The 52,904-nt window shown below is 61.5% G+C and carries 45 protein-coding genes; 18 read left to right on the top strand and 27 right to left on the bottom strand.

Annotation, left to right across the window (positions count from 1 at the left end; all coding sequences use genetic code 11):
• The coding region (locus VKV28_14580) for an asparagine synthase C-terminal domain-containing protein (GenBank protein HLH78026.1) at nt 1–749 on the top strand (749 nt) is incomplete at its 5' end.
• 95 nt (nt 750–844) lie between these two features.
• On the opposite strand, the gene VKV28_14575 is transcribed toward VKV28_14580, so the two are convergent.
• The 11 genes from VKV28_14575 to VKV28_14525 form a co-directional block, all read right to left on the bottom strand.
• Nucleotides 845–2,806 (bottom strand): ATP-binding protein, encoded by a 1,962-nt coding sequence (locus tag VKV28_14575; GenBank protein ID HLH78025.1) that lies wholly within the window; start codon nt 2,804–2,806, stop codon nt 845–847.
• 593 nt (nt 2,807–3,399) lie between these two features.
• On the bottom strand, nt 3,400–3,873 hold the full coding sequence (locus tag VKV28_14570) for a hypothetical protein (GenBank protein HLH78024.1): 474 nt from the start codon (nt 3,871–3,873) through the stop codon (nt 3,400–3,402).
• Nucleotides 3,874–3,990: 117 nt separating this feature from the next.
• On the bottom strand, nt 3,991–4,206 hold the full coding sequence (iscX, locus tag VKV28_14565; protein ID HLH78023.1) for a Fe-S cluster assembly protein IscX: 216 nt from the start codon (nt 4,204–4,206) through the stop codon (nt 3,991–3,993).
• A 36-nt stretch (nt 4,207–4,242) separates the two neighbouring features.
• Entirely contained in the window at nt 4,243–6,108 is a 1,866-nt protein-coding gene (dnaK, locus tag VKV28_14560; GenBank protein ID HLH78022.1) for a molecular chaperone DnaK, read from the bottom strand.
• A 42-nt stretch (nt 6,109–6,150) separates the two neighbouring features.
• Complete coding sequence (locus VKV28_14555; protein HLH78021.1) at nt 6,151–6,798, bottom strand: hypothetical protein; 648 nt, start codon at nt 6,796–6,798, stop codon at nt 6,151–6,153.
• Between the two features lie 24 nt (nt 6,799–6,822).
• A complete protein-coding gene (locus tag VKV28_14550; GenBank protein HLH78020.1) occupies nt 6,823–7,137 on the bottom strand; it encodes an iron-sulfur cluster assembly accessory protein in 315 nt (104 codons plus the stop codon).
• A 5-nt stretch (nt 7,138–7,142) separates the two neighbouring features.
• A complete protein-coding gene (gene iscU / locus VKV28_14545) occupies nt 7,143–7,568 on the bottom strand; it encodes a Fe-S cluster assembly scaffold IscU (GenBank protein HLH78019.1) in 426 nt (141 codons plus the stop codon).
• A 71-nt stretch (nt 7,569–7,639) separates the two neighbouring features.
• Nucleotides 7,640–8,860 carry an IscS subfamily cysteine desulfurase gene (locus tag VKV28_14540; GenBank protein HLH78018.1) on the bottom strand — a complete coding sequence of 407 codons (1,221 nt, stop codon included), beginning with the start codon at nt 8,858–8,860 and terminating at the stop codon, nt 7,640–7,642.
• Nucleotides 8,861–9,043: 183 nt separating this feature from the next.
• Nucleotides 9,044–9,196: a DUF5989 family protein gene (locus VKV28_14535; GenBank protein HLH78017.1), complete on the bottom strand. Its 153-nt coding sequence runs from the start codon at nt 9,194–9,196 to the stop codon at nt 9,044–9,046.
• Nucleotides 9,196–9,597 carry an SxtJ family membrane protein gene (locus tag VKV28_14530; protein HLH78016.1) on the bottom strand — a complete coding sequence of 134 codons (402 nt, stop codon included), beginning with the start codon at nt 9,595–9,597 and terminating at the stop codon, nt 9,196–9,198. Before VKV28_14530 ends, VKV28_14535 begins: the two co-directional genes overlap by 1 nt.
• A 14-nt stretch (nt 9,598–9,611) precedes the next feature.
• On the bottom strand, nt 9,612–11,453 hold the full coding sequence (locus VKV28_14525; protein ID HLH78015.1) for a carbamoyltransferase: 1,842 nt from the start codon (nt 11,451–11,453) through the stop codon (nt 9,612–9,614).
• A gap of 547 nt (nt 11,454–12,000) precedes the next feature.
• Between VKV28_14525 and VKV28_14520 the strand changes: the two genes are divergently transcribed.
• A complete protein-coding gene (locus VKV28_14520; protein HLH78014.1) occupies nt 12,001–14,025 on the top strand; it encodes an alginate lyase family protein in 2,025 nt (674 codons plus the stop codon).
• A 62-nt stretch (nt 14,026–14,087) separates the two neighbouring features.
• Nucleotides 14,088–16,157: a bi-domain-containing oxidoreductase gene (locus VKV28_14515; GenBank protein ID HLH78013.1), complete on the top strand. Its 2,070-nt coding sequence runs from the start codon at nt 14,088–14,090 to the stop codon at nt 16,155–16,157.
• 178 nt (nt 16,158–16,335) lie between these two features.
• Here the strand turns inward: VKV28_14515 and VKV28_14510 are convergent, their stop codons facing one another.
• Both VKV28_14510 and VKV28_14505 read right to left on the bottom strand, forming a co-directional pair.
• Nucleotides 16,336–17,607, bottom strand: a complete 1,272-nt coding sequence (locus tag VKV28_14510; GenBank protein HLH78012.1) for an LssY C-terminal domain-containing protein — start codon at nt 17,605–17,607, stop codon at nt 16,336–16,338.
• Nucleotides 17,608–17,663: 56 nt separating this feature from the next.
• Nucleotides 17,664–18,833, bottom strand: a complete 1,170-nt coding sequence (locus VKV28_14505) for an acyl-CoA dehydrogenase family protein (GenBank protein HLH78011.1) — start codon at nt 18,831–18,833, stop codon at nt 17,664–17,666.
• 105 nt (nt 18,834–18,938) lie between these two features.
• Here VKV28_14505 and VKV28_14500 point away from each other — a divergent pair, with 105 nt between their 5' ends.
• Nucleotides 18,939–21,806, top strand: coding sequence for an FAD-linked oxidase C-terminal domain-containing protein (locus tag VKV28_14500; protein ID HLH78010.1), 2,868 nt, complete (start codon nt 18,939–18,941; stop codon nt 21,804–21,806).
• Nucleotides 21,807–21,908: 102 nt separating this feature from the next.
• On the opposite strand, the gene VKV28_14495 is transcribed toward VKV28_14500, so the two are convergent.
• From VKV28_14495 to ftsH, 3 genes are all read right to left on the bottom strand, one after another.
• The gene (locus VKV28_14495; protein ID HLH78009.1) at nt 21,909–22,913 is read right to left on the bottom strand and encodes a zinc-dependent alcohol dehydrogenase family protein; all 1,005 of its coding nucleotides are present in this window, start codon (nt 22,911–22,913) and stop codon (nt 21,909–21,911) included.
• Nucleotides 22,914–22,990: 77 nt separating this feature from the next.
• Nucleotides 22,991–23,932 (bottom strand): LLM class flavin-dependent oxidoreductase, encoded by a 942-nt coding sequence (locus VKV28_14490; GenBank protein HLH78008.1) that lies wholly within the window; start codon nt 23,930–23,932, stop codon nt 22,991–22,993.
• Nucleotides 23,933–24,075: 143 nt separating this feature from the next.
• Complete coding sequence (ftsH, locus tag VKV28_14485) at nt 24,076–26,085, bottom strand: ATP-dependent zinc metalloprotease FtsH (GenBank protein HLH78007.1); 2,010 nt, start codon at nt 26,083–26,085, stop codon at nt 24,076–24,078.
• Between the two features lie 496 nt (nt 26,086–26,581).
• Here ftsH and VKV28_14480 point away from each other — a divergent pair, with 496 nt between their 5' ends.
• Together VKV28_14480 and VKV28_14475 are read left to right on the top strand one after the other, a co-directional pair.
• On the top strand, nt 26,582–27,628 hold the full coding sequence (locus VKV28_14480) for a transglutaminase domain-containing protein (GenBank protein HLH78006.1): 1,047 nt from the start codon (nt 26,582–26,584) through the stop codon (nt 27,626–27,628).
• Nucleotides 27,629–27,741: 113 nt separating this feature from the next.
• A complete protein-coding gene (locus VKV28_14475) occupies nt 27,742–29,325 on the top strand; it encodes a hypothetical protein (GenBank protein HLH78005.1) in 1,584 nt (527 codons plus the stop codon).
• A gap of 296 nt (nt 29,326–29,621) precedes the next feature.
• On the opposite strand, the gene VKV28_14470 is transcribed toward VKV28_14475, so the two are convergent.
• A complete protein-coding gene (locus VKV28_14470; protein ID HLH78004.1) occupies nt 29,622–30,128 on the bottom strand; it encodes a hypothetical protein in 507 nt (168 codons plus the stop codon).
• 143 nt (nt 30,129–30,271) lie between these two features.
• Between VKV28_14470 and VKV28_14465 the strand changes: the two genes are divergently transcribed.
• From VKV28_14465 to VKV28_14440, 6 genes are all read left to right on the top strand, one after another.
• Nucleotides 30,272–31,678 (top strand): MFS transporter, encoded by a 1,407-nt coding sequence (locus tag VKV28_14465; GenBank protein ID HLH78003.1) that lies wholly within the window; start codon nt 30,272–30,274, stop codon nt 31,676–31,678.
• A 132-nt stretch (nt 31,679–31,810) separates the two neighbouring features.
• A complete protein-coding gene (locus tag VKV28_14460) occupies nt 31,811–33,001 on the top strand; it encodes a hypothetical protein (GenBank protein HLH78002.1) in 1,191 nt (396 codons plus the stop codon).
• Complete coding sequence (locus VKV28_14455) at nt 33,002–33,904, top strand: hypothetical protein (protein ID HLH78001.1); 903 nt, start codon at nt 33,002–33,004, stop codon at nt 33,902–33,904. It begins immediately after the preceding gene.
• 357 nt (nt 33,905–34,261) lie between these two features.
• A complete protein-coding gene (locus VKV28_14450; GenBank protein HLH78000.1) occupies nt 34,262–34,474 on the top strand; it encodes a hypothetical protein in 213 nt (70 codons plus the stop codon).
• Between the two features lie 5 nt (nt 34,475–34,479).
• Entirely contained in the window at nt 34,480–34,737 is a 258-nt protein-coding gene (locus VKV28_14445) for an Hsp20/alpha crystallin family protein (GenBank protein ID HLH77999.1), read from the top strand.
• Nucleotides 34,738–34,936: 199 nt separating this feature from the next.
• The gene (locus tag VKV28_14440; protein HLH77998.1) at nt 34,937–35,425 is read left to right on the top strand and encodes a CBS domain-containing protein; all 489 of its coding nucleotides are present in this window, start codon (nt 34,937–34,939) and stop codon (nt 35,423–35,425) included.
• Nucleotides 35,426–35,619: 194 nt separating this feature from the next.
• Here the strand turns inward: VKV28_14440 and VKV28_14435 are convergent, their stop codons facing one another.
• Nucleotides 35,620–36,936, bottom strand: a complete 1,317-nt coding sequence (locus tag VKV28_14435) for a phosphoribosyltransferase family protein (protein HLH77997.1) — start codon at nt 36,934–36,936, stop codon at nt 35,620–35,622.
• A gap of 126 nt (nt 36,937–37,062) precedes the next feature.
• Entirely contained in the window at nt 37,063–38,007 is a 945-nt protein-coding gene (locus VKV28_14430) for a ribose-phosphate pyrophosphokinase (GenBank protein HLH77996.1), read from the bottom strand.
• Nucleotides 38,008–38,296: 289 nt separating this feature from the next.
• Here VKV28_14430 and VKV28_14425 point away from each other — a divergent pair, with 289 nt between their 5' ends.
• From VKV28_14425 to VKV28_14415, 3 genes are all read left to right on the top strand, one after another.
• Nucleotides 38,297–40,024 (top strand): adenosylcobalamin-dependent ribonucleoside-diphosphate reductase, encoded by a 1,728-nt coding sequence (locus VKV28_14425; protein HLH77995.1) that lies wholly within the window; start codon nt 38,297–38,299, stop codon nt 40,022–40,024.
• A gap of 293 nt (nt 40,025–40,317) precedes the next feature.
• Complete coding sequence (locus VKV28_14420; protein HLH77994.1) at nt 40,318–41,850, top strand: FAD-binding oxidoreductase; 1,533 nt, start codon at nt 40,318–40,320, stop codon at nt 41,848–41,850.
• A 37-nt stretch (nt 41,851–41,887) separates the two neighbouring features.
• A complete protein-coding gene (locus VKV28_14415) occupies nt 41,888–42,892 on the top strand; it encodes an amidohydrolase family protein (GenBank protein ID HLH77993.1) in 1,005 nt (334 codons plus the stop codon).
• 9 nt (nt 42,893–42,901) lie between these two features.
• On the opposite strand, the gene VKV28_14410 is transcribed toward VKV28_14415, so the two are convergent.
• The 5 genes from VKV28_14410 to VKV28_14390 all read right to left on the bottom strand — a co-directional run bounded on the left by VKV28_14410 (nt 42,902) and on the right by VKV28_14390 (nt 48,329).
• Nucleotides 42,902–43,399, bottom strand: coding sequence for a DUF6790 family protein (locus VKV28_14410; protein HLH77992.1), 498 nt, complete (start codon nt 43,397–43,399; stop codon nt 42,902–42,904).
• Between the two features lie 115 nt (nt 43,400–43,514).
• Nucleotides 43,515–45,332 (bottom strand): TolC family protein, encoded by a 1,818-nt coding sequence (locus VKV28_14405; GenBank protein ID HLH77991.1) that lies wholly within the window; start codon nt 45,330–45,332, stop codon nt 43,515–43,517.
• A gap of 197 nt (nt 45,333–45,529) precedes the next feature.
• A complete protein-coding gene (locus VKV28_14400) occupies nt 45,530–47,323 on the bottom strand; it encodes a TolC family protein (GenBank protein ID HLH77990.1) in 1,794 nt (597 codons plus the stop codon).
• 85 nt (nt 47,324–47,408) lie between these two features.
• Nucleotides 47,409–47,783 (bottom strand): hypothetical protein, encoded by a 375-nt coding sequence (locus tag VKV28_14395; GenBank protein ID HLH77989.1) that lies wholly within the window; start codon nt 47,781–47,783, stop codon nt 47,409–47,411.
• A 3-nt stretch (nt 47,784–47,786) separates the two neighbouring features.
• A complete protein-coding gene (locus VKV28_14390; protein ID HLH77988.1) occupies nt 47,787–48,329 on the bottom strand; it encodes an RNA polymerase sigma factor in 543 nt (180 codons plus the stop codon).
• Between the two features lie 139 nt (nt 48,330–48,468).
• On the opposite strand from VKV28_14390, the gene VKV28_14385 reads away from it, so the two are divergent.
• From VKV28_14385 to tyrS, 3 genes are all read left to right on the top strand, one after another.
• Nucleotides 48,469–49,158: a hypothetical protein gene (locus VKV28_14385; GenBank protein ID HLH77987.1), complete on the top strand. Its 690-nt coding sequence runs from the start codon at nt 48,469–48,471 to the stop codon at nt 49,156–49,158.
• 271 nt (nt 49,159–49,429) lie between these two features.
• Nucleotides 49,430–49,924 carry a hypothetical protein gene (locus VKV28_14380; GenBank protein HLH77986.1) on the top strand — a complete coding sequence of 165 codons (495 nt, stop codon included), beginning with the start codon at nt 49,430–49,432 and terminating at the stop codon, nt 49,922–49,924.
• 229 nt (nt 49,925–50,153) lie between these two features.
• On the top strand, nt 50,154–51,338 hold the full coding sequence (gene tyrS, locus VKV28_14375) for a tyrosine--tRNA ligase (GenBank protein ID HLH77985.1): 1,185 nt from the start codon (nt 50,154–50,156) through the stop codon (nt 51,336–51,338).
• A 35-nt stretch (nt 51,339–51,373) separates the two neighbouring features.
• Here tyrS and VKV28_14370 read toward each other — a convergent pair whose 3' ends face one another.
• From VKV28_14370 to VKV28_14360, 3 genes are all read right to left on the bottom strand, one after another.
• Nucleotides 51,374–51,634: a hypothetical protein gene (locus VKV28_14370; GenBank protein ID HLH77984.1), complete on the bottom strand. Its 261-nt coding sequence runs from the start codon at nt 51,632–51,634 to the stop codon at nt 51,374–51,376.
• 60 nt (nt 51,635–51,694) lie between these two features.
• Nucleotides 51,695–52,372 (bottom strand): dethiobiotin synthase, encoded by a 678-nt coding sequence (gene bioD, locus VKV28_14365; protein HLH77983.1) that lies wholly within the window; start codon nt 52,370–52,372, stop codon nt 51,695–51,697.
• 9 nt (nt 52,373–52,381) lie between these two features.
• A partial coding sequence (locus VKV28_14360) for an aminotransferase class III-fold pyridoxal phosphate-dependent enzyme (protein ID HLH77982.1) occupies nt 52,382–52,904 on the bottom strand: 523 nt, incomplete at its 5' end.

Below are 52,904 nucleotides of genomic sequence, written 5' to 3'. Positions count from 1 at the left end.
AGCGCGCGCTCAGCCACGGATTGAAATCCGTGAGTCCGGCGGCCTGGGACCGTATCTTGGGACCCGCCAACCACATGCTGCCAATCTCCATGCGGCAAGTCCGCTGGGGTGACAAGCTCCACAAGCTGGCCGAAATCCTGGTCAGCGCCGGCAGCCCCCGCGCGCTCTATCTAGGCTTAGCTACCCATTGGCAAGCGGGCGAGCTGACCACGCTGCTCACGCACGATGTCGCCGAGCCGCTGACTGCGCTAAGCGACGGCGCGGCCTGGGCGCGCTTCGCCGACCCGCGCAACGCCATGATGTACCTCGATCTGGTTAGCTACCTGCCAGGCGACAATCTGGTCAATTCCGACCGCGCCACGATGGGCGCCAGCTTAGAAGCGCGCCTGCCCTTCCTGGATCGGCAATTGTTCGAATTCGCCTGGAGCTTGCCAATGGCGCTGAAATTTCATGGTGGCCAGGGTAAATATTTGCTGCGCCGCCTGCTCAATCGCTATCTTCCCTCCGCGCTGACCGAGCGACCCAAAATGGGATTCGCAGCGCCGGTGGGGAGCTGGCTGCGTGGCCCACTGCGCCCATGGGCCGAAGAAATGCTCGACGAACGCCAGCTGGAGCTGGGCGGCTTCTTCCAGGGCGCCACGGTGCGCCGGATGTGGGCCGAACATCTGGCCGGCACGCGCAACTGGCAATACCATTTGTGGACCCTCTTGATGTTTCAGGCTTGGCATCGCGCCCTCTCCAGCGCGTGAAATTGGCGCTAGCGCGGGCACAAGCGTGTCGCCGCGCTGATCCCACGCGCGCGCTATCATGGCGCGCCGCATAGCGGGGCCGGGACATCGCACGTTCAGGGCGCGGAGGCCGTAGCCGCAGCGGTAATTATCTGATTGAGATGCTCGATATCGATGGGCTTGGCCAGCACCGCACGCACCAGATGGCTGTGGGGATTTTCGCTGTCCATCTCACCGGCCCAGCCGGTGAGCATGAAGATGCGCGTGGCCGGGCGCAATTGGCTTATCTCCCGTGCTACTTCCCAACCGCTCATCCCCGGCATCCCGACGTCGCAGATCACGGTGTCGCAATCGAGCCCCTGGCGCAGCTTGTGTAAGGCCGCCTCACCGCTGAAGGCGGTCTCCACCGTGTGCCCTTTGAGCTCCAGGGCCAAGCGGATGGATTCTAGGTTGTCGGGGTTGTCTTCGATCACCAGCACCTTGAGCGGCAGGTCGCGGCGCGCACGGCGCGCCGGCGCCACGCTGGCACTACTGGTACGGGCGCAGACAAAGCGCAGGGTAAATTCCGCGCCGCCCTGCGGACGGTTGGCCGCCGAAATCGAGCCACCGAAGCGCTCCATTACCTCGCGCGCCATCGATAACCCAAGCCCAGTTCCCTGTCGCCCTTTGGTGGTAAAGAAGGGCTCGAAGACCCGTCCGAGGAGCGCCTCGGGGATTCCGATCCCGTGATCGGCAACTGTCAGCACGACTCCCCCCTCCTCCACCCGCCCACCAATTTCGATACTACCGCCGGTAGGCATGGCGTCGCGCGCGTTGAGGAGCAGATTGGCCAGGACGTGGCGCAGCTCGGAACTAATCGCGCTGACCCTGGGCAGGCGGGCGGGAAGGCGGTTCTCGATCGCGATCCGGCGGCCGGCCAGAGTCGCCATCTCTTCCACCTCCGAATGGACCAGCTCGATAGCTTCACGTACCACGCGCGCTACCTCCACGGCTTCGGTTGGACGGGCGGGGTTTTGCCGCACAAAGTCATGCAACCGCTCGATGCGGGCGGCGGCATCGTTGACGAAACGATTGAGAGTGCGCAAATGGCTTTGATGGCGGGCGATCGCGGCGGCGTTACTTAAAAGCGACAGGCGTAGTTTCATCGCGTTGAGCGTGTTGTTGAGATCGTGGGCCAGCCCAGCCGCCAGTTCCCCCACTGCGCGCATTCGTTCGTGGCGAAAGAGTTCGTGTTGAATGCGACGCAATTCCTCGCGGGTCGAAACCCATTCGCTAATCTCGAACGCGATTGCACCCAGCCGCGGCCCCGCCTGTCCGGGAACTAGAAACTTGCTGGTCAGCCAATGGCGAGTTTTGCCCGCCTCCAGGCTGGTTTCCACGGTTTGGAGAAAGCGGCGATGAGCGAACACCCAGCGATCGTTGGCGCTCCATTCTCGAGCGTTGGCGGGGAACAGTTGCCAGTCGCTCTTACCGTGCCAATCCTGCTGCCGAAGGCGCAGCGTTTTCTCCAACTCCGCGTTGACAAACAGATAAATCCCTCGTTGGTCCTTAAGCCAAACCCGGCCAGGCAGATGGTTGGCGAAGGCTTCAAATTGATGGCGCCACAGGGCCACCTCGTTTCTCTTGTCCTGCGCGCGCCGCGCGGCAAGCTGCGTGCCTTCCAAAACGCGACTATCCACGGCACGACACGCCTCGGCATAACCGCTCACCTGGCCATCGCCGGTGCGCAAGGTGTTGAGCTTGATCGCAACTGGAAAACCGCGCCCATCGTGGGCACGACGCATGGTCTGCGCACGAACACAACCCTGGACCTCCGCTGCCTTAAGAGTCTCGACAGCTAGCCCTAGCGCGTTATCCCGTGGCAAAAACAGACGAGAGTAGGGACGGCCCACGATTTTGTTGGGTGAGTAGCCATAGAGCATCTGGGCTTGCCCGTTCCAAGCTCGGATAACGCCTTCGCGGTCGATCAGTACGATCGAAATATCTTCGAGTACGCGCTCGGTAACTTCTTGCCAAAGCTCCTGTGAAGACCAGTCCTTTACCTCCTGATCGCGCCCAAATTGATTTCCTGCTCGCACTCGCCATTCCCCCCATCAAGTGACTTGCGGATGCCGCGGACAGAACGTCGCTGCGCGCAGCATAAGAGCGGAAAATAAAAAGCCAGTATAGTTAGAAACCAAAAGAAGTGAAGTTCAAGAGTCGAATTTATATCAGTGGCCGTGCCTGCGCCTGACACTTTGGGCGAAGGCGCAGAGCCCGGGAAAGCTTTCCTGTAATGTCCTCTGGCTGACCGGGGGGACTAAGGTGTGCGCACGCCCAATGCTTCAGCCGGTTTGCTCAAGTGCCGCCCCGCCCTGACCAAATGTGGCAACCCAAAAGCCCCTTGCATGCGAGTGTCCCGGCGCACGTTGAAAATGGCTTGAGGTAGCGGCGGTTTTTTGGTCCAGCGATGGACCTGCGAGGCGATGGACTCAAGGGGAATGAACTCAAGAGGAAGGAGCCGCCGATGAAGAGAAGAGCAAGTCGGGAAATAGGAGCGCGGCGCGCAAATTACTCGTGGTGCGCTAGGTACAGTTAGAGCAATGTGAGGTTCAGGGGAAAGGCAGCTCGCAAGGGTTCGAGCTGCCTTTCGGGGTTCGGGAGGGCACGGGATCCAAGCTCAGGCCGCGCGTCAGGCCTGAACCTTATGAAGGCGCATGGGGCGCGCGTTGGGAACAAGCTCGGTTTTATGCTGGCCCGGGCGTTCGGTGCGATAGCCCTTCACCTCGGGACCAGCCAAGCCTGCAACTTGAGCATTGGCCAAGCTGGCTAGCTTTTTCTGCTTCCAAGCGTGCAGGCCGCTGCGCATGTAGTCGGGATTGATGTCGAGCATATCGCAGACATTATCGAAGGAAAAAATCCAGTGCTTGTCCTGCAGATTGATCCATTCTTCGGCATCGCGAAACAGCTTTTGCCCTTTGTTGGTTGAGGCATTCAGATACTTCATGAAGCATTCAATGCCGTCCTCGAGCACGCTCAGGATTAAGCGCTTTTCACCCTCCAGCAGATGCTTGCGGCGCATCGCCTCGAAATATTGGATTGGCAGAAGGGTGTCAGGCTCGAATAGACCCGGCAACCGTTCATCCAAAGTTTCCTTTTCTTGCATCGCGACTTCCTTTTGTTCTCTCGCCACCCGCTTCGAATTCCCCGCCACCCGCTCTTCCTCCTTTGACGAATTGCTGCCCGGACCTATTCAATCAATCCGGCAACCATCCGAACGCTTTTATTTCCCCCGCTGCTCCAGGTAGAGTTCATTCCAGGCCATTTGGATCGACTCCAGCTTGGCTTCGCTGGAACCAGCGGGATCGTCTTCGAACTCATCGCTGTCGATCACCCATTGGCGCAAATCGGTAAAGCGCACATCCAGCGGATTGAGCCCGGGATGGTTTTCTGCCAGCACTTCGGCAATTTCCTCGGCTTGATCCCACTTAAGTCCCATAAGATTCTCCCATTGGCCCCTTTGATCGCGGCTTGTTCATACTTCGTCCACGCTATGCTTTTCCAACGCCAGTTTGATTGCCTGATCCATGATGCGCTGAGCAAAGGGGGCACTGACGATGTTGAGCTGGTCGACCAGGTTGGCGATTAGCTCCTTGTCGGTGCCTTTTCGCGCGTTGCGCAAACTGGCTGCAATTACATCAATAAAGCTCTTTTCTTCCTCATCCAGCAATTCAGGAAATTGCTTCAGCTGCTTGTCCAGCGCACTTAGGATTTCGTCCGCGGCGTTGCGTGCCTGCACCAGCATACGTTGATTGAGATCCTCCTCACCCTGGTCCAGCGCTTCCTCCAGCAGCCGTTCGATCTCATCGTCGGTCAATCCATAACTGGGTTTGACGTCCACCGAATGCTCGCGACCGGTGCGCTGGTCGCGAGCCGTTACGTTCAAGATTCCGTTGGCGTCGATCAAAAATGTGACTTCGATGCGAGCCACACCCGCCGGCGCCATCTGCAAAGGGCCCAGTTTGAAGCGGGCCAGGCTGCGGCAGTCGCGGGCAAACTCCCGCTCACCCTGTAGCACATGGATATCCACGTGGGTCTGGTTGTCGACCGCGGTGGTGAATTGCTCGGTAACGCTGGTGGGCAGGGTGGTATTGCGATGGATCAGCCGTTCCATTACACCACCCATGGTCTCGATTCCCAACGACAGGGGCACCACGTCTAGTAGCAACAGGTCGCTCTGCGACCCCCCCGCCAGCACCCCGGCTTGCACCGCCGCGCCCAAAGCCACGACCTCATCGGGATCCAGCTCACAAAGCGGCTCCCGGCCGAAAAACTCCGCCACCTGTTGACGTACCAGCGGCATTCTGGTTGACCCCCCCACCAACACCACGGCAGCAATCTCCTTGGTGCCAAGTCCGGCGTCCTTGAGCGCTCGCCCGCAGGACGCCAAGGTTCGTGCCACCAACGGCCGAGCCATTTGCTCTAGCTCCGCCCGGCTCAGCGTGCGGCTCACATGGCGTCCTGGCAATGCCAGTTCAAGCTCTACCTGCGTCTCCTGGCTAAGCCGCTTCTTGGCCTCCTCGGCCGCTTTTCGCGCACTGTTCCAGACTCGATGTTCCAGCCGCACCGCCTCGGGCAGCCCCTGCAACATCCACTCAAGGATCACCCGGTCGATATCGTCGCCGCCCAGATGGGTGTCGCCGTTGGTCGCCAGAACCTCGAAAATGCCCTCCTTCAGATCCAGGATCGAGATGTCAAACGTGCCGCCGCCGAAGTCGTATACCGCAATCCTCCCTGAGGCTAAATGATGCAAGCCATATGCCAACGACGCCGCGGTTGGCTCGTTGACTAATCTAACCACCTCCAAGCCGGCCAGTCGACCCGCATCTTTGGTCGCTTGGCGCTGGCCATCATTGAAGTAGGCCGGTACCGTAATCACTACCTTCTCTACCGCTTCGCCTACGGCGGCCTCGGCGCGCATCTTAAGGGCCTTGAGAATCTCTGCTGAAATCTGAGGCGGTGTGTAAACGCGCCGCCCAATCTGGAAGCGCACAACGGGGCCGGAGAAGTCCGTGAAGGTATAGCGGTGGCGGTCCTCCAATGCAACCTCGTCGCCGCCCAGCCCCATATAGCGCTTGATCGATCGGATGACCGCGCCCCCGCCACCCTCGCTACCTTCACTGGCCGGAACTATCGCACCCCTGTGCTCGGGGTTGAGGCTAGGTTCCAATTCGGCTGCCGCTTCCCCGACCACCACCCGGCCGTCGGCGTAAAGAGCGACTACCGAGGGCAGCAGAGCAGCGCCAGTTTTGGGGTCGCAAATCACCCGCGGCCGTTCTCCCTCCATACGAGCAATCAGGCTGTTGGTAGTGCCAAGGTCGATACCGAAAATCGATGCCATAATAAAGACCGTCAGTTCTACGCGGCGGCGCCGCGAGCATGGTTAGACTTCTTCGCCCAAAGCGCGCTCGACGTCGCGCAGGACGCTGCGTAAATAAGCGATTCGCGACAAGACCGTCTTGAGCTCGGTCATCAGCGGCGCGGCTGGTTTACTCAACCCTTCGTCTTTGCCCCAGCGTGCGAAATTGCGCTCAAGCGCGGCTAACTCCTGGGCCAGGGCCCCATTGATCTCCTCCCGGCGCTCTTGCACAACGCGACTCCAATGCGCAGACGCCTCGCCGCTGGCCGCGCGCAGCTCGCCCAACTCCTCCTGGATCGCGAAAATAAGCTCGACCAACTCCGGCGGCACCTGCTTGTTGTCCACGGCTAGCTTCTCACCGTGCAGCTGGAGCCAGTACAAGCCGCGGCTGACGGGATCGCGCAGGGTGCGGACGGCGCGGGTCAGGAGCGCGGTGGCGCGCAGGCTGGCCGCACGCATGGCGGCCGGCTGGTTGGCAAAACGATCGGGATGGAGCCGGCGGCTGAAATCATGGTAGGCACGCTGGAGTGCGGCTTCATCAACCAGCGGGTCCCGCGGCAGCTCCAAAGCGGTGAAATAATCCAGCTCAACTCCCAGCGGCGCGCCGCATTGAGCACACAACAGGCGCGGCTGCTGCAGCCGCGCGCAGGCTGGACATTGGGCCTGGGCCATGGTCGGTAAGCAGCCTGGCGCCCCTCATACCGTGAACGATTCGCCGCAGCCGCAGCTGCGTTTGACGTTGGGATTAACCAAGCGAAACCCCGAGGCCATCAGTTCCTCGGCGTAGTCCAGTTCGGAGCCGTTCAAGTACAGAAAGCTCTTTTTGTCAACAATCAGCTGTGCCCCATCGCGCTCGAAAACTTTGTCGCGTTCATGGGCCTGGTCAAGTTCCATCCGATATTGCAGGCCCGAGCAGCCGCCCCCCACTACCTTGACCCGCAGTCCGGCCCCTGGACGCTCCTCCACGAGCGAACGAATTTTGCTGGCGGCTCGCTCCGAGAGTGAAATCATCGCGCCTAACCGCGCCCGCTTTCGCCCTGCGCCGAGGGTTCGGCGCTCGCGCCGCCGCCCTTTTTGCGCCAGTCTTCGATTGCCGCCTTGATCGCGTCTTCGGCTAGCACCGAGCAATGGACCTTGACCGGCGGCAGGTTGAGCTCCTGCACGATGCTGCTGTTCTTGATCGCCATGGCTTCCTCGACCCGCTTGCCTTTGACCAGCTCGGTTACGTAACTGGAGCTGGCGATCGCGCTGCCGCAACCGAAAGTCTTGAAGCGAGCGTCCTCGATCACGCCATCATCGTTAATTTTAAGCTGCAGCTTCATAACGTCGCCGCATTCGGGCGCACCCACGATTCCCGTCCCCACCCCAGGCTCGTCCTTGGTGAAGCTGCCAACGTTACGAGGATTGTTGTAATGGTCCAATACCTTGCCCGAATAGGCCATGAGCTTTCATCTCCCGCGGCCCGCGCCGCAGTTGCAAATGTGAGAGCGCCGCGACGGCGGCGCCCCGGCGGTTATTCCCGCTTCCATTCCACCGACTTCAGATCGATACCCTCTTTGGCCATCTCGTACAGCGGCGACATGTCGCGCAGTCGCTTGACTTCGCGCACCACGCTGGCGGCGACGTAATCAACCTCTTCCTCGGTATTGAACCGCCCCAGCCCAAAGCGAATCGAGCTATGGGCCAATTCCTCGTCGGTTCCCAACGCCCGAATCACATAGGACGGCTCCAGGGTCGCCGAAGTGCAGGCCGAGCCCGAGCTAACCGCCACGTCCTTGATGCCCATCAAGAGCGATTCTCCCTCGACGTAGGCAAAGCTCAGGTTGAGATTGCCGGGCAAGCGCTGAGTAGGATGGCCATTTAAATAGACTTCGTCGAGGCGCTCGAAGATCCCGGCCTGTAGCTTGGCTCGCAAATCGCGCATCCGCTCCGCTTCGCTCGCCATCTCTGCCGCCGCCAGCTCGCACGCCTTGCCCATCCCCACAATCCCAGGCACGTTGAGCGTCCCCGAGCGCATTCCGCGTTCGTGTCCGCCGCCGTCGATTTGCGGAGTGAGCCGCACCCGCGGCCCGCGCGCGCGCACGTACAGCACGCCCACTCCCTTGGGACCGTAGATCTTGTGACCGCTGGCCGAGAGCAGATCGATCCCCATTGCTTCAACGTCTACCGGCACCTTGCCTACGCCCTGAGTAGCATCGCAATGGAACAACACCCCGCGCTCTTTGGCGATTTTGCCGATTTCTGCCACCGGATGGATGGTCCCGATCTCGTTATTGGCGAACATCAGGCTGATAAGTACGGTCTTGTCGGTAATAGCGCGGCGCACATCGTCCGGATCGACCATTCCGTATTTGTCCACCGGCAGATAGGTGACAGTGGCCCGGTTGGTCCGCTCCAGCGCCTTGCAGCTATCCAGGACCGCCTTATGCTCGGTCACGCAGGTGATAACGTGGTTGCCCTTATCCTTGTAAAACTCAACCACACCCTTGATCGCCAAGTTGTCGGACTCGGTGGCCCCGCTGGTGAAGATTATCTCTTTGGCCTTGGCGTTGAGCAGAGCGGCTATCTGATTGCGGGCCGTATCTACCGCTTCCTCACCAGCCCAGCCGAAGCTATGATTGCGGCTGGCGGCATTACCGAATTTCTCCGTAAAATAGGGCAGCATCGCTTCCAACACCCGGGGATCGACCGGGGTGGTGGCGTGATTGTCCATATAAACCGGCAGCTTTAGCATCGCTTCAGTACTCCTAAGCCGCTCTCCCACCGTCATCAGATGGGCGCGCATGGTCCGCCGCAACTAACCTCGAGTCCGGAATTAGTGGACCTAAAAGGTATAATATGGCCGCCCGGGCTATGTGTCAAATCTCGCCCGAGGCATTTTCAAGGGTTTTTTCGCGATCCGGAGCTGCTTCAGCGACTAAAACAGCGTGTAGATAAAAGGCGCGACGGCGGAGAACTGGGCCAGGATAACCAGCACCCCAATCAGCACCAGCACCACCACCAGCGGGGTCAGCCAGAATTTCTTGCGATCCCGCATAAACCCCCACAAGTCCCGTAACAGATCGAACATCAGAACGGTTTCTCCATGCTTTCTTTACTGCGCGCGCGACTGGCTACCCGGTAGCTCGCAGCCTGTGGCTCGAACCGCCGCGCCACGGCATCATGGCCCAAAGCGCGCCGCAGCAAACCCATCGGCGTGATCACGACAAAAAACAGCAGACTTAGAATAATCCGGCTATTGACCCAACCCAAGCCCAGCCCCAGCGCGGTCCACACCCGGTAGAAGGGGTACAATACCATCGGCCACAATAGCGCGGGCACCCACAGGGCCAACCCCGCAACCCACGGCCAGCGCGGTGCGGTCCATCGATGCAGCCAGGGTAGAAGGAGCCCGAACACCAGCGCTATCAGGGCTCCGGTGAGCAAGCCGAAGTTGCGCAATTCCTGTCGATCGGGCGCGCCGGAAGCCATCCTGTTAACTTGACCTAATCGAGCTCGAATTCCTGGCGCCAGGAATCATCGCGCTCCATCGCCGGCTGGTCCCCCTTGGCCAACAGGAAGTTCTCGATCACCAAGTAATCTATCTCGGTACGCATGAAGCAGCGGTAGGCCTGGGTCGGGGTGCATACGATGGGCTCGCCGCGCACGTTGAACGAAGTGTTGACCAGCACCGCGCATCCGGTCTGCGCTCGAAAGCGGCTGAGCAAGGCGTGGAAGCGGGGGTTGGTGCGGCGATCGATGGTCTGAACGCGGGCCGAATAATCGACATGGGTTACGGCCGGAATGGTAGAACGGGGCAGATTTAGCTTTTCGATCCCGAACAGGGCCTGCTGCTCGGCCGTCAGCGGCCGGCGCAGCGCCTCTTTGACCGGCGCCACCAGCAGCATATAAGGACTTGGGCGATCCAGCTCAAAGTAGTCGCTGACCGCTTCAACCAACACCGCGGGGGCAAAGGGACGAAAGGACTCGCGATACTTAATCTTGAGATTCATCACCGATTGCATCGTCGGACTGCGCGGATCACCGATAATCGAACGCGCCCCGAGCGAGCGCGGTCCGAACTCCATCCGCCCCTGCATCCAGCCCACCACCTGGCCGGCGGCTAGAATCGCCGCTACCCGCTCCAGCAACTCTTCGTCGTGCAGCCGCACATAGTGCGCGCCGACGGCGTCAAGCTCGGCCTCAATCTCGCTATCGCTGAAGCTGGGACCCAGGTAGGCACCCTGCATACGGTCGGGCAGAGAGATTTGACGCGGCTGCTCGCGATACTGATGCCACACCGTCAGGGCCGCCCCCAGGGCGCCGCCGGCATCGCCCGCCGCCGGCTGAATCCACAGGTCACGATAGGGCCCCTCGCGCAGGATGCGGCCGTTGGCTACGCAGTTTAGGGCCACGCCGCCGGCCATGCACAGATATTCCGTACCCAGCTCACGATGGACGGTGCGGGCCAGCCGCAGCATGATCTCTTCAGTGACCTGCTGGATCGAAGCCGCCAGGTCCATCTCGCGCTGAGTCAGCAGCGATTCGGGCGAACGCGGCGGCCCTCCGAAAAGTGCGTCGAAGGCACCGTTGGTCATGGTTAGACCGGTGGCGAAGTCGAAGTAGCTCATGTCCAGACGAAAGGTGCCGTCAGCTTTTAGATCGATCAGATGCTTCAGGATCAGGTCGGCATAGCGCGGCTGGCCGTAAGGCGCCAGCCCCATCACCTTGTATTCACCCGAGTTGACCTTGAAACCGATATAGTAGGTAAAGGCGGAGTAGAGCAGCCCCAGCGAATGGGGAAAATCCAGCTCCCATTGCGGCGTCAGGCGATTGCCCTCACCCAGCCACACCGAGGTCGTGGCCCATTCGCCCACCCCGTCCAGGCACAGCACGGCGGCGCGCTCGAAGGGACTGGGATAGAAGGCCGAGGCGGCGTGGGCCTGATGATGCTCGGTGAAACGCAGCGGGGGCACCGCGCCTTTGCCGCCTAACTTCGCCAGCTCTTTTTTGAGCAGCGACTTGAGGTAGAGCTTTTCCTTCAGCCACACCGGCATCGCGGTAGTGAATGACTTAAGTCCGCGCGGCGCATAGCCCAAATAGGTTTCTAGCAGCCGGTCGAACTTGACCAGCGGCTTGTCATAGAAAACCACGTCCGAAAGCTCGCCCAGGCGCAGCCCTGCTCTCTTAAGGCAGTACTCGATCGCTTGGGCGGGAAAGCGGGCGTCGAATTTTTTGCGCGTGAAGCGCTCTTCCTGGGCCGCCGCGACAATATCGCCGTCGATCACCAAGGCGGCCGCACTGTCGTGATAGTAGGCGGAAATGCCCAGGATAGCGGGGGATCTCATCTTAGCGTTCCAGTGCGATCTCAGCCTAAGCGCGAAAAGGATATGGGAAGCGATCCAGGTAGGCAACGGCCGCCGGCCGCGGCCCGGCGCCAGAGCCGGCGAGCCGTAGGTTTGCGGCGACCCGCCTATCCTGGTGTGAAACAGCGCTACGAATCGCCGGCTAAAGCCAATCCGGCACCCTGCCCCAACCCGGGCCAACGCCGACCGCCCCGTGTTAAAGCCAACCCAGAAAAATTGGCCTCGCAAACCGTGATCACGACTAGGTTGGTCGGGCGTTTAGCCCACCAACGCGTGACAGCCCAAACGCTGGCACTCCATGAAATATGGCCACCCAATAAATGGCAGGCGGGTGGTCGGGTAAAAAGCACTTTTTGATCCCTCCTGCGAAATAGCCCCTTACGGCACCGCCAATGTTCTTCGGTACTATCGGGCGCCATCGCACCGAACGTGTGCCGATGAGCCACCCGACGTACGGCTGCCGGATACAGCGATCGCGACGGCGAAGAGGAAGGCGAGTCTCAATGGTGGCACACTACACGGGGGTGGTATGAGGCTGCTGCAATTGCTGGGGCGAGCGGCGGGCAAACCGCCCAGCTATCTGCTGCGCCGCGCGCGCATCGAGTTGGGACGCATGGCGCGAGCGCGCCACCTACCGCGCCGACTGGGCGCATTGACGCCCATCGCGCTTGCCCGCGACATGGGGTCTGTCTCGCTGGCCAGTTGGTGGGAGGAATTGGAGGCGCGGGGATGGTTCCTGGCAACGGAAGATGCTGTGGCAATCCGGGAGCTGTATCGGGATCGCTATGCTGCCGAGGGGCAAATCCTACGCGCCGACGCCGAGCAGGTGATGCGGCATGAAGTCGATCTGCTGGGCTCGGGCCCGACCGCCCTAGGCCGGCTGATTGATTGGCATTGCGATTTCAAATCGGGCCGGCGCTGGCCGCTGCGACCTGCTCATCTCATCAAATATGGGGCACTGACGGAGAATAGTGATCTCAAGGTGCCCTGGGAACTGTCGCGAGGAGGCCATCTTTTGACCCTGGCGCGGGCCTGGGTGGTGTTCGGGGATAGGTGCTACCTAGAGGAATTTCAGGCCCAGCTCTGCTCCTGGCTACAAGCCAACCCAGTCGGCTGGGGGGTCAATTGGGGCTGCACCATGGACGTAGCCTTGCGCGCGCTGGCTTGGGCCTGGGCGCTCAAGCTGATGGGTGCCGGCGCGCTGGAGCCGGCGATGCGCGAGATGATCGTGCTGGCGCTCTATCAGCATGGATGGTGGATTGCCGCCAATCTGGAGGCCGACGATCGGCATAACAATCACTACGTCGCCGACGCCTTGGGCTTGGTGGTCTGCGGCGGCTTGTTCACGGCTTCGGCGCGCGGGCGCCAATGGCTGCGGATGGGGGCGCGGATGCTGGAGCAGGAGATCGACGCGCAGATTTTAAGCGACGGTGTCGATAGCGAAGGCTCCATCCCTTATCACGGGCTGGTCACGGAAATGTTCCTGCTCGGCGAATGGCTGCTGCAATGGGCCGGCCTGCCGGTCAGCACCCCCTATCTGGTGCGGCTGGGCGCGATGCTGGAGTTTGTCGAGAGCTACCTTGCTCCCAACGGACTGGCCCCCAATATTGGTGACCACGACAACGGCCGGGCATTGCCTTTGGGCCATCTCGACCCACGCGACCATCGCTATCTGCTGGCGACCGGCAGCGTCCGCCTTAATCGCCCGCGCTGGAAGGCGCGCGCGCAACGCTTTTGGGAAGACAGTCTGTGGATACTGGGGCCACAGGGGCTGGCCACCTTCGACGCGTTGCCCACGCTGCCCAGCCCTGAATGCTCGCGCGGCTTTGCCGCCAGCGGCTTCTATGTCCTACGCGCGCCACACGACCATTACTTGGTCGCCGACCTGGGGCCGGTGGGCTTTTTCGGTCGCGGCGGCCATGGTCACAACGATTGTCTGTCGTTCGAATGGCACGCCTTGGGCCATCCGCTGCTGACCGATTCGGGCACCTACGTCTATGGGGCCTCGCCCCACTGGCGCAATCGTTTCCGGGCCAGCGCGGCCCACAACACGATCGTGGTCGATGGCGAGGAAATCAACCGCTTTCGCGGCGCCTTAGCGATGTGGGATCTCCGCAACGACGCGCTGCCGCTTGGGGTGGAATTTAGCTCCGTGCCCGAGCTGGATTACCTAAGCGGCGGCCATCGCGGCTATCACCGTTTGGGGGGAATCGAGATCAGGCGCAGCTTCGAGTTCTCGCGCCGGGAGCCACACTTGCGCATCCGTGACGACATCGCGGGCCGCGGCACTCATCGGTTGGAGTTCTTCTTCCATGCTGCGCCGGGATCGCGGGCGGTTTTAGCTCAAGGCGCGGCACAATTGGAATGGCCCAGCGGGATACGGGTCACGATCACCCCGAGCTCCACCGCGGCGATCGGTTGGCGGCTGGAGCAAGGATGGTTCTCGCCCTCCTACGGAATCAAGTTGCCACGCCCGGTGTGGGTGGGCAACGCGAACGTGGAGTTGCCCTGCTGCGTAGTCTGGATGCTGACGGCGCGGATCGCCAATTCCTAATCAGGTCATGAGGTAGCCAAGCTTTGCTTCAAGTCGCGGTTTCAGGCGGACAAGTCGCGGTGGTGGAAACGCCCGCCCCGGCGCTCAGGGCCGGCGGCGTGCTGGTACGCACCAGCCATTCGCTGATCAGCGCAGGCACCGAAGCGGCAGGAATGGGCGGCGGCGGCAATCAGAACTTGCTGCTCAAGGCGCTGCGCAATCCGCAACTGATGCGCAAGGTGATGGACAGCGTGGCCGGGCGCGGACTGCGCGAAACCGTGGATCTGGTCCGCGCCCGCCTGCTCCAGCCCCGCCCCACCGGTTATTCCTGCGCGGGTATCGTAGTCGAAGCCGGCGCCGGCGCGGGCAGCTTGCGGGTGGGCGATCGGGTGGCCTGCGCGGGCGCAGGCTATGCCAATCATGCCGGCTATAACTTCGTGCCGCGCAACCTGGTGGCGCGGTTACCCGATTCCGTCTCCTTCGAAGAAGGAGCCTTCGCCACCCTGGGCGCAATCGCGCTGCATGGGGTACGTCGCTTCGCTCCCACTTTGGGAGAACGAGTCGTGGTGCTGGGGCTGGGGCTGTTGGGCCAACTGGTGGTCCAGTTGCTGCGCGCCACGGGGGCCGAGCCCATCGGCGTCGATCCGCGGTCGGAACGCCTGGAACGGGCGCGCGCGTTGGGGCTTTCCCATGCCATCGGCGCGCCACGTGAGTTGAGCGCCGGCGTGATGGATCTGACCGCTGGCGAGGGTGCCGACGGGGTAATCGTAACGGCCGCGGGTGGCGATGGAGAGTTACTCAACCGCTGCTTCGCGGTCTGCCGACGCAAGGGCCGAGTAGTGCTGGTAGGTGACGTACCGATCCGCATCCGGCGCGACCGGATGTACCACAAGGAGCTGGATTTTCTGCTCTCGACCTCCAGTGGCCCCGGCCGTTATGACCCGCGCTATGAGGAACAGGGAGTGGACTATCCGCTGGCCTATGTGCGCTGGACCCAGGGGCGCAACCTGCACGCCGTATTGCGGCTAATCGAAATCGGCACGCTCCGGGTAAATCCTCTAATCGAGCGCCGCTTCCCCATCGAGCAAGCGGCCGAAGCCTACGAAACCTTGGCCGCGCCGCAGCCCCCAATCGGCGTGATGCTCGACTACCACTGCGAAGCCGCTCCGCAAGCTCCGCCGACGCGCAGCTATCTCAGGGCTCATCGGGCTAGGCCCGCACGCGCGGGACAGTATGCAGTCGGAGTTATCGGCTATGGCAATTATTTTCGCGCGACACTGCAGCCCTTGCTGCGTGCCCATCGCGGCTTTGCGCTGACCGCGGTCTGCACTCGCAGCGGACTAGGCGTGCGCGCAGCGGTGGAGAAAGCTGGGTTCGCCCGCGGAACCACCGACTATCACGAGCTTTTGGCCGACCCTCGGATCGATGTTATCTACATCGCAACTCGCCACGATAGCCACTTTGCCATTGCCCGCGATGCGATCGTCGCGGGCAAAGCCGTGTTCGTGGAAAAGCCGATGTGTCTGACCGCCGCCGAAGGTCTCCAGTTGATGGATCTGGTGACCCAGCATCAGGCCTTGCTGACGGTGGGCTTCAATCGCCGCTTCTCGCCTCATGCCGTGGCACTCAAGCAGGCCCTAAGCACGCTGGCGGGCCCCAAGCAGATACTCTACCGGGTCAACGCCGGCTCGCTACCTCAGGGCCATTGGAGCCAGGACCCGATCGAAGGCGGCGGCCGGCTGCTGGGCGAGGGTGTTCATTTCTTCGACTTCATGCATCATTTGTGCGACGCGCGCCCGCTGCGCATTATCGCCGCTCCATTGCGCTCCACGCCATACGACGATGCCTGCATCAGCGTGGAGTTTGACGATGGCTCGTTAGGAACGCTGCTTTATAGCAGCCAAGGCGCAACGGCGATGGGCAAGGAACGAGTGGAAGTTTTTGCCGGAGGCTTTTCGATGATGCTGGAGGACTTTTGCCGATTGGAGGTCTTCCCCAAGGGGCGCGGACTGACGACTCGTCATAGCGAAAAGGGGCAGCGCGAACAACTGGAAAATTTCTATCAGGTTTTGAACGGCCAGGGCGCGTTGGGGGTTACAGTCGAAGATGGTTACTACGCGACCTGGTGCGCCGAGCAGGCGATAAAAACATAGCTCCAGGGCACGGCCGTGCGAGCTCTAACCGCTCGCCGATGTTTCGGCCGGGACTCGTGCAGGTGATCGATAGTGAGCCAACAATTAGCCGCACTCCCTGCTCCTCGCCTGCGGATTTTTATTTCTTGAACGGACGCGCGAAGCAGGCCACAACCTCCTTACTCCGGAGCCTTTGGGTTCAGTGCCGGTCCAGCGGTAGATTCTCCCAGGGGATGAAATCGACCTTGTCGATGGGCACCGATTGGTCGGACAGGAAGAGCACTGCGCGCATCCCGTCGGTGAAGTACGGATCGCCGGTTAGATTGCGGGCGGGATGGGCTGGCCTGGAGGCCCCAACTCCTTTGACTAAAGCCAGCGCCCGCACGGCTTCACCAGCTATCAGATCCTCCACCAGATAGTCGCGTGACTCATCCACATCGGGATCGATCTTATGCGTAGTCAGAAAAGGCGAAGCCAGAGTGAAGCGAACGCCGATGTCGCGGCTGACCTGGCCGACCCAGACGTCGCGCCCCTGGTAGGTGTACGGACTCAGCCACAGGCGCATGTGGTTGCGTTGGTGGATCGTACCGCGGGCTTTCTGCACCGCGATATCCTGCTGGCGCCCGAAAAGATACAGCGGGCTGACCGGAGAATAGCGGTAACGCGCGCCCGACAGGAAGGAGGAAATTGTCCGCCCTACCGAGGCGGTCGCCATCGTGTGAGTGGGATCCCAGTTCTGTTCGACCAAGGCCGAGAAAATGGTAGCTTGCGAGGCCACCAGCACGACATTCAGCGGATCCCCCGGCTGCCCCGTCCGGCCAGTCACGCAGCATTGCAAATGTTCCAGCCGTTTGCGCAATTCATCAAGTGTCAGGGCTTTACGCTGCACCGTGGGATAGAGGTCGTCGAATTCGATAGCTTCGTAATCGAAGCGGCCGTTGGGCAATTGCAAGAAGAAGCCAATGTTTATCGCTCCCCGGGTGTGCCACAACTCGATGTTGACGAACTTGGCCCCTTCGCTCAGGTTGGTGAACAGGAAGCCCGTGTTGGTGCGATGCGGTGGCACCAGGCGGGCGATCGCGTGGGCGCGGAAGAAGGAGTCCATTTCTTGGTTGGTATGTTTTGCGAAGGGAAGATGGCCTAGATAGGAGGTCTCCAGCGCCGAGAAATAATCAGGATCGGTCGCCCGTGGCATCAGCCATAGGGGGAAAGAATTATTATTTTCGATGCGCAGCCAGACCGCCTGGATGCCTTTGTTGGCCAAAGGACGACCAAAATAGTGCTCCTCTTCCTGATCATCTAGCACCGCTACCGAAACCCGCACGTTCGTTCGCTGAGCACTCACCGCATTGCGCGCGAAGGCGGCGGCATCACCCGTGGCGGGGCTGAAGCTAAAACAACCCGCCAGCACGACAGCGAGCAGGATTGGCGTCAACCGGCTTAACGTGATGCTGCCAGCAAAAAATCCCACCACAACCTCGTGGCCCCCACCACGGGCAAAATGCGCTTGGTAAGATTTGATTGCTCTCAACCCGCGCGTTCGCGCAATCGACGTGCGATTATCTCGAGCTGAATCTCGGTAGTTCCTTCGAAAATCGACAGCACCCGCGCGTCGCGCCAGTAGCGCTGCACGTCGAACTCCATCGCATAGCCGTACCCGCCATGAATCTGCATCGCTTCGCGCGTCACCCGCTCGGCCATTTCGGTGGCCGCCACCTTTGCCAAGCCGGCTTCGTAGTCGCATCGCCGCCCCCTATCCTTGTGCGCGGCGGCAAAATAGGTAAGCCGGCGTGCCGCTTCCAATTCGACCGCCATCCGCGCCAGCTTGTGTCCGATGGCCTGGAACTCGGCGATCGGCCGGCCGAATTGGCGCCGCGCTCCGCTATAGGCTAGTGCTGCCTCGAAAGCGGCCTGACCCACTCCCACCGCGCGTGCCGCGGTCTGTATCCGCGCCACCTCGTACGTCGCCATCAGTTGGTAAAAGCCTTCTCCCTCCCGCATCCCGATAAGATTAGCCGCAGGCACCCAGGCTCGCTCGAACGTCAACGCATAGCTGCGCATCCCGTGGTAGCCTACAGTCTCGATCGGCGTTCCGGTAAGCTGGGGCGGTGCAAACCCATCACCGGGTTCTTTTTCCAAGAGCATCAGTGACAGACCCCGATGTTTCTTATTCGGGTCGGGATCGGTGCGGGCCATTACCAGCAGCAGATGGGCGCGATTGGCGAAGGTACACCAATTCTTGGCGCCGTCCAGTTCGTAGCCGTCGCCCTGGCGGCGGGCCCGGGTTATGAACGATGCGCTGTCGGAACCTGCGTCGGGCTCGGTAAAGGCCGCCGCGCTGAGCAGCTCGCCGCGTGCCAACGGCCCCAACCATCGTGCCTTCTGCTCGGTGGTGCCCGCTGCCTGAAGTACGTCAGCGGTAATCAAATTGCGGGTGATGACCGAGCCAACCGCCAGCCAACCGCGTGAAAGCTCCTCGGTGACAATTGCCATCGCCTGATAATCCAGCCCTAACCCGCCCGCTTCTTCATCCACGGTCAAACCGAAATAGCCCAGCCTCGCCATCTTTTCGATCAGGCTTGGCGGGATCTCTTCCTGGCGGCGATCCAGAGCATTGGCAATCGGGCGCACTTCGCGCTCGACGAACGCGCGCACCGAATTGCGAATCTCCTCATGCTGTGCGGCGAGATCGGCCATGCCAAGATTTAGCCGCCGATAGCGTGCCGCACGCAAGAGGGTGCGTTGGATGGGTGGCGCGGGCGTAATATGCTTTGGCGGTTCACAGTGGGAGTTTAATGTTACATGGGTTCGATCGCCGCACTGCAGGACCAGCTCAGGAGTTCGATCGCGGGCGAAGTGCGTTTCACCGACGCCGACCGCGCCTTATATGCCACCGACGCCTCCAATTACCGGATGGTGCCGCTGGGCGTGGTGCTTCCACGCGACGAGGGCGACGTAATCAAGACCGTCACCCTCGCTCGTGACAACGATATCGCTTTGCTCCCACGCGGCGGCGGCACCGCGCTGGGCGGCCAGACCTGCAATCAGGCTTTGGTCATCGATTTCTCCAAGTATATGCACGCGATTCGCTCGATTGATTTCGACCGGCGCCTGGCAGTGGTCGAGCCGGGCGTGGTCCAGGCCCAACTCAACCGCGCGCTGGCAACCCACGGCCTGCAATTCGCCCCCGATCCGACGACCAAGAATCGGTGTTGTCTGGGCGGCATGATCGGCAACAACTCCTGCGGAACCCATTCGGTAGAGCACGGCAAAACGGTGGACAATCTGGCCGCGCTCGAAGTGGTGCTGTATGACGGCACCACGATGAAGCTGGGGCCGATGAACGAGCTACAACTGGAGGCGGCAATCGCTTCGGGCGGGCGGCAGGGAGAGCTGTATCGCGGCCTGCGCGAGTTGCGTCAGCGCCATCTGGAAGACATCCGCTCCGGCTTCCCGCAATTGCCACGCCGGGTATCGGGCTACAACCTGGATCAGTTGCTGCCTGAAAACAATTTCCATTTGGCCCGCGCGGTCGTGGGCTCCGAAGGCACTCTGGCGCTGACCCTGAACGCAACCGTGCAACTGGTTCCGCTGCCACGCTTTCGGGCGCTGGTGGTGATGGGCTTCTCTGACGTGTTCAATGCCGCCGATCAGGTGCCCTGGATTCTCAACCATAGGCCGCAAGCGCTGGAGGGTTTCGACAATCGCCTGGTGGAGTTCTGCCGGCTGACCGCTACTATCGATTTGGGGCAATTGTTACCACCCGGCGAAAGCTATCTGTTCGCCGAACTGGGCGGCGCCAGCGCCGACGAAGCGCGCGGACGCGCCGAGGCCTTAATCGCCGACGCCCGCCGCCAACCCGGCGCGGCGGCCTGCAAGCTGTTCACCGAGGAACGCGACCAACGCGCGGTGTGGGAGGTGCGCGAATCGGGCCTGGGTGCCAGCGCGGCGGTACCGGGACGGCCGCGCACTTGGCCGGGCGCGGAGGATGCCGCCGTGCCTCCTGCGCGGCTGGGCCAGTTCCTGCGCGATTTTCAAGCTTTGCTCCAGCGCCATAACCTGGAAGCCGCCACCTTCTATGGTCATTTTGGCGACGGCTGCGTCCATTGCCGAATCAATTTCGATTTTCAAAGTCAAGCTGGCCTGCGCACTTTCCGTGCCGCGATGGTCGAGTATGCCGACATGGTCGCGGCCCATGGCGGCTCGCTGTCGGGCGAGCACGGCGACGGGCGGGCGCGCGGCGAATTGCTGCCCAGGATGTATCGGCCCGAGTTAATCCGGGCCTTCGGCGAGTTCAAGGCGCTGTTCGACCCACGCGGTGGAATGAATCCGGGGATCATCGTCAATCCCGAGCCCCTCGACGCGCGCCTTCGGTTGCGGCCAGGCGCCCTGCCGGCGGTAAGCACCGACTTCGATTTCAGCGCCGATCAAGGGTTCGTAGGTGCGACCCTGAAGTGCGTGGGTATTGGTCAATGCCGTAAGCTGCAAGGGGGCGCCATGTGCCCCTCTTACATGGCCACGCGGGAGGAAACCCATTCCACCCGTGGCCGTGCCCATCTGCTTTACGAGGCGCTCAGCGGCGAGTTCTTCAAAGGGGCGCAAGCGGAACAAGCAGTGTTGGAAGCTCTCGATCTCTGCCTGGCGTGCAAAAGTTGTAAGCGCGAGTGTCCGGCCGGGGTCGATTTGGCAACCTATAAGTCGCAGTTTCTAGCCAACTACTATCGCAAGCATTGGCGCCCTTTGCCTGCCCATTTCTTCGCCCGCATCCATCAGGGAGCCGCCGTGGCGGCTCACGCACCGCGTCTGGTCAATTGGCTGATGAGTGCAAGTCCGCTGGCCCCGCTTATCAAGGGATTTCTCCATGTGGACGGGCGCCGCACCCTGCCCCGCTTCGCCGCACAGACCTTTCGCGCCTGGTTTGCCAAACATCAACCACCCGCGCAGGGACGGCCGGTGATGCTGTTTGTCGATACCTTCAGCAATTTCTTCGACCCCAAGCCGGCCATTGCCGCGGTCGCGGTGATGGAGCGCGCGGGCTTCCGCGTGCAGTTGCCCGCACGCGATTTCTGTTGCGGGCGCCCGCTTTTCGACCAAGGGATGTTGAGCATGGCGCGCCGCTGGCTTGAGCAGGCGATGGCGATCATGGCCCCGGCGCTTGGCGCCGACATCCCGATCGTTGGTTTGGAACCAGGCTGCCTGCTAACCTTCCGTGACGAGCTGCCAGGCCTGTTTCCCGACGAGCCGCGGGCCAAAAAGCTGGCCAAATCCAGCCTACTATTCGACGAGTTCCTGACCCGCCACGCACCCGGCCTACCGCTACCTGAAATTTCTGCCCAGGCCCTGCTGCACGGCCATTGCCATCAAAAGGCCCTGGCCCACATGGAGGGCGAGGTAGCGATCCTCAAGCGGATCCCCGGCTTACAACTGGAGGTGCTTGACGCCGGCTGCTGTGGAATGGCGGGAGCCTTTGGTTACGCCCAAGAGCATTACGAAGTCTCGCGCGCGATCGGCGAGCGGGTGCTGATGCCGGCGGTGCGGGCCAACGGTGAAGCGCTGATCATCAGCGACGGCTTCTCCTGCCGCTCTCAGATAGCCCAGCTCGCGCCCGGCCGGCGCGCGATGCATTTGGCTGAAGTGCTCAATTTGAACAGCCACCAACCTTCGACCTAATCCAAGGTAATCCAACCCCTTGTGCATGACGTTACAGACATTGTTATCGCACAAGCAGACGCAAGCCGGTGCAAGCGAGCGAAGCGAGGAGCTCTAGCTGCATCATGATGCGATGGACAGGACAGCGGCACCTTTGAGTTGGTCGTGCTTGAGCGCGGCCAGTGCTTGGTTGGCCTGCTCTAGTGGATAGGGCTCGGTAGTTGTACGGATTGGAATTTTCCCTGCAAGCTCGAGAAATTCCTCCCCATCGCGGCGCGTGTTGGCAGTTACGCTGCGCAGTTCTTTCTCGTAAAAGAGGTCACGCTCGTAATCCAGCGTGGGGATCGGACTCAGATAGATCCCGGCGACCGCCAAGATCCCACCCCGGTCCAGGGCTTCCAGCGCGGGCGCGACCAAGTCGCCCGCCGGTGCAAACAGGATGGCTGAATCCAAGGGAGCTGGCGGCCGTTCGGCCGCCGTGCCGACCCAGTCCGCACCCATCTCGCGCGCGTGCTCGCGATGGCGGCCGCCGCGCGTCATCACGTACACCCGGCAGCCCCAATAATGCGCCACCTGCAAGGCGATGTGAGCCGAGCTGCCAAAGCCGTACAGACCCACCGTGGTACCAGGTTTGACCACGGCCCGCTTGAGCGCTCGGTAGCCGATAATGCCCGCGCACAGCAGTGGGGCGCTGTCCTGTACTAGCAAATTCTCGGGCATCGAATAGGCGTAATCCTCACGCACGACGGCGTACTCGGCATAGCCGCCGTCATGGTCGTATCCGGTGAAGCGAGCATTAGGGCACAGATTTTCGTCGCCGCGCAGGCAGTATTTGCACATCCCGCAGGTCTCGCGCAGCCACGCCACGCCAACCCGTTGACCCGGGCGAAAACGCCGGGCCTGGGAGCCACATTGCGCCACCTCACCGACCACCTCGTGGCCGGGAACAATTCGCTCGCGATGGGGTGGCAAATCCCCTTCGCTGACGTGCAGATCGGTACGGCAAACTCCGCAAGCGAGCACCCGGACCACAATTTCGTTGGGGGCAGGCTGGGGCTTATCCAGCTCTACCAAACGCAGCGGCCGACTTTCGATCGGCCCGCGCGATTCGACGACCACGGCTTTCATGGATCCCAAGCTTAGCACTGCCGCCATGAGCGGTTAGTTAAAAACAGCCTCGCGCAACCCAAACGTCACATCGATCCTCAAGCCCCCTGTTTTGCAGACAAATGGGGTACGACTTCTCCGGCCAGAATTTCCATCTGCTCGGCATGGTCAAATACGGGGTTGAGCAAGAGATGAGTGGCGCCGGCCGCAATCAGCTTGAGCAGGGCTTCGGTGATTTGCGCTGGGGTGCCCCACAGCGCCACCCGTGCGGCCATCTCGGCGTTGTGATAGCGCTCGGCGAACCATTGGCGCAGCCGCGCTTCGGCCCGTGCGCGGTCGGCATCCACCGCCAAGTATACCCGTTTTGACATCGGAAAGCTGGCCGGGTCACGTCCCGCTCGCTCCAGTTCGGCGTACATTTGAGCGGCCTGCTGAACAAAGTCGGACGAAGACGAGGAGCCCGCGCCCATCCAGCCGTCGCCGTGACGCACGGCGCGTCGTATACCCATCGGATCGCGTGCCGCCAGCCAGATCGGTGGATGGGGTCGTTGGACCGGCTTGGGTTCCATCGGTACGTTCTCGAAATTCCAATACTGACCTGCCACCGACGCCCGCGGCTGAGTCCACAGCGCTTTGAGGACTTGGATGGTCTCCACGAAACGGCGGCCACGATGCTCGGTGGGAACGCCGAAGACTCGTTCGGGCAGATAAGCGCCGCCCACCCCTACTCCGGCGATTAGTCGTCCCTGCGACAACTGATCGAGCGTGGCCAATTCCTTGGCCAGTTGGACAGGGTTGCGGATAACAGTTAGCAATACGGCGCTGCCAAGACGCATCCGGCTGGTCAAAGCCGCGGCGTAAGTCAATAGCGCGACGGGCTCCAGAATCGCGCTGTCGCTGACGATCTGCTCCTGCACCCACAGGCTGTCGAAGCCCAGGGCTTCGGCCCGCGGCAGGAACCGGTTCAGATCAAGCACTGCCGCACTGGGCCCATCAAAGGTTTGCGGAATTGCGATACCGCAGGGGATTTGCCGGGCCATCGGTCATACTCCTCGCTTATATCTCGATGGATGCAAAGCCAGTTTTTAATTCGCAAGCCTGGGCGCCACGGGCGACGCTGGAACAACCAAACCGGTGCCACACTTACCTGATGGCGCAGCGCTTAATTGAAAATGACTTCACGCTAGCTGCCGCGGCGGCTGTTTAGCACAGCGGCCATCTGTCCGTTAGCTTGGCCCGGTACTTGGGCGCGTGGCCCCAAAATCGCCACCAGCTCATCGGAATCCACCGTTTCCTCGGCCAACAGCCGCTCCACTAGTCGATCGAGGCGCTCGCGCGCACCGCTTAGGCGGGCCCGAACTTCCTGATGGACCTGTTCCAGCAGACTTTGAACATTTTGATCGATTAGAGCCGCGGTGGCCTCGCTGTAATCGCGTCCCTGCGCCATTTCATAACCCAAAAACGGCTGTTTCTCATCAGTTTGGAAAGCCACCAGTCCCAGCTTTCCCATCCCCCATCGCGATATCATTCGACGCGCCAGCCGGGTGGCCTCGATCAAATCGTTCTCGGCGCCGGTGGTGACTTCCCCAAAAGCGATTTCCTCCGCCGTACGACCACCTAGCATTACCGCCAGCCGTGCCATCAGATAGGAATAACTGAAATTGTGCCGCTCCTCCTGAGGGATCTGTTCGGTCAGCCCGAGCGCCTGGCCATGAGGCACGATAGTCACTTTTTTAACTTCATCGGCGCCCGCGGTCAGCCAAGCCACCAGCGCGTGGCCCGATTCATGATACGCAACCACCCGTCGTTCGGAGGGATCCATCAATTGGGGATGAGCAGCGCCCAGCCGCACCTTATCCTGAGCCTCTTCGAAATCCTTCATTGTTACTTCTGAGCGATTGTGGCGAGCGGCGGTCAAGGCCGCCTCATTGCACAGATTGGCCAGGTCGGCACCACTCAGGCCAATGGTGCTGCGCGCCAAAACCGCCAAGTCAACGTCCGCGGCCAGGCGCAACCGGCGGCTATGCAGGCGCAAGATTCCCTCGCGCCCGATTCTATCCGGCAAGGGCACAACTACCTGCCGATCGAAACGGCCCGGACGCAGCAGGGCCGGGTCCAAGACGTCGGGCCGATTGGTGGCCGCCAGCACGATTACCTCATAGCGCTCCTCGAAGCCGTCGAGTTCGCCCAAAAGCTGATTCAAGGTCTGCTCGCGCTCGTCGTTAACCGTGCCCACCCCAGCACCTCGGCGCCGACCTACCGCATCCAGCTCGTCGATAAAAACGATCGCCGGCGCCGCGACCTTGGCTTGGCTAAAGAGATCGCGGACTCGGCTGGCACCGACACCGACGAACATCTCGACGAACTCCGACGCATTGAGGCTGAAGAAAGGCACCCCGGCTTCGCCCGCGACTGCACGGGCAAGCAAGGTTTTGCCAGTCCCGGGGCCGCCCACCAGCAGCACGCCCTTGGGGATGTGGGCGCCGATCTCATGGTACTTTTGCGGATTGCGCAGGAAATCGACTTCCTCCTGCAACTCGGTTTTTGCCTCGTCCGCACCAGCCACGTCATTGAACGTAACCTTGGGGCGCTCCTTGTTGTAGAGCCGCGCCTTAGCGCGCCCGAATGGATTAACCTGAGCCCGGCTGGCCTTGCTCGCTAGCCACCAGAACACACCGACCAGCAGCAACATCGGCAACCAGCTCGATAGCAACTCCAGCAGCCACGGAGTCGATGACGGCGCGACTTCTATCTGGACCTTTTGAGCCTTCAACAGCGCCATCAGGCCTGGGTCTCCGACGATGGCCGGGTAAGTCGTGCGAAAGCGCCGGTAGTGGGTTGGAACCGGCTCTTGCTCGCCATCGAACAGTGGCACCGCCACGGCCGGCTTGGCGGTGGGCGCGGGCTTGGCACTGGGCGCGGGCTTGGCTTGGGGAGGCCAGAGAATCGAATGGTTCATCTGACCCGTGATAGTGGCACCCACTATCTTGACCTGATTGACGTTACCGGCCTCAACCTGAGCCAGAAAGGCACTGTAGGGCAAATTGACTTGCGGATGCTCCTCGGGCCAGAAGGACAGGATGTTCCAGACCAGCAGCCCGCCTAGGATGAGCCACCAAATCCATATGTTACGGGTAAAGGACGGTGGCAGTCCCGGTTTTGGTTTCTGAGATCTGTCCTGCTGCGAGGGCATATCCAATCGTGCCCTTGCGCGACGGACTTAGTCAAACTCACAGGGATGGTCAGTCGCACGGTCGCGCCCGGCCAAATGATCGGAAACTAATTGGCACTTTTCGCTAAGCGCCTACCTGTGTATCACCCCCGGCAACGACGCTGGATAGACCAGGTAGTCACCGACCACAAAATCCGCTTGCCAAATGACGCAGCATTGGTGTAATTAGCTTCGCTCAGTATGTTTGCGCACGGAATAAAGTTCTCGATGAATTCGCCGTTATCGTCGCGTCCATCGAGCTGGTTTACCCGATTACCCGGCGGAGCAGGCCAGCGATCGGGTGGAAAAAATTTGCTTTGCCTCAGGCACCAGGGCGCGCTGGCCGCGGGCGGAGCGAAAGGAGGAAAGCCGATGCGGTTTGAACCTTACGGAAAGACTTGAGGCCGCTTTTGGATGGTGCGCGGCGCGCGAGCCCCGTTTAACGACAACAGTTTGATAACCGTCAAGGAGTCTCTCCATGAGGCCTATCGTTCACCGCCTAATCGCGGCCACCCTCGCCACCGGTCTGCTTGGCCTGATTGCCATCCCCGGCTGGCTTCAGCCGCCCGCCTTCGCGGGCCCTGATGTTCCCCCGCCGCCTCCGCCGCCCAGTAAGCTTCGCCACGTCAGTTTCACTTACCAAGTCTCGATTCCCACCCTCGATAAGTCCGCCAAGCATCTTGATCTGTGGCTGCCTATGCCGCGCCAGGACAGCCATCAGACCGTCACCGACCTGACCATCCAAGCACCATTTAAACATCGGATTGTCTCGCTCAAGCAGTTTGGCAATCGGGCGGTCTATTTGTCGGCCGATGCTCCGCTGCCAGCTTCGGTCAGCGTGACCATGACTTTTCACGTAACCCGGCGGGAGTGGGCAGCGAATTTGCATCGCGCCGGCGCGGCCAAGAGCGAGCCCAAGGACGGCGCCCTCGGGCCCGAGCTACAAGCCAACGCGCTAGTTCCGACCACGGGCAAGATCGAGCAGACGGCGCTCGAAGTGGTGCCGGCGGGGACGCCGCTTCAGCAAGCGCGCGCCATCTATGACTATGTCATCAAAGTGATGAAATACAACGAGAACTCCAAGGGCGGCGGCCATGGCGACGCGTTGTGGGTCTGCGACCATCATGAAGGCGTGTGCACCGATTTCCATTCGCTGTTCGTGGCGTTGGCGCGCTCGCGCGGTATTCCGGCCCAATTCATCTTTGGCTTCCCGCTGGACAAGATCGGGGCCGAGAGTATCGACGGCTATCATTGCTGGGCCGAATTCTACAGCGGCGGTGTGTGGGTGCCTGTGGACGCCTCCGAGGCCTGGTTGGCGCCCAAGTACCACAACTTCTATTTTGGCCACCTCGATGCCGACCGAGTGGCCTTCACCCAGGGGCGCGATTTGGAGTTGGTCCCGCCCCAGCATGGCAAACCGCTTAACTACTTCATCTATCCCTATGCCGAATTGGATGGTCAGCCGCTAATCGGCGACCAGGTCAAGCTCACCACGAGCTATCGCGACCTGGAGCAAAGCCACTAAGGCGGGCCAAGGATCGCGCACTGCAGTGGGCAGGGCCGACCCCGGCCCGCGATCAGAACTGCTCTGCGCGCCAATTCAGTGCAATCGCTCAAATTTCGCAGGGAGAGCAATAGATGAAGCGTCCGATCAACTACGGATACGCACCGCGGCTGTGCCGTAAGCTGGTGGCTTTGCTGTTGCCGCTTACGATCACCCTGGCGGCCAGCGCTGGCGCCACAACTATCGCTGGCGCCGGGGCCATCGATCCGGCGATTAACCGTGTCTCCGGCCAACCCGCGATGGAGCTGGCGCAGGCGGCGACCAGCGCACCCGACGTACAGCAAACCATCGAGGATCTGCGCCAGGAACTGGAACAGCAGCGCCAGCAGCTCAATGCCGAACGCCAACGCACCGAGCAACTGGAGCAGCGGCTTGATGCGGTGCTCAAGCAAAGCAAGCAACCATCGGGCAACCTGGTCGCAGCGCCAGCCAGCGTGCCGCCGGTAGTCCCACCCTCGCCCAGCGCGGTGCTGACCGCGCTCAAGGCTAAGGTTGGCCACGGGGCGGAGACCACGCCCGGGGCGCCAGGCCAACAGACCGAAGCCGATATTTACAACAACGGCTTTTACCTCAAGACCCGCTCCGGAAATTTCTCGATTTACTTCAACGGCCTGTTCCAGCCGCGGTTCACATTTTTTAAGCCTAACAGCGTGACCAAGATGGGCTCCAACGACCCCGCCGTCGATAATTTCGACATCTGGTTGGGTCGTTTCGCGATCTCGGGAAATGCCTTCGATCCGTCGATCAAGTATTTCCTGCAGCTCCAAGGCACCACTACAGGCAACGGAACTGGCATCAGCATGTTGGACTGGTTTACCTCGAAAACCGTCAATCCCTACTTTACAATTCAAATGGGACGCTACTGGGTGCCCTACACCTACGAGTATTATGATAACCCAGCCAATTACCTGCTCCCCGATTTGTCGGCCGCGGAATATGCCTTCACTCTGGGACAGGGCGATGGCGTGATGCTGACCGGGGCCGTTGACCGACTCAACTACAATCTCTCGGTGACTTCAACTATCCCGGGATTGGATGTCGCGCCAGTGCAGAATTTTGGCAGCAAGCTAGCCTATGTCGGCAATGTGCATTACGACATTCTGGCCCCTTACGGCTATACCGAAACCGACCCCAGCCTGGAGGGCGCGCCCAAACCAGAGCTGACCATCTGGGCCTCGGGAATGTACAATCCGGTCCAGTACAACTCGACCTTTTCGAACGAGATGGCGGGCGACCGGACTTACGGCAGCAACATCGAAATGCTGTTTCGCTACCGCTACTTCACTTTCCAGGGAATCGGCTATTATCGCCGCACCCTGCAGCATATGGGGCTGCCCTCTTATGATTCATGGGGCTACGGCGAACAGGCCGGCTACTACCTGGTACCGGGTCGATGGGAGCTGGCCGAGCGCATCTCCAGCATCATGTGGGGTCAGCAGGAAATTCCGAGGATCGGCGGGACCGAGAATAACTGGTGGGCCGGCCCCTCGAACTTCCCCTATCAGACTTTGACCGAGTACACCGCCGGCTTGAACTACTATCTGATGGGCAATCACGCCAAGGTACAATTGGCCTATTCCTATCTGGCAGGCCGCAGCTTTTCCCAGGGATCGTTCGGTGCCAACCGGGTGTTTCTGCAAAGCACCTTGCAATTCTAGCTCGCCGCCGCCATCAGCGGGCGGCAAGCAGAGTGAGGCGGCGGCAAGGCCGCTCTTGGCTCTTCTCTCGATATGAAAAAACCCATCCGTCGCTTCTTCCCGCGCGCCATGCGGGGGAAGCGATGGATGGGCACATCCTCACCCCTCGCCTGCGGGAAAACTAGAAGTGACGCTTATTTCTGACTAGCCCTTGCACCCGGGTATGAGAAGAGCCGCTTCATTTTGAGCCACGCGCTTTGAGAACCGTGAGCGATTATTTGCCAAATTGGACCTCACGGGTTGGCGAGCAGAAATGTTCAGCCCGCAGCGGACAGCAAATCGGCACGACCTATTTTTGCACCTCCTTTTGGCGATTCCCGCTCGAGCTGCCATTGCCCTTGGTCCACCAGACCGCCACCTTCCACGCACTCGTACAGCCCCTCGGCATGATTGGGAGCGGTAATTGCACCTCGAAAATCGCAGCTCGAAACGTCAGCCGGAACGATAATGCTGAAGCGCAAATGGTCGCCGTTAATCGAGCCCTGGGTCAAAGTCCCAGAACTGTCCGCGCCACCGTTGCGGCAAATCATCGTGCCGGTGCTGCAGGTATAGCTACCGCCCAGCCCATTGTCGGTCTGGTATAAAAGGAGTGTGATCCTGTTGGTGGCATTGCAGCGCCCGCCGTCGGTATCGGTTATCGACGAGCAGGGCGTGACCAGCAGCTGTCCACTCCAGAAGCCGGTTACCTGATCGGCTTGCGCCGCGTTGGTGACTGGCCGACGCCACAGGGCGCAGCCGCTCACAGTTATTAAAAAAACCAGCATTGCGGCGCAGCTTTGAGCCGGCTTCAAGCGCCAAACCGGCGAGTAGGATGTCATGTGGCCCCCAGACGGCCTCATCGAGGCCCTCTGTCATCAATCTATTCCACCAGGCCGGCCCGAAGGAAGCCGGCCCGGCGCCAGCAGCAATGAAGCGCGAGCGACTCACTGGGGAACGAAAAGTCGGCGGGATACTCGACCCCAGCATTGCCGACTGGCAAGCTGCCGCTATCATGTTTGGGATGACGATGAATCGCGACCTGGGGCTGCTGTTTGCCTCGCGTGCGCTGCGCAGCTTCGCCCAGGGTTACATGGCGGTGATCATCCCCATGTACATCGCGATTTTGGGTTACGGCGCGGTCGAGCTGGGGATTCTGTCCGCGGTCAGTTCGATTGTCAGCGCGACCCTGGCCCTGTCGGTCGGGGTCCTGGCCGATCGATTCGGGCGTAAGCTGTTCATGATCCTGATCTCGCTGATGATGGCGATAAGCGGGTTGGTCTTTGCCACCTCCCACGCCTTTGTCGTGATCGCCCTGGCCGCTGCGCTGGGAACCTTCGGCGGCGGTGGCGGCGCCGGCCGCGGTGGCGCCTGGGGTCCCTTCTATCCCGCCGCGCAGGCACTGCTGGCCGAGCATTCATTGGCGTTGGAGCGCACCGCGGTCTTTGGCGTGCTCTCGTTTGTCGGCGTGATGGCTGGGGCGCTGGGCTCGCTGGCCGCCTATCTGCCGCAATTATTGACGAGCGCCGGCTTTACTCCGCTGCAAGGCTACCAGGCCCTGTTTTTGCTCACTGCCGCGATTGGCTTGGCGATGGCGCTGGTGGTCATCCCGATGCGCGAGACGCGAACTTTCCCTGATCCCGCTTCGGTCCGGCCCAAGCCCTCGCCCAGTGCCAAACCCGCCGATACGTTGCGCTGGGGGCTGTCGCCGAAGACTTGGAAGATCGTTGCTCGCTTTATGGTTACCAATACCGTCAACGGCTTTGCCATCGGGATGGTCGGACCATTCTTGGTCTATTGGTTTTACCGCCGCTACGGTGCCACGGCGGGCCAACTGGGCTCGCTGCTGTTTGTAATAAACCTGGTCTCAGCTCTCCCTTTTCTGGCCGCCGGTCGGCTGGCCTTGCGCTTTGGCTCGGTCAGTATTGTGGTCTTCACTCGCCTCATTGGCTGCATGATGCTGGCGGCGATGGCCCTGATGCCAAGCTTTTGGCTGGCCGCCGTAATCTATGCCCTCCGCACCGTCTTCAATACGCTCTCCGTGCCAGTGCGCCAGTCCTACCTAATGGGCGTAATCGAGCCCACCGAGCGCGCTAGCGCCGCCGGCTTCTCCAACTCCCCCTCCCAGGTCGGCACCGCGCTTAGCCCTTTCCTGGCCGGCTATTTGATGGAGCACGTCTGGCTGGGATTACCGCTGGAAGGCGGGGCCGTGCTCCAGACCATCAACGCCCTGCTCTATTGGTTCTTCTTCCGCGACCTGCGCCCGCCCGAGGAACTGAAGCTCGACGAGCTGGACGCGGTCGAAGAAAGCCCGACCGCCGTCGGACCAAGCCTGTAAACCTCCGCGCCCGGCCAACCTTGCATCGGGATCAACCCCGTAGTAAAAGCCGCGCCCGCCCGAGTTGACCTCACCAAGGCGGTTCGCGCTATAACAAGGGGCGCTTGGACCTTGGGGATGGGGAGGTTACTTATGAAGCACGCGACGCTGATTGCGATAGCCGCCACGATTGGCCTGGGAGCGGGGCTGAGCGGATCCTCGGCCCGAGCCGCGGCCGGGGCGCTCTCTCCCGCCAAATATAACGTCCAGGCGGTGCTGCAGAAGGCGCCGGGCGGCAATATCGCACCTTGTCGTGAAATTGCCGATCCTTACCCCGAGTATAATGGGATCGCGCTTGACCCGGCCCACCACTTGGTCTCCTTGAGCGACACCAATCTGAAAAGTTTGCTGACCTACGATCTTACCCAAGTCGGCGCTGATTCCACCGACCCCACTCCGCCACGCGCATGGGTCAAAGGGCCCGCGACCTACATCTCATATGCCGCGGGGGTGGCCTTCGATCCCGTCCGGCGAATGGTGTGCGTGACCGAGAATGACGTGGGCGATGACGTAGCCTGCTTTCCCGACGACGCCAGTGGTGATTACCAGGCGCGCGTGCTGGCGGTACCTCACGGCGCATACGGGCTAGCCTTCAACCAGCGCCTCAAGCAGATGGTGGTCTCGGTCGAGCACAACGCGCAATTAATTTTCTACCGGACCGGCGCCACTGGCGCTGAGCCGCCGCTGCGCGCTATTCGCGGCCCGCATACCGAGATGGCCGATCCTCACGGGCTATACTGGGATGACGTCAACCAGGAAATCGGGGTAGTCAATCACGGCAATTCCTCGCCCGGATACTGGAATATGGATTATACCGGCGGCGGTCGTTACCAGCCGCCGTCGATAACCATCTTTTCCGATCACGAAAAAGGCGACGTCAAGCCGCTGCGAGTGATCCAGGGGGTTCATACGCAACTGGATTGGCCGTCGGGAATCGCAGTGGATCCGGTTCACAACGAGATCGCGGTGGCGAACACAGCCGGTGGCTCGGTCCTAATCTTCAGCCGCACCGCGCGGGGCGATGTCAAGCCGCTGCGCGTAATCAGCGGCCCGCACACCGGCATCTATATTCCGATGGGGGTGGCGTTCGACCCCAATCACGACAGCCTGTGGGTAGCCAACTTCGGGCACACCGCGCTGGAATTCAACCGCACCGCCGAGGGCGACGCTACGCCGATCGGGGTGTTGCGCAACGCACCCAAAGCGACTCCGGCGGTACGCTTCGGCAATCCCTTCACCATCGCTTACGATTCCAAGCGCGACGAATTGATTGTTCCCAATTGAGTGACCGATCCCCGCATCGGGGCTTTCGCCAGGCTGGCGAGCGGCAATGTCGAACCGGTCCGGACGATTTACGGCAATATCAGTAAGCTTACCCGGGTTGCCCACGGCATTACCTACGATCCCGGGCGCGATGAGATTATCGGCAGCGAGCCGCTGGCAGCCGCGGTGGTAACGTTTCGCGGCGGCGCCAGCGGCCAAGTCCCGCCGCTGCGGGTGTTGCAGGGCAGCAAGACTATGCTGCATGCGCCCCAGGGGGTCGTGGTTGACGACGTCCATCATGAGTTGATCGTCGGCGACAACATCACCGGTTACATCCTGACCTATCCCTGGGATGCCAACGGCAACGTCGCCCCGATACGAGTGATTGCTGGCCCGCGCACCGGGATGGCCGGCGTGATGGATCTGGGAGTGGACCCGCAACGCAACCTGATCGTGGCGGTGGCACGTCACAAACATGAGGGCTGGGGCGTGCAGCCCGGCGGCGGCATCTTCATCTTCAACCGCACCGCCACAGGCAACGTCGCGCCCTTGCGAACCATCATGGGACCGCATACGGGGATGCGCGGTGGCCCGCTGCAAGTTCAGGTCTGGAACGGCAAGATTTTCGCTACCGTCAGCAATGACAATTACCAACCGCCCTACGATCGTGGCGGCTTTGCCCCAAAACCAGGTTGTACGGGACCGCCCCTCCCCCCGCTGACGATGGGCAGCGCGGACGCGTTCATCGGAGTCTGGAATATCACCGACAGCGGTGACCAACCGCCACGTTTCACGATTCACGGCCCGGCTACTCATATGGTCGCCCCGGCCGGCATCGCGCTCAACCCCAAGAGTGGCGAACTTTACGTTACCGACGGTGGGGTGGGCGCCGCCTTTACGTTCCTGGTCCCCCAGGCTTTCTAGGATTGCGGTCGGACCAGAGCGGCTACAGGATGGCTGGTGCGTAGCACCGAAGTCGCCCCGAGCGCGGAGCATCCTGGGGGGGTGTTCCACCAGCCTCCACCCAGCGCCACAGCGCGGCAATATCCTGAAGGCGCTGTCCCACCCGGTCTGCCCCCTTACCCGCATTCATAAGTAGAGTCGGTTGATGTTTAGCCCCTGGCGGGGCGGTGGAGCAAGGGGACGGGCCGCGGAGCCCCAAACTTACTCAAGCGGGCCGTTCCCTTGCTGGTCTGCAAATTCTCTGGGCATAAGCGCTCCGCGGCTCGAATGCGGACGGAACCAGTTGTAATCGTGCCTTGGCTCACTCCGGCTCGGCGGGTGGCCGCGGCAAGCGCGGCCATCCACCCGTCACGCCGCTTCGGTTTTGACCGCGACTGGTTCGGTCGCTTCCCGCTGGCCCGCGAGTTCTTCGGTGACGGGGAGACAATAGCGAGACGTCCCGCGATCGAAACGCGCGTGGAGGAGGGTAAGTTTATCGTTTGGGCCGACCTTCCAGGCATCGATCCCAAGGATGTCGACATCAAGTCGTAGGCGACGTGCTGACGATCAAGGGCGTGCGGGAGGAAAAGCAGGAGACCAAAAAAGCCGATTATTTCCGGCGCGAGATTCGCTACGGCGCCTTCGAGCGTTCAATCGGCCTGCCCGAGGGGATCAAGGCCGAAGACCTCAAGGCGACCTACCATGACGGTGTTCTGGAACTGGCGGCTCCGATGCCTAAGGAGGCCATACCGAAGGAAGTGAAAATCCAGGTCGAGGGATCCAAGGGCGGTTCGGCGAAGACGAGCGCGGCCTGAGAGCGCAGCCCGGGCATAAGCTGAACGCGGAAACGGCCTGGCAGGGTGCTGAAAAATCCGGTCCGGTGAGGGTTTGATGCCCACGCTTGAACTTGGCACCCTGCAGTTGGCTTCTTTCCATAATCTTCTCCCCCTGGCCCGGGGGAAAATAGGGAGCGGGTTGTGGAGATTTTTCCGCAGCCTGCCTGGAGAATCGGTGATGAAAGTTGAGCAATTGATGACGCACGAGGTAAAGACTTGTTCCGAGTCCGACACCCTCAACCGAGCCGCCGAGTTGATGTGGGAGTCTGACTGCGGCTGCATCCCGATCATCCGCTCCAATGGCGACGGCAAGGTAATTGGGATCGTCACGGATCGCGACATCGCGATGGCCGCGTACACGCAGGGCAAGCAGCTTTGGGCCATTCCGGTGGCAGAGGCGATGGCACGCAAGGTAATCGCTTGTCACGCCAGCGATGGCGTCAGCCAGGCCGAGGCCTTGATGCGCGACAATCAGGTAAGGCGGTTGCCCGTGCTGGATCAGAATGAACACCTGGTCGGGATCCTCTCGCTCAACGACCTGGCGCGGGAGGCGCAGCGTGAAGTGTCGGCGGGCAAACGGGCGGAGGTTACGGAGGACGCGGTAGCCGAAACTCTGGCCTTCGTCTGCCAGCCGCGCACTTCGCATCAGATGGCCGTGGTGGCCTAGCAGGGTGCTAAAAAACCCAGTCCGCCGAGGCCGCGCGCACGCTTGAAAGCGGCACCCTGCGTCACGCGCGCGCACGGCCAAAGCGAAAAGCCGATCAAGTCGTCGAACTCGCTGCGAAACCTTTGCAGCTCTCTCGATGGCTTCCATTTTTCGAGCAATGCCATTGTCGTTTCCTCCTGTTCTTGTTACTCCGTCTACGCTTGCGGATGCGCGTGGGCGGATTGTTTCTGGCTTAGAATCGTTTTGACCCGATCGTCGGAAACCTGCTCGAAATCACGATAAAATTGGCCTACGGCAAAGAAATCCTCGGGGGTCTCCAGACAAATAATTTCGTCGGCATCGCTTCGCAGCGCCGCGAGGCTCTCCGCCGGCGCGACCGGGATCGCGAGAATCAAGCGCTTTGGCTGTTGCCGGCGCACTCCGCGCAGGGCGGCCCGGACCGAGGAGCCGGTTGCGATTCCGTCATCGACGACGATCACGGTCTTACCCGCAAGCGCAAGCTTGGCCCGGCCGCCCCGATACGCGCTCTCGCGGCGGTTAACTTCCTTGAGCTGGCGCGTAATTTCAGCCTCGATGTATTCATCCGAGACCCCGAGCTGCTCGATGATGTCCTGGTTGAAGATCGCGCGTGGATGGTCGCCGTCGGCCACGGCGCCGATCCCCAACTCAGGCTGGCCTGGCGCTCCCAGCTTGCGCACTACAATTACATCCAGCGGCGCGCCCAAGGCGTCGGCAACTACTTTGGCCACCGGCACGCCACCGCGCGCTAGGGCCAGCACCACCGCATCGGTGTGGGCGTATGCCATCAGCCGCCGCGCGAGCAGCCGACCAGCCGCTTCCCGGTCCGCATAGATTAATTCCTGCGCGGGCGGGTCAGCGACTCGTGACGTCTTCAGGTGGCGGCTGAACCAGTCCCCTGCCAGCTCCGCGACCTGCTCCAGGGTGCCCGGCTCCTCGAACAGGTGGGTCGCGCCAGGCACGATCTTGAGCGATTTCTCGCACCGCAGCAGGCGGTAGGCCCGCTCATTCAGCTCGATCACGCCGTAGTCCAGGCCGCCCACGATCAGCAGGGTGGGCGCGACGACCTCGGCGAGGTGGCGCAAAGCAAGGTCGGGGCGCCCGCCGCGCGAAACTACCGCGCCGATAGCGCCGTCCTGCGCCGCGGCCATCAGCGCCGCCGCGGCTCCGGTGCTGGCCCCGAAGTACCCAAGTGGGTAAGCCCCCGCCTCCGGCCTGGCTCTCAGCCAGCGCGTCGCGTCGCCCAATCGATGGGCGAGAAAGTCCACGTCGAACACGTTTTCGCGCTCAGCCGCTTCGGCTTCCGTGAGCAGATCGAACAGCAAGGTGCCGATCCCGGCTTCCTGGAGCATGCGCGCGACGAACTGATTGCGCGGACTCAGCCGGCCGCTGCCGCTGCCGTGAGCAAACAGCACGATCACCGCGGCCTCCGCGGGCATCGCGAGTTCACCCTCCAAACTCACCGCGTCCGAAGAAATGACAACCTGCGTCACTCTGGCGGATCGTCTGCTCATGGCAAACCTCATAAACGCATCATGCGTGCCAATCTCGGCCGGGAAGCGGTCGGCGGCGGGCCACGATGCACATAGATGAGATCCCCCGACTCGCTCCGGCTTACCTCAGACGTGCGTTATCAGGTCGCTCAACGAGCGATCGGTGTGCAGCCGCTTGATGGCCTCCCCGAGGAGCGGGGCCACGCTCACCAACTGCAGCGGCAACCCCAAGTTCGTCGGCTGCGCCACGCTGTCGGTAACGATAAATCGCTTGACGCCCAGCGCTTTCAGCCGCTGCGTCGCCCCGCCGACGAACAGGCCGTGAGTGGCGGCCACGGTCACATCCGAAGATGCTCCGGCTTCCGTTAGCGCGCCCGCCGCAGCAGCGATCGTTGCGCCGGTCGTAATCATGTCGTCGATGATCAGAATCGGCCGGCCGCGGACCTCGCCGACGACTCCCCTCGCCTCGACTTCCTCGCCGCTCAGGCGCGTCTTGTTCACGATCGCGAGGGGCTTCCTTAACAACCGCGCGTAGCGCTGCGCGAGCTTCACCGCCCCGAGATCCGGGGCGACGATGACCGCGTCGGCTGCCAGGCCCGAGCTGGCCACGCCGTCGGCCAGTAGCGCAACGGCGCTCAGGTGCTCCAAGGGCATCGGGAAAAAGCCCTCGAGCGCGGCGCTGTGCAGGTCGATTGTCACGACGCGTTGGATCCCGGCGGTCTTGAGCAGATCGGCAACCAGGCGCGCTCCGACCGGGTCGCGGCCGGTCGCCCGGCGGTCCTGGCGGGCATACCCGAAGTAGGGAATCACTGCGGTCAGGCAGGCGGCGCCGGCGCGCCGGCAGGCGTCGGCCAGCATCATGAGTTCGAACAGACGCTGATCCACCGGCGGGCCGGTCGGCTCAACCAGGTAGACGTCGCGGCTTCGCACGCTCTCCTGCACTTCGATGTGCAGTTCGCTGTCGGGAAAGCGGGTCAGCGCCCGGTTGGCGAGCGTCAAACCCATCTGCTCCGCCACGGCCGCGGCAAGCGGAAGGTTGGCCAAGCCTGCCAAGATTATCGGATCCATCATATCGAGCGCCTCGCCGCTAGCCGGCTTAACCCGACGAAAGCGAGCAACCCTGTCAGAGCAAATGGCACACCAGCCGGCTCCCGCCCAACCAGCCAAGCGAAGGGCTGCTCCTTGTGCCCTTTCGCGCCAGCCGTTTCAGGGCAGATGGCTCGAATAGAGCCAGCCTATCGCAGAAGCGGCGCCAGGTCCCGCAATTAAAAAGCGGCGCGTGAACTGTCCAGCCGGAGCACAGTTCGTGCTCCAATAAGGGCATGAAAGTTTAGGGACTATTGCAGCGGGAGGTCGCATCGTGCGCCTATCGGAAACCGCGATGGCCGTTCTCGAAGCACGCTACTTGCGTCGCGACGAGAGCGGCCGGCAGATCGAGGATGTTTCCGGAATGCTCAACCGGGTGGCGACGGCGATAGCGGAGCCTTGCACACGGTTCGGCGAGGACCCGGAACTATGGCGCGAGCGCTTTCGCCAACGGCTCGAGCAGCTTGAGTTCCTGCCCAATTCGCCCACGCTGATGAACGCAGGCGTTGCCCGCGGCCAGTTGGCGGCCTGCTTCGTCCTGCCGATCGAAGACAACCTGGACTCCATCTTCGAGACCCTCGGGCTCGCGGCCAGAATCCAGCAGACCGGAGGCGGCACTGGATTTTCCTTCAGCAGGCTTCGCCCGCGAGGAGACGTGGTGCACTCAACCGGCGGGATCAGCTCCGGGCCGGTCTCGTTCATGGAATTGTTCGACCATTCCACCGCCGTGATCCGCGCCGGGGGGCGGCGGCGGGGTGCCAACATGGCGGTTTTGCGCGTCGATCATCCCGATATCTTCGGATTCATCGACGCCAAGCGCCGCTCGGGCAGGCTTGAGAATTTCAACCTCTCGGTCGGCGTGACCGATGACTTCTTCTCGGCGCTCAGGACCGGCACGCCGTTTCCTCTGAGAGATCCCCGTTCCGGCCGAATCCAGCGCGATGCCGGCGCCGCCAAGCTGTTCGACCGGCTGACCCAAGCGGCATGGAGCTGCGGCGATCCGGGTCTGCTTTTCCTTGACGAGATAAACCGCCGCAACCCACTGCCGTTGCTTGCCCCAATCGAGGCCACCAACCCCTGTGGCGAACAGCCGCTGCTGCCCTACGAGTCGTGTACGCTGGGCTCGATCAACCTTGGCAAATTCGTGTCCGGTGACCGGATCAATTGGGATGCGCTGGGCGAGACAATCCGAGACGCCGTGAGGTTTCTCGACAATGTCATCGAGGCCAGCCACTATCCGGCGCCGCGGATTCGGCAGGCAACCGTGAACACGCGTAAGATCGGCCTAGGGGTCATGGGGCTGGCCGACCTTCTGGCCGCCATTGGAGTGCCTTACAATTCGCGGCAAGGCGTAGAGCTGGGCGGAGAAATCGCCCAGTTCGTCAGCCGGATCGCGCGCGAGGTATCCGCGGAACTGGGGCAACTGCGGGGTTCGTTCCCGGCATTCGAGGCCAGCCTCTGGCGCGCGCGCGGCTACCAGGCGATGCGCAATGCCACGGTCACCTGCGTGGCACCCACGGGAACGATCGGCATAATCGCCGGCGCCTCGGGCGGCATCGAACCGTTCTTCGCCCTGGCAACCACGCGACGAATCCTCGAAGGCCAGAAATTCGCCGAGGTGAACGGCGCCGTGGAGCGGGAGCTCAAGCGCCTCGGCCCGGTCGGTGACACAGCGATGGCCTTGGTGCGCCAAACCGGGGCGCTGAGCGGAACTGCAATCGCGGAGGAACTCAAACGGCGGTTTCCGGTGGCGCTGGAGATCGAACCGGAATTTCACTTGCTGATGCAGGCCGCTTTCCAGGAGCACGTCGACGCCGCGGTTTCGAAGACGGTGAATTTGCCCACCGATGCCAGCCCTCAATCGGTGCGAGAAATCTTCCTGAGGGCACACGAGCTGCATCTCAAGGGCGTAACCATCTACCGCTACGGCTCGCGTCCGGGGCAGACGCTGAACATCGTAGACGACAGCGAAACGCCGGATTGCCGGGAATGCTCGGTGTAAGGGCGCGCGCGCCGGATCGCTGATACGCAAACACCATTAGCGGGGTGCTGAACAACGAGTCCGGCGAGGCCCGGTAGGCACTCTTGAAAGCAGCGCCCCGCGTAAAGGTGGCCTCTCGGTCCCCAATCTTCTCGGGGGTCGCCGGCCTCCGAGGAGCCGCGCACGAACCTGCCATTCGGGTCGGGTCCGGCCTTTTCTTACCAGCCGTCATCTATTACCTTGAGCCGGGATTTTCATATGGAAAATGGCGTAACACGCGTTAGTCAAGTCACAGCGCCCGCTCGCATCGCGCGATGGCCGTAGGCAGCTTCGGAGCGAAATTCACGGGTTTCGGATACCCCCTCAGCCGGCGGCAGTTCCTGTCGCATTCGATGCGCGCCGTAGCCGGAGTCGGGGTAGGCTTAAGCCTGCTGGACTTCGGCTGCTCCGGCGGCAGCAGCACCAGCGCCAATGCTCGCGCCTGGCAAGAGTTGGCCCAACGCATCTCGGGGCCCGTGCTACGCCCCGGCGATCCCGGCTTTGCCGCGTTGGCGATGCCTAACAACTTGCGTTATGCCGCAACGCTTCCGGCTGGAATCGCTCGCTGTCTGAGCGCCCAGGACGTGTCACAGGCGATTCTGTGGGCCCGCCAAAATGATATCCCGCTGGTGGCTCGCTCGGGCGGCCATTCCTACGCCGGTTATTCGACTACCAACGGCTTGATGATCGATCTGAAGCTTATCAACCAGATTCAATACGACAGCGGCAGCGGGATCGTTACGATCGGCGGAGGCGTGCTCAACAGCGCGTTGTATCAGGCGCTGCAGCCGTTGGGAGTCGCAATCACCCACGGCCGTTGTCCCACGGTTGGCGCGGCCGGCTTTCTGCTCGGGGGCGGCATTGGGTTCAACATGCGGGCGCACGCTTTGGGCTGCGATCAACTGGTGGCCACCGAGATCGTGACCGCCGACGGCCAAATTCTCATCCCCAGCCCGCAAGAAGATCTTTTTTGGGCGTGCCAAGGCGGCGGGGGCGGCAATTTCGGTATCAACACCTCTTTCAGCTTGCAAACCTTTCCCGTCCCCTCCAGCCTGACTGTCTTCAGCCTGAGCTGGAGCGCCCGCCCCGACGCGGTTTACGCCGCGTTGCTGGCGGCGTTGCAGACCGCGCCGACAACCTTGGGCAGCCGCGTCCAGCTCGACGCGATTACTCCACAGGAAATCGCCGCGGGCCAGGACGTCACGGTCAGATTGCTCGGCCAACTAGTGGGCACGCCCGGCGATCTGGCCGATATTCTCCAGCCGGTCTATGCGGTGGCCGAGCCCACCCAGTCAACTATCAATCAGATGAGCTACTGGGATGCGCAGATAAATTTTCTGGCAACTCCGGGCAAGCCAGCGGAATACCAGGAACGCTCGCGATTTTTCGTCGGCCCGCCCAGCTCAGCCGCGATCGCCACCGCATTGCAATGGGCACGGCGATGGCCCGGAACTTCGGTCGGCGCTGACCTGGTGCTGTTTCAAACCGGCGGGCAGATAAATATTCCGGCCGCCGACGCGACCGCCTTCGTCCATCGTGACAGCGATTGGCTGATGACAATTGCGCTTAGCTGGAGCGGCGCCGACGCGCCCGCCACGGTGGAGGCCAACCTGGCCTGGCAGAGCGACTTCTATCAGGCGATGACGCCCTACGCTGGCGGCGGAGCCTACCAGAACTTCATCGATCCCTCGCTCACCGACTGGGCCCAGGAATATTACGGCAGCAATCTGCCCCGGCTCCAGAATATCAAGGCCGTCGTTGACCCGACCCTGGTCTTCGACTTTCCCGAGGCGATCACCCCGGCCTGAACGCGACCGACCCAGCGTCTTGCGCTAGCATTGCTCCATGCCAATCGACGTACATGCCCATTATGTTCCGCCTGGCGTCCTGGAAGTGCTGCGTTTTCGTGGCGCCGAGTACGGTATCGCGGTGGCGCCCGGTGGTTCACCCGTATGTCCAAGCTTGAGCTTCGAGTCGGGGCTGCGCCTGCGCCCGTTCGTGCCCCGCCTGATGGAAGAGGAAGCGGCGCGCATCGAGAGTTTTTTGGCCGCCGGCGTTGACCGCCAAGTGCTCTCGGTGTGGTCCGACCTGATGGGTTATGGGCTGGCGCCCGCCAAAGGCGAGGCCTGGCATCGGCTGATGAATGATTGCCTGGCCCGGGTCTGCTCGCGCCATCCCACGCGCTTTTCCTTTCTCGCTTCGGCCCCTTTGCAAGACCCTGGCACCGCCGCCCGCGAGGCTACGCGAGCGGTGCGCGAGCTGGGCGCGGTGGGCCTGTTGGTTGCAGCCAACGTCCTCGGGGTCAACCTGGGCGAGGTCCCGCTCGATGAGTTTTGGAGCGCGGTCAGCCAGTTGGGCGTACCGGTGTTCATCCATCCCACCGAGCCCGTGCCGCCGCCGCGTACCCGCCGCTGGACCCTGACCCAGGTAGTGCAATTCACTTACGACACCACGCTGGCGCTAAGCTCGTTAATCTTTTCCGGCACCCTGGACCGCTTTCCGGCTTTGCAGTTTATCCTGCCTCATGGCGGCGGCCTGTTGCCCTACCTCAGCGGCCGGCTGGATCACATGCATGGGCGAATGGATCGCGCGGCCGAGGGCGATCTTGCGCGACAGGCGCCGTCGGCTTACTTCCCCCGATGCTATTTCGACACCCTGCTCCATCAGCCCCACGTGCTGCGCTTTCTGATCGACAGCGTGGGCCTTGAGCGCGTCGTCCTGGGCAGCGACTGGCCTTTTCCGCCCGGGACGGATACTCCGCTGGCGGTGCTCCACGCCGCCGGACTGCCGTCCTCGCAGCTTGAGGCGATCGTCGATCACAACCCCCGCCGTATGTTCAAGCTGGCGTAACGGCCTTTTTCAAAATCCGGGTTTTGCCGGCCGCACGCTGCTTGTGCGCACCCATAGGCCCAGCGCGATCAAGACGGTGGGAAGAATGAGATCGCTGTACAACGCCCCGCCCGCGTTGTTGGGCGCGTAGTTATGGGCGACCATAATATGTCGGAGATGGCCGACCGCATCGCCCCATAACCAGACCGTCGTCGCGACAATCGTGGCCAGCCAGAAGCTCCCTTCGAACCACCAGCACAAGATTCCCAAGGTTCCGATCGCCAGATTGGCTATCGCGACTTCAAATTCGAAGGGGCTGGGCGCCCAGCCGATCGAGCGAGAAACTTCAGCGCTCATGAACGCGTGGCCGTAGAAGGCGAATAGCCCTTCCACTCCGACGCTGATCACTAGCGCATCGCGCAGCACAATCCTGGCGATCGCCGGCCATCCGGCGCGGTATGCCGACGTAATAAGCAGATGAATCAGCACGACGACGAGCGTCAAGATTGGAAAAATCGCAAAGAACATCGACACCCCGAGCTTTCCGACAAGCTGGGCGTATTATCAGTGCGGCACGGCGGCAAATCAATCAACTATGCCGTGTAGCCTCCCCCGCGAGCGACCGGCATGACCCCCTGAGTTTCTAAAAGGTGTCGTACCAGGGACGCGGGGGTGGCGGGCTTAAGTGAAAATCCACCCTGAACTGGCGTAGCAGGTTCCCGTTGGCATGACGCAGTGCTAGCTTGGCGTCTTCCAGATTAATCTCGGCTTGCAATTCGTTGGCCTCTACCGTGGCGTCCTCGGTTTGGTACTGGATCAGATCGTGCGTAGTCGCCATGCCGTTGGCAAAAAGCTTTTGTTCGTCATAAAAGGCGGCACGAGCGTACGCGCTACGCGCCCGGCTGGCTTTGACGGTTTGAATGTCCGCGGCCACATTAGCCACCGCCGAGCGCACGTTTACCACCATCTGATCGACCGCCGCCTGGTATTGTCGATGCAATTGAGTAGCCTGCATGCGCGCTTGCGCCACCATGGCCCGCAGATAGGCGTCGTCGGCGGGCATTTCGAAATTGAGAGAAAAAATATACGTCAGATATCTAAAAGAGAACATTTGGCTGAGCGCCGTACCATATCCACCGCGATACTCCGGCAGGGTTTCGCCGTTGAATGCCACCCCCGGAATCGTAGTGCAGTTAAACACGGTGCTGCTGGACGCGCCGAGCGGCGGATTGCACACCAGCTCGCCGGCCTGGGAGGTAAGGGAAACCTGGCTTCCCAAGGTCAGCGAGGGCAGCATCTGATTATCCATGTACTGAACGTTAATTGCCGCGCTGGAGATCGCCGCGCGCGCGGCCGCCAGCGAGGGCAAGTGCGCAAACCCATCTTCCAGAGAATGCTCTTCTTCAGCCACCATCGATTCATCCGGGTTGGGGTGATCGATCGGTTCGATGGTGCGGGGAAGGAACGAGTCGGCATTGTTGAGCATGACATCCTGGGCCAGCACGATTTCAGCGTTGCCCAGGACGGCGCGGGCGGAGAACAGGTTGGCCTGCGCAGTTTCGGCCGCGGCTTGCGCCTCACGTACATCCAGCGGCGCCAGTGTACCGACCTTTAGCTGTGCCATGTTGTCACGGACCAGATCGTCATAGAAGGCCACGGTTTGTTCGGCGACCTTCAATTGATCGCGCGCCAGAACCACGGCCCAATAGTCGGTCGCCACTTTGTACACGAGGTCCTGAAGAGTTTGTTCATAATTGAACTGGGCCTGGCGCAACGCGGAGTGCGCCAGGCGTACATTGATGGTAGCGAATTTCCAGCCAAACGCCCGCAACAAGGGTTGGGTAAGCGAGAGCGTCAAAGTGGGAACATAAAAGGGTCGCACCGACTCAAAGAAATTATTCCCATTGATGCGGCTATTGTTGAACAGCACACTAAGTACACCGTTACTCGAGGCCAAAAGCTTATTGATGGCGAAATTCCATTGCCATTGATTAGTGGATAACCCTAGATCCGGCTGCTTGGTAACGGTATTGACTGTATCCAACGCACTTGTGATCGGTATGTAGGATTGCAAGCGCTCGCCGTTGGCGAGCAAGCGCGGATCAAACGCCGCCGCCGCCTGCTTGACCGCTTCTACCGCGGCCAGCGGGTTGAGCCGTCCGACTTCGACTTGCGGATTGTTTTTAAGCGCCCAATATACCGCTTCATTGAGGGTCATGCGCGCTACGCGCGGATCAAAAGTGCGCAAATAATTGAGATCGTTCAGTGATTCCTCGGGAAGAGCATGTGCCCAGTTCCATTGATCCTTCAATATTTGCGGTACCGACAAAAGCCGGTCGCCATACTCGTAACGGTCGGCATCGCGGCTGCGCACCGTTAGGCTGAGCTTGTTCTGGGTTGGCGCCACGGGCGGCGCGCTGGTAACCTGCGCGCCGGCACGGCCAGCTATCAAGCCCCCCATTACCGCTAGAGCCAAGATCGGGTGAAAAAGCCCAATTCGCCCAAGCGCGACGTACCGGCCACCGCCGCGCCCTGCGCGCAACGGTTGATCCTTTCTGATTTGTCGCTCCAGGCTCCTCCAATCATGGGCCGGAGCACGCGAGCCGGAAGCACTCTTGACCCAGCCTGCCAGGGCCAAACAACTCACCGCCAAGCGAGCTAAAAACGGGCGAACCATGGCGTTTCCGGAGTGTTGCTAAGTTGGAAGACAACATTGAAGTGACGCAGCAGCGTTCCTTCGGCGTGCCAAAAGGCCAGCCGTGCCTCTTCCAGCCCGACTTCGGTCTGAATTACGTTGCCCTGGGCCTGCACCAGCGACGCCTGATACTGCAGCAGATCGTGCGTGGTCGCCATGCCGACCCGAAACCGCGCGGTCTCGTCATGCAACGCTTCTTCGGCATAGCCTCGCGCGCGCAGGGCGGCCTGGACCGCGGGCACGTAAGCGGAAAGGTTACTGAGCGAGGTCAAAACGTCGGCGACAACCTGTGACAACTGGCTGCGAAACTCCATCCGGGTCTGTTCGTAAGCAATCCGCTGTTGTGCCAAAGCGGCGCGCGCGTTGGCATTTTCCAAGGGACGTTCGGCGCTGAGCAAAGCAGTGTAGCTGTAATAAGTAAAATCGAACATTTTTCCCAAGGTATCGCCGTAACTTCCGGTAAAGGGCAACCGATAGCCACTGGCTCCCGGAGCAATATCGCAATTGGGCGTGACTAGCCCGAAAGTGGGACCGCATTGCGCCTCCCCGCCCTGGCTGGTAACCGCAATTTGGGCATCGGCGTTGAGCTGCGGCAACAGTTGATTTTGCTGAAAGCGTACTTGCAGCAATGCCTGTCGAATCGCCTGGCGCATCTGGCCTAGCACCGGGCGGTAGAACGCCGCGTTGTGCAGAGCCTGATCTCGGCTCTCAAGTTTGTCCTGAACCGGATTGGGCTCCTGGGCGGGCTCAATCTGGCGCGGAATGAAGGTGCGATGAGGATCGAGCATAACATTCTGGCGCAGGGTCGTGCGCGCGCTATCCAGCGCGGCCCGTGCCGCGTATACGTTGGCCAACGCCGCCGCCGCGGCCGATTGCGCCTCGTTGAGATCCAGCGGCGCCAGGGTTCCAACTCGCAACTCGATCCGATCCTGCTTGACCACGTCCTCGTTGAAGCGCAAGGCCTCCTCGGCGACCTGCAGATTTTCCTGGGCTCGAACCAGTTCCCAATAGTAAAAGCCGATTTGCTCCACGAAAGAGGACAGAGTGCTGGCGTATTGGTACTGCGCTTGTACTTGTCCGATATTGGCAAGTTGTACGTTGATCGTGGCGAACTGCAAACCGAAATTGCGAAGAAGCGGCTGACTCAGGGACAATCCCAAGGTCGGCACGTAGGAAGGCACGATCGTATCGGTAAGATTGTTGGTGGTCTGATATTCGTTGTTGAAGGTAAGCCCCAGTGTGCCGTTGGTGCTCGCCAGTATCTTGTTCACTCCAAAGTTCCATTCATACAGATGAGTCGTCAGGGTGTTGCCGCTTTTTACTTCCAATGGCGTGGTGATCGGCATATTCGAATCTTCGTCTTCAAGATTCGCCGTCAGGTCAGGATCAAATACACCGTATTGAGCCTTGATGCTCTCGGTCGCGATCAGCGGGTTCAAGCGAGCCGCCGCAACATTGGGATTGTTGCGCAAAGCGACATAAATCGCTTGCTTGAGGGTGAGCCGGCTGACGTTGTCATCGATAGTACGCAGATAGTTGGAACTGGTCACGCTCTCCGGAATCACCAGCCGCCCGCTGGGTTGCCATTGGCGCATCAGGATCTCTGGTAGCGATTTGACTGAATCGTGATACTCGAACTGCGTGACTGCCGAGCTGGGCGTACTCATGCTGGGCGGCTGGGTAAGCTGTGAATTCACCGGCGATGCGGCAAACGCAGCGCTGGTGGCGAGCAGCAATGGCATAATTAAAAGTGCCATGGTCTGCATGCGGACCCATCTTGCGAGACTGAAACTCATGTTTACCCTCGGCCGATCGCGGCGACCACGCCGGTTGTGGCACTCATTATTTTTGATTCGTAGATGGCGAATGGCGCTGATGAAGGCGATAACGGCCAGAATTCCAGCCATGAGCGAATAGCGCACCAAGGTTTCTGGTCCAGTTCGAACCCGGATGGGGGCCGAGCAGGGAACCCAGCGCGAAAGCCGCGATTAGGGCTAGTCCCTTTCGGGCCAAGACCATCGGCGGATGAGATGGTTCCGAGCGGACCTTCAAGCGCGCACCTTTAATCAAGGTTTGATCCAGCATCAGCAGCTCATTGCGCAGACGGCGATAGCGGCGGGCGCAAATGATGCAAGATTGCAGATGCACCCGGCTCTTGTGGTCTGCCTCCCCCAGGCAGCAGGCCAGCAAACTTTTTTCCCCCAGGCATTCCTTCATAGCTCACCCCTCGACCAAGACCTTGCGCAGGCGCTGTAGGGCGCGGAACAGATGGCGCTTGACCGCGCCTTCGCTCAGTCCCAGGGCTTCGGCCACCTCCTCGATCGGCCACTGCTCAAGCCGGCGCAGAACCAGCACCTCGCGCTGGCGGCGCGGCAAGCGAAGACACTGCTGCCAGACCCTTCGGCATAATTCCTGCCGCTCCAGGCTATGCTCGGGAGTGTCGTGTCCGGGCTCCAGCGGGATTTCCTCCAACTCGACCCGGGGGCTCAAGCGCCTGCACCAAGCCGAGCGGCGAACATCACGGCAGGCATTGGCTGCGACGCGCGTCAGCCAGGCGCCCCAACTTAGTGGCTGCTCGCCTACGGCCATGCGCTGGTATGAGCGCAAAAACACCTCCTGCGTGATCTCCTGCGCGCTCTGCTCGTCCGCCAGCATCACCCGGCATAGGCGCAAGATGCGTTCGTGATGGTCACGGTAAAGCCCATTCCAACCGTCGGGAAGCGGTCCTGGGACGGAAGCTTTCGGTGGAATTTGAACCCTCATCGCGCTGGCCTCTTGGATGGTGATCGAACCATGCGCCCAAAGGTTGACATCTTTTTTTCGCGAATCCGACGGTCAACTCCGGGTCGGGTCGATCGATCAAGAGCAACAGGCGGTGTGCACGAAAGGGTCAGGTCGCAAGGTGCAATCGAAATTCGATTTGTCGGCTACGGCAGTAGAGCTGAATTTGCACGGTTTAAGCGCTGGGCGCCAAGCGCTGCAACTGGTGGTACGGCTCGCGATAATTTGCGCTCCAGTCGCCGCCGCGGTTTTACTGATGTTGTCCCATCCGCCGCGAGCGCGCGCTCAACTCGCGGGCGCGCCGCAGCCTGCTCCCACTTTTGTCTCGATCATTCCGGGCAGCGTGCCCGCGCCGGTAGTGGCGCCGCCAGCCGGTGTCGCGGTAGCTCCGGCGCCGCCGGCGCTCTCGGGCACTCTGCCGACACCAAGCGCGTTACCGCCGTTGACGTTGCCACAGATTGCAATGGCTACCGCCGCACCCACCCCGGCACCGCGAGTCTACAACTGTAGTTGCAACGGCTCGGCTTCTTACACCCGCTGGATGGGAACGGTCAACGCCAGCAGTTACTTCCAAGCCCGCGAGAACGCGGTCAACTTGTGTCTGAACTTCAATTTCAACCGCCGGCCCGCCTCGCCCTTTATCCCGCCTCCAGTCTTTGCCTTCTTTCCGCCGCCCCCGGCGCCGGTGGCCGCTTCCGAAGCCGAACCGGGCTTGCCTAGCTTGCAGGCCCCAGGTCTGTCAGGCTTTGCGCTGCTTAATTCTTCGCGCGCGATAATCCTTGCCCTGTGTCAGAACTGCGCTTGTAGCTGAGGCTGCTTGGTCGGCCGATCGTCATCGCACCGCGCGCTACTCTCTCACTTTCAGAGTAAGACTTCGCGGGCACAGCGCACAGCGCCGTGGAGGGGTGGGCAATTAATTGTAGGCCATGGCGATCGTGCCCAAGTGGCCAAAGCGCGTTTGGCGTTTCGTCAAGCGGGCGTGCGTACTCCTGTTCGCGGCTCTGTTGGCAAGCCCCGTGCTCAACGCGGGCGCGCTCAACCATCGGACCGCACGCCCAAAGCCACGGTGCTGGAAAGGCGAGGTGGACCACCTCGACACCATCCGCCCGCTCAGTCGAGATTTTTCGCTGGGCCCCTGGATGGGCAAGGATTATCGGTTATGCTGGATACGCCTTCGCACACGTCCCTACGAGCTGAGGGTGATGGAGGTAACCCCCTCGTTGCACGGGGTATCAGATTCGATTGGCGATTGGCAAAGCTACCAGCAGGCCGTCGGCCCGCTTGAGCTGGTCAGCGAGCTAAGCTGGCAAGTTACCGTGCGCGCCGCGAACGCGCGTAAGGTTCACCTGGATGAAACCACCCGCTTACGCCTACGCGTTGAAGGCAAGATCCTGGGGGTACGCGCAAGAGTTTACGGAATGGCGGACGGTCGCCCGTGGTTTGTCGCCACCTGGCACGCCAGATTCCGTCCAAGCGGCAAAAGAAGCTTGCTCGTTTCGCCTGCAAGACCCTCGGCCCCTGCCCCGCCCTCGCAACGCTGGCTTATCACTCAGCCTTGGTTCGCTCCCGATCTGTAAGTTTTTCCCCCACCTCGCGGGTGAAAGGGCCAGTCATCTCGCTGCGCGAGCGGGGAGAGGTCGCTCGGGAACTTGCCCGACAAATTGCCAGGCCGGCTGCCCGGCATCGAGATTGCCGTGCAGCTTAGCGGGACGCGGCGCGCTCAACGGCCTATTGTCACCCTGCGGCTTTACGCTAACTTCATAGGGATCTTAACGAACCATGGCCGCGGGCTGCGGCGGAGGTGCGGTGGACAAATCGCGAGCATTGGAAATTGCCCAGCGTCTGAGCGCCACGGCGGCCGAGCTGATCTCGCTTGAGGAGTTGGCGTCCAAGCTAGCCGAGGGACGGCCCCTGCGGATTAAACTTGGGATGGACCCAACCGCTCCCGACCTCCATCTGGGCCACGCCATTACGCTCAAAAAGCTGCGCGAGTTTCAGGATCTCGGCCATCGCGTGATCTTCCTGGTGGGTGACTTCACTGCCGCCATCGGCGACCCCACCGGTCGCAGCGAGGTACGCAAACCGCTCAGCCCCGAGCAAATCGCTGAAAACGCGCAGACCTATCAGCGCCAGGTCTTCAAGATTCTCGACCCCGAGCGCACTGAGGTGCGCTTCAACAGCGAATGGCTGGATAAGCTTGGCCTGCGCGATCTGATCAAAATCGGCGCCCATCTGAGCGTCGCGCGCATCCTGGAACGCGACGACTTCGAGCAGCGTCTGAGCACTCAACAGCCGCTGTTTCTGCACGAGCTGCTCTATCCGCTGGTGCAGGGTTACGATTCAGTGGCGATCAAGGCCGACGTCGAGTTGGGGGGCACCGATCAGAAATTTAATCTGCTGGTGGGTCGCGAACTTCAGCGCGCCTTCCATCAGCCGCCCCAGGTGGTGCTTACGATGCCGCTGCTGGAGGGGCTGGATGGCGTGCGCAAGATGTCCAAATCCTACGGCAATTATGTTGGCTTGACTGAAAGCCCCCGGGAGATGTTTGGCAAGTTGATGTCCATCCCGGACCAGTTGATGCCCCGCTATTACGAACTGCTGACCGCAGTGGATGAAAACGAGCTGGCACGAGTCAGGAGCGGAGCGATCCACCCGATGGAAGCCAAAAAGCGGCTGGCTGACCTGATCGTGGGCGAATACCACGATGCGAAGGAAAGCGCGGCCGCGCGGGTCTATTTCGAAACCCGCTTTCAGCGGCGCGAGGTGCCCGCCGAGGTGCCGACCTTTAGGATTGCCGGTGAAATCTGGCTATGCGAGCTGATGAAGCAGCTCAACTTTGTTCCCTCCACTAGCGAAGCTCGCCGCCTGATCGGACAGGGCGCAGTGAGGGTGGACGGTGAAGCGGTGCGCGACGCCAATTTTCGCTTCGTTCCCGGCCATCACGGCCTGCTGGAAGTTGGCAAACGGCGCATCGCACGCATCCAGCCCTGAGCGGGTGTTCAGCGGGGTCAAAGACCAACCCGCGGTCAGCCGAGCTTTTCGGCTTCGGCCACCGCTTGGCGCAACTTATCCATCGTCTTCTTAAGCGCGCGAGTATATTGTGGTTTGGTCCAGACCTGACCCGTGCGCATCTTGAGCCATCCCAGCTTGACCGCATCGGGCTTGTTGCCCATCTCGCCCGTGGAGACTTCGATAATCGCACGTTCTTCGGGGCTGAGCTGCGCCAGCACTTCACGCTTGAGCGATTGGAGAAAGCCGGCCTTCAGATCAATGTCGATTTTTACCAAGCCATCACCTGCACTGAGGTAAGTCTAATAATAAATCCGCCGCCTCGTTGAGCGCGCTTTTCAACACGGGCCTCTCAGAATGCGTTCCACTAGTTCCAGGGGCAACGGCTGGCGATGTTTAACCGTGCCCAGGCAGGGCACATCGGTCAGACGGAGAAGGGAATCGGCGTTGGTGGCGGCGGCGGGCGAATCGGCGGGCTCGGCATCGTTGAGGATATAACCACGAACCCACAAACCCTTGCGCGCGGCGTACTCCAGGGAGAGAACCGCGGCGTTGAGGCTGCCCAAGCGGTTAGGCACTACCAGCACCACTTCGAGTTGGAGGGTCTGGGCTAAATCGGCGAAATTGGTATCCCAGGTTAGCGGCACGGCCAAACCACCGGCGCTCTCCACGATCACGATGTCGTTGGCGGCCGCGATCTCTTCAAAGCAATCCACCAGCCGTGCGATGTCAAGCACGGGGAGTCCCTCCAGCCGCGCGGCGGCGGCCGGCGCCAACGGCGGGGCGTAGCGGTAAGGACAAATCAGCTCCAGTGGCAGCGGCGAGGAAGCTGCAGTTTTGAGGATCAGGGCATCGCTTGCCACCAGCCCCTCAGGACCCTGGCTACAGCCAGTCTCGGCGGGTTTGAAAACACCCGTGCGCAGGTTGCGGGCGAAGCTGGCGAAGGCCAGGGCGCAGGCCACAGTGGTCTTTCCCACGCCGGTATCGGTGCCTGTGATCAGAATCGCGCGTGCCATCGCAGCTCCTCAACCAACGATCTCGATAGTGGCGCCGTATACGGCGTCCAGCAAGAGAGAGATTTCGCTGGCGTCGATTGAAAGCGGGGGCATGAAGACCAGCACGTCGCCCAACGGCCTCACGATCACACCGGCTTGGCGCGCTGCCATCGCGATGCGCGCCCCGACCTGAGCCGCGGGTGCAAAGGGCTGGCATCGCTGCACCTCTTCCATCAGCTCCACCCCCGCCATCAGACCCCATTGGCGAATGTCCGCGACGTGAGGGTGTGCGGCAAAGCGGCTCAGCCCGCGACGGAGCTGCTCGGCCAAAGGGCCGACCCGGGCGACCACTTGTTCTTCGTCGAACACCTTTAGATTAGCGATCGCCACGGCCGCAGCCAGGGGATTGCCGGTGTAGGTATGGCCATAATAGAAGGTGCGGCCCTCTTCGACCTGTCCTAAGAAAGCCGCGAATACCTGCTCGCTGGTCAGGGTCGCGGCCATCGGCAGGTAGCCGCCAGTCAGTCCCTTGCCCAGGCACATCAGATCGGGT

The organism is Candidatus Binataceae bacterium (genome assembly GCA_035294265.1).
Taxonomy (GTDB): Bacteria; Desulfobacterota; Binatia; order Binatales; family Binataceae; genus DATGLK01.
This window is presented reverse-complemented; position numbering and strand designations above follow the sequence as displayed.

Excerpts from the sequence above, each read along its gene's own strand:
- VKV28_14570 (HLH78024.1), bottom strand. The coding sequence starts at position 3,873 with ATGCAAGAAAAGGAAACTTTGGATGAACGGTTGCCGGGTCTATTCGAG.
- iscX (HLH78023.1), bottom strand. The coding sequence starts at position 4,206 with ATGGGACTTAAGTGGGATCAAGCCGAGGAAATTGCCGAAGTGCTGGCA.
- dnaK (HLH78022.1), bottom strand. The coding sequence starts at position 6,108 with ATGGCATCGATTTTCGGTATCGACCTTGGCACTACCAACAGCCTGATT.
- VKV28_14555 (HLH78021.1), bottom strand. The coding sequence starts at position 6,798 with ATGGCCCAGGCCCAATGTCCAGCCTGCGCGCGGCTGCAGCAGCCGCGC.
- VKV28_14550 (HLH78020.1), bottom strand. The coding sequence starts at position 7,137 with ATGATTTCACTCTCGGAGCGAGCCGCCAGCAAAATTCGTTCGCTCGTG.
- iscU (HLH78019.1), bottom strand. The coding sequence starts at position 7,568 with ATGGCCTATTCGGGCAAGGTATTGGACCATTACAACAATCCTCGTAAC.
- VKV28_14540 (HLH78018.1), bottom strand. The coding sequence starts at position 8,860 with ATGCTAAAGCTGCCGGTTTATATGGACAATCACGCCACCACCCCGGTC.
- VKV28_14535 (HLH78017.1), bottom strand. The coding sequence starts at position 9,196 with ATGTTCGATCTGTTACGGGACTTGTGGGGGTTTATGCGGGATCGCAAG.
- VKV28_14530 (HLH78016.1), bottom strand. The coding sequence starts at position 9,597 with ATGGCTTCCGGCGCGCCCGATCGACAGGAATTGCGCAACTTCGGCTTG.
- VKV28_14525 (HLH78015.1), bottom strand. The coding sequence starts at position 11,453 with ATGAGATCCCCCGCTATCCTGGGCATTTCCGCCTACTATCACGACAGT.
- VKV28_14520 (HLH78014.1), top strand. The coding sequence starts at position 12,001 with ATGAGGCTGCTGCAATTGCTGGGGCGAGCGGCGGGCAAACCGCCCAGC.
- VKV28_14505 (HLH78011.1), bottom strand. The coding sequence starts at position 18,833 with ATGGCCGATCTCGCCGCACAGCATGAGGAGATTCGCAATTCGGTGCGC.
- VKV28_14500 (HLH78010.1), top strand. The coding sequence starts at position 18,939 with ATGGGTTCGATCGCCGCACTGCAGGACCAGCTCAGGAGTTCGATCGCG.
- VKV28_14495 (HLH78009.1), bottom strand. The coding sequence starts at position 22,913 with ATGAAAGCCGTGGTCGTCGAATCGCGCGGGCCGATCGAAAGTCGGCCG.
- VKV28_14490 (HLH78008.1), bottom strand. The coding sequence starts at position 23,932 with ATGGCCCGGCAAATCCCCTGCGGTATCGCAATTCCGCAAACCTTTGAT.
- ftsH (HLH78007.1), bottom strand. The coding sequence starts at position 26,085 with ATGCCCTCGCAGCAGGACAGATCTCAGAAACCAAAACCGGGACTGCCA.
- VKV28_14480 (HLH78006.1), top strand. The coding sequence starts at position 26,582 with ATGAGGCCTATCGTTCACCGCCTAATCGCGGCCACCCTCGCCACCGGT.
- VKV28_14475 (HLH78005.1), top strand. The coding sequence starts at position 27,742 with ATGAAGCGTCCGATCAACTACGGATACGCACCGCGGCTGTGCCGTAAG.
- VKV28_14470 (HLH78004.1), bottom strand. The coding sequence starts at position 30,128 with ATGCTGGTTTTTTTAATAACTGTGAGCGGCTGCGCCCTGTGGCGTCGG.
- VKV28_14465 (HLH78003.1), top strand. The coding sequence starts at position 30,272 with ATGAAGCGCGAGCGACTCACTGGGGAACGAAAAGTCGGCGGGATACTC.
- VKV28_14460 (HLH78002.1), top strand. The coding sequence starts at position 31,811 with ATGAAGCACGCGACGCTGATTGCGATAGCCGCCACGATTGGCCTGGGA.
- VKV28_14440 (HLH77998.1), top strand. The coding sequence starts at position 34,937 with ATGAAAGTTGAGCAATTGATGACGCACGAGGTAAAGACTTGTTCCGAG.
- VKV28_14430 (HLH77996.1), bottom strand. The coding sequence starts at position 38,007 with ATGATGGATCCGATAATCTTGGCAGGCTTGGCCAACCTTCCGCTTGCC.
- VKV28_14420 (HLH77994.1), top strand. The coding sequence starts at position 40,318 with ATGGCCGTAGGCAGCTTCGGAGCGAAATTCACGGGTTTCGGATACCCC.
- VKV28_14415 (HLH77993.1), top strand. The coding sequence starts at position 41,888 with ATGCCAATCGACGTACATGCCCATTATGTTCCGCCTGGCGTCCTGGAA.
- VKV28_14410 (HLH77992.1), bottom strand. The coding sequence starts at position 43,399 with ATGTTCTTTGCGATTTTTCCAATCTTGACGCTCGTCGTCGTGCTGATT.
- VKV28_14405 (HLH77991.1), bottom strand. The coding sequence starts at position 45,332 with ATGGGGGGCTTGATAGCTGGCCGTGCCGGCGCGCAGGTTACCAGCGCG.
- VKV28_14400 (HLH77990.1), bottom strand. The coding sequence starts at position 47,323 with ATGGCACTTTTAATTATGCCATTGCTGCTCGCCACCAGCGCTGCGTTT.
- VKV28_14395 (HLH77989.1), bottom strand. The coding sequence starts at position 47,783 with ATGAAGGAATGCCTGGGGGAAAAAAGTTTGCTGGCCTGCTGCCTGGGG.
- VKV28_14390 (HLH77988.1), bottom strand. The coding sequence starts at position 48,329 with ATGAGGGTTCAAATTCCACCGAAAGCTTCCGTCCCAGGACCGCTTCCC.
- bioD (HLH77983.1), bottom strand. The coding sequence starts at position 52,372 with ATGGCACGCGCGATTCTGATCACAGGCACCGATACCGGCGTGGGAAAG.